General features: G+C 57.0%; 58 protein-coding genes (2 of these 58 running past the window's edge). 32 read left to right on the plus strand and 26 right to left on the minus strand.

Annotated elements, in window-relative coordinates:
• The 6 genes from cytR to rraA all read left to right on the plus strand — a co-directional run.
• Positions 1-732, plus strand: partial view of a DNA-binding transcriptional regulator CytR gene (gene cytR / locus BFV65_RS20835; RefSeq protein ID WP_022649794.1) — the 3' portion only. It extends 294 nt beyond the left edge of the window; 732 of the gene's 1,026 nt are visible here — the last part of the coding sequence; its start codon lies off the left edge, out of view; the stop codon is at positions 730-732.
• A gap of 92 nt (positions 733-824) precedes the next feature.
• Entirely contained in the window at positions 825-1,793 is a 969-nt protein-coding gene (gene ftsN, locus BFV65_RS20840; protein WP_017383099.1) for a cell division protein FtsN, read from the plus strand.
• Between the two features lie 94 nt (positions 1,794-1,887).
• Positions 1,888-2,418 (plus strand): ATP-dependent protease subunit HslV, encoded by a 531-nt coding sequence (gene hslV, locus BFV65_RS20845; protein ID WP_022649795.1) that lies wholly within the window; start codon positions 1,888-1,890, stop codon positions 2,416-2,418.
• A 9-nt stretch (positions 2,419-2,427) separates the two neighbouring features.
• Complete coding sequence (gene hslU, locus BFV65_RS20850; protein WP_022649796.1) at positions 2,428-3,762, plus strand: ATP-dependent protease ATPase subunit HslU; 1,335 nt, start codon at positions 2,428-2,430, stop codon at positions 3,760-3,762.
• Positions 3,763-3,824: 62 nt separating this feature from the next.
• Positions 3,825-4,751, plus strand: coding sequence for a 1,4-dihydroxy-2-naphthoate polyprenyltransferase (gene menA, locus BFV65_RS20855; RefSeq protein WP_114138782.1), 927 nt, complete (start codon positions 3,825-3,827; stop codon positions 4,749-4,751).
• A 92-nt stretch (positions 4,752-4,843) separates the two neighbouring features.
• Positions 4,844-5,329 carry a ribonuclease E activity regulator RraA gene (gene rraA, locus BFV65_RS20860; protein WP_022649798.1) on the plus strand — a complete coding sequence of 162 codons (486 nt, stop codon included), beginning with the start codon at positions 4,844-4,846 and terminating at the stop codon, positions 5,327-5,329.
• 582 nt (positions 5,330-5,911) lie between these two features.
• Here the strand turns inward: rraA and zapB are convergent.
• Positions 5,912-6,151 (minus strand): septal ring assembly protein ZapB, encoded by a 240-nt coding sequence (gene zapB, locus BFV65_RS20865; RefSeq protein ID WP_022649799.1) that lies wholly within the window; start codon positions 6,149-6,151, stop codon positions 5,912-5,914.
• A gap of 400 nt (positions 6,152-6,551) precedes the next feature.
• Here zapB and BFV65_RS20870 point away from each other — a divergent pair, with 400 nt between their 5' ends.
• The 4 genes from BFV65_RS20870 (at position 6,552) to fpr (ending at position 10,917) form a co-directional block, all read left to right on the plus strand.
• Complete coding sequence (locus tag BFV65_RS20870; protein WP_022649800.1) at positions 6,552-7,397, plus strand: MIP/aquaporin family protein; 846 nt, start codon at positions 6,552-6,554, stop codon at positions 7,395-7,397.
• 21 nt (positions 7,398-7,418) lie between these two features.
• On the plus strand, positions 7,419-8,927 hold the full coding sequence (glpK, locus tag BFV65_RS20875; protein ID WP_022649801.1) for a glycerol kinase GlpK: 1,509 nt from the start codon (positions 7,419-7,421) through the stop codon (positions 8,925-8,927).
• A gap of 136 nt (positions 8,928-9,063) precedes the next feature.
• Positions 9,064-10,074, plus strand: coding sequence for a class II fructose-bisphosphatase (glpX, locus tag BFV65_RS20880; RefSeq protein ID WP_069597056.1), 1,011 nt, complete (start codon positions 9,064-9,066; stop codon positions 10,072-10,074).
• Positions 10,075-10,170: 96 nt separating this feature from the next.
• Positions 10,171-10,917: a ferredoxin--NADP(+) reductase gene (fpr, locus tag BFV65_RS20885; protein WP_022649803.1), complete on the plus strand. Its 747-nt coding sequence runs from the start codon at positions 10,171-10,173 to the stop codon at positions 10,915-10,917.
• On the opposite strand, the gene BFV65_RS20890 is transcribed toward fpr, so the two are convergent.
• Positions 10,918-11,337 carry a DUF805 domain-containing protein gene (locus BFV65_RS20890; protein WP_022649804.1) on the minus strand — a complete coding sequence of 140 codons (420 nt, stop codon included), beginning with the start codon at positions 11,335-11,337 and terminating at the stop codon, positions 10,918-10,920.
• A 112-nt stretch (positions 11,338-11,449) separates the two neighbouring features.
• Here BFV65_RS20890 and BFV65_RS20895 point away from each other — a divergent pair, with 112 nt between their 5' ends.
• Together BFV65_RS20895 and tpiA are read left to right on the plus strand one after the other, a co-directional pair.
• Positions 11,450-12,046, plus strand: coding sequence for a DUF1454 family protein (locus BFV65_RS20895; RefSeq protein WP_022649805.1), 597 nt, complete (start codon positions 11,450-11,452; stop codon positions 12,044-12,046).
• 111 nt (positions 12,047-12,157) lie between these two features.
• Positions 12,158-12,925, plus strand: a complete 768-nt coding sequence (gene tpiA / locus BFV65_RS20900; RefSeq protein ID WP_003862019.1) for a triose-phosphate isomerase — start codon at positions 12,158-12,160, stop codon at positions 12,923-12,925.
• Positions 12,926-12,972: 47 nt separating this feature from the next.
• Here tpiA and BFV65_RS20905 read toward each other — a convergent pair whose 3' ends face one another.
• The 6 genes from BFV65_RS20905 to cpxP all read right to left on the minus strand — a co-directional run bounded on the left by BFV65_RS20905 (position 12,973) and on the right by cpxP (position 19,095).
• The gene (locus BFV65_RS20905) at positions 12,973-14,277 is read right to left on the minus strand and encodes an SLC13 family permease (RefSeq protein ID WP_032103451.1); all 1,305 of its coding nucleotides are present in this window, start codon (positions 14,275-14,277) and stop codon (positions 12,973-12,975) included.
• 73 nt (positions 14,278-14,350) lie between these two features.
• Positions 14,351-15,094, minus strand: a complete 744-nt coding sequence (locus BFV65_RS20910; protein WP_069597057.1) for a CDP-diacylglycerol diphosphatase — start codon at positions 15,092-15,094, stop codon at positions 14,351-14,353.
• Positions 15,095-15,205: 111 nt separating this feature from the next.
• Positions 15,206-16,195, minus strand: coding sequence for a sulfate ABC transporter substrate-binding protein (locus BFV65_RS20915; RefSeq protein WP_023298902.1), 990 nt, complete (start codon positions 16,193-16,195; stop codon positions 15,206-15,208).
• A gap of 208 nt (positions 16,196-16,403) precedes the next feature.
• Entirely contained in the window at positions 16,404-17,366 is a 963-nt protein-coding gene (gene pfkA, locus BFV65_RS20920; protein ID WP_003862009.1) for a 6-phosphofructokinase, read from the minus strand.
• A 184-nt stretch (positions 17,367-17,550) separates the two neighbouring features.
• Complete coding sequence (gene fieF / locus BFV65_RS20925; protein ID WP_023298903.1) at positions 17,551-18,435, minus strand: CDF family cation-efflux transporter FieF; 885 nt, start codon at positions 18,433-18,435, stop codon at positions 17,551-17,553.
• Between the two features lie 153 nt (positions 18,436-18,588).
• Entirely contained in the window at positions 18,589-19,095 is a 507-nt protein-coding gene (cpxP, locus tag BFV65_RS20930) for a cell-envelope stress modulator CpxP (protein WP_023305089.1), read from the minus strand.
• Positions 19,096-19,245: 150 nt separating this feature from the next.
• Between cpxP and cpxR the strand changes: the two genes are divergently transcribed.
• Together cpxR and cpxA are read left to right on the plus strand one after the other, a co-directional pair.
• Positions 19,246-19,944 (plus strand): envelope stress response regulator transcription factor CpxR, encoded by a 699-nt coding sequence (gene cpxR, locus BFV65_RS20935; RefSeq protein ID WP_003862004.1) that lies wholly within the window; start codon positions 19,246-19,248, stop codon positions 19,942-19,944.
• The gene (cpxA, locus tag BFV65_RS20940) at positions 19,941-21,314 is read left to right on the plus strand and encodes an envelope stress sensor histidine kinase CpxA (RefSeq protein ID WP_022649811.1); all 1,374 of its coding nucleotides are present in this window, start codon (positions 19,941-19,943) and stop codon (positions 21,312-21,314) included. The genes cpxR and cpxA overlap by 4 nt, the downstream gene beginning before the upstream one ends.
• Before the next feature lie 99 nt (positions 21,315-21,413).
• Here cpxA and yiiM read toward each other — a convergent pair whose 3' ends face one another.
• Together yiiM and sodA are read right to left on the minus strand one after the other, a co-directional pair.
• Positions 21,414-22,088 carry a 6-hydroxyaminopurine reductase gene (gene yiiM, locus BFV65_RS20945; RefSeq protein ID WP_038416933.1) on the minus strand — a complete coding sequence of 225 codons (675 nt, stop codon included), beginning with the start codon at positions 22,086-22,088 and terminating at the stop codon, positions 21,414-21,416.
• A gap of 66 nt (positions 22,089-22,154) precedes the next feature.
• Positions 22,155-22,775: a superoxide dismutase [Mn] gene (sodA, locus tag BFV65_RS20950; protein WP_003861999.1), complete on the minus strand. Its 621-nt coding sequence runs from the start codon at positions 22,773-22,775 to the stop codon at positions 22,155-22,157.
• A gap of 288 nt (positions 22,776-23,063) precedes the next feature.
• On the opposite strand from sodA, the gene rhaT reads away from it, so the two are divergent.
• Positions 23,064-24,098, plus strand: coding sequence for an L-rhamnose/proton symporter RhaT (gene rhaT, locus BFV65_RS20955; protein WP_069597058.1), 1,035 nt, complete (start codon positions 23,064-23,066; stop codon positions 24,096-24,098).
• On the opposite strand, the gene rhaR is transcribed toward rhaT, so the two are convergent.
• Both rhaR and rhaS (BFV65_RS20965) read right to left on the minus strand, forming a co-directional pair.
• Positions 24,099-24,947 carry an HTH-type transcriptional activator RhaR gene (rhaR, locus tag BFV65_RS20960; RefSeq protein ID WP_032676783.1) on the minus strand — a complete coding sequence of 283 codons (849 nt, stop codon included), beginning with the start codon at positions 24,945-24,947 and terminating at the stop codon, positions 24,099-24,101. It lies immediately after the preceding gene.
• A 73-nt stretch (positions 24,948-25,020) separates the two neighbouring features.
• Positions 25,021-25,857, minus strand: coding sequence for an HTH-type transcriptional activator RhaS (gene rhaS, locus BFV65_RS20965; protein ID WP_022649815.1), 837 nt, complete (start codon positions 25,855-25,857; stop codon positions 25,021-25,023).
• 301 nt (positions 25,858-26,158) lie between these two features.
• On the opposite strand from rhaS (BFV65_RS20965), the gene rhaB reads away from it, so the two are divergent.
• The 9 genes from rhaB to rhaM all read left to right on the plus strand — a co-directional run bounded on the left by rhaB (position 26,159) and on the right by rhaM (position 36,104).
• Complete coding sequence (gene rhaB, locus BFV65_RS20975; RefSeq protein WP_023298908.1) at positions 26,159-27,628, plus strand: rhamnulokinase; 1,470 nt, start codon at positions 26,159-26,161, stop codon at positions 27,626-27,628.
• On the plus strand, positions 27,625-28,884 hold the full coding sequence (rhaA, locus tag BFV65_RS20980) for an L-rhamnose isomerase (RefSeq protein ID WP_023305094.1): 1,260 nt from the start codon (positions 27,625-27,627) through the stop codon (positions 28,882-28,884). The genes rhaB and rhaA overlap by 4 nt, the downstream gene beginning before the upstream one ends.
• A 121-nt stretch (positions 28,885-29,005) precedes the next feature.
• A complete protein-coding gene (gene rhaD / locus BFV65_RS20985; RefSeq protein WP_069597059.1) occupies positions 29,006-29,836 on the plus strand; it encodes a rhamnulose-1-phosphate aldolase in 831 nt (276 codons plus the stop codon).
• 82 nt (positions 29,837-29,918) lie between these two features.
• Complete coding sequence (rhaS, locus tag BFV65_RS20990; RefSeq protein ID WP_063138138.1) at positions 29,919-30,905, plus strand: rhamnose ABC transporter substrate-binding protein; 987 nt, start codon at positions 29,919-29,921, stop codon at positions 30,903-30,905.
• A gap of 99 nt (positions 30,906-31,004) precedes the next feature.
• The gene (locus BFV65_RS20995) at positions 31,005-32,507 is read left to right on the plus strand and encodes a sugar ABC transporter ATP-binding protein (protein WP_069597060.1); all 1,503 of its coding nucleotides are present in this window, start codon (positions 31,005-31,007) and stop codon (positions 32,505-32,507) included.
• Positions 32,507-33,511, plus strand: a complete 1,005-nt coding sequence (locus BFV65_RS21000; RefSeq protein WP_023305096.1) for an ABC transporter permease — start codon at positions 32,507-32,509, stop codon at positions 33,509-33,511. Before BFV65_RS20995 ends, BFV65_RS21000 begins: the two co-directional genes overlap by 1 nt.
• Positions 33,508-34,509, plus strand: coding sequence for an ABC transporter permease (locus tag BFV65_RS21005; RefSeq protein ID WP_069597061.1), 1,002 nt, complete (start codon positions 33,508-33,510; stop codon positions 34,507-34,509). Before BFV65_RS21000 ends, BFV65_RS21005 begins: the two co-directional genes overlap by 4 nt.
• A gap of 135 nt (positions 34,510-34,644) precedes the next feature.
• Entirely contained in the window at positions 34,645-35,793 is a 1,149-nt protein-coding gene (gene fucO / locus BFV65_RS21010; protein WP_069597062.1) for a lactaldehyde reductase, read from the plus strand.
• On the plus strand, positions 35,790-36,104 hold the full coding sequence (gene rhaM, locus BFV65_RS21015) for an L-rhamnose mutarotase (RefSeq protein WP_022649824.1): 315 nt from the start codon (positions 35,790-35,792) through the stop codon (positions 36,102-36,104). Before fucO ends, rhaM begins: the two co-directional genes overlap by 4 nt.
• On the opposite strand, the gene BFV65_RS21020 is transcribed toward rhaM, so the two are convergent.
• The 4 genes from BFV65_RS21020 to BFV65_RS21035 all read right to left on the minus strand — a co-directional run bounded on the left by BFV65_RS21020 (position 36,092) and on the right by BFV65_RS21035 (position 41,203).
• Complete coding sequence (locus BFV65_RS21020) at positions 36,092-37,369, minus strand: MFS transporter (protein ID WP_069597063.1); 1,278 nt, start codon at positions 37,367-37,369, stop codon at positions 36,092-36,094. The two genes, rhaM and BFV65_RS21020, sit on opposite strands and share 13 nt — an antisense overlap.
• 44 nt (positions 37,370-37,413) lie before the next feature.
• Complete coding sequence (locus BFV65_RS21025) at positions 37,414-39,537, minus strand: alpha-galactosidase (protein ID WP_069597064.1); 2,124 nt, start codon at positions 39,535-39,537, stop codon at positions 37,414-37,416.
• A gap of 104 nt (positions 39,538-39,641) precedes the next feature.
• Entirely contained in the window at positions 39,642-40,637 is a 996-nt protein-coding gene (locus tag BFV65_RS21030; RefSeq protein WP_058646057.1) for a LacI family DNA-binding transcriptional regulator, read from the minus strand.
• A gap of 17 nt (positions 40,638-40,654) precedes the next feature.
• A complete protein-coding gene (locus tag BFV65_RS21035) occupies positions 40,655-41,203 on the minus strand; it encodes a helix-turn-helix domain-containing protein (protein WP_023305101.1) in 549 nt (182 codons plus the stop codon).
• A 103-nt stretch (positions 41,204-41,306) separates the two neighbouring features.
• Here BFV65_RS21035 and BFV65_RS21040 point away from each other — a divergent pair, with 103 nt between their 5' ends.
• Positions 41,307-41,966 carry an AzlC family ABC transporter permease gene (locus BFV65_RS21040; protein WP_003861971.1) on the plus strand — a complete coding sequence of 220 codons (660 nt, stop codon included), beginning with the start codon at positions 41,307-41,309 and terminating at the stop codon, positions 41,964-41,966.
• Positions 41,966-42,289, plus strand: coding sequence for an AzlD domain-containing protein (locus tag BFV65_RS21045; protein WP_022649832.1), 324 nt, complete (start codon positions 41,966-41,968; stop codon positions 42,287-42,289). The genes BFV65_RS21040 and BFV65_RS21045 overlap by 1 nt, the downstream gene beginning before the upstream one ends.
• Before the next feature lie 40 nt (positions 42,290-42,329).
• Here BFV65_RS21045 and BFV65_RS21050 read toward each other — a convergent pair whose 3' ends face one another.
• Entirely contained in the window at positions 42,330-42,542 is a 213-nt protein-coding gene (locus tag BFV65_RS21050; protein ID WP_003861966.1) for a YdgH/BhsA/McbA family protein, read from the minus strand.
• Between the two features lie 114 nt (positions 42,543-42,656).
• On the minus strand, positions 42,657-43,493 hold the full coding sequence (gene fdhD, locus BFV65_RS21055) for a formate dehydrogenase accessory sulfurtransferase FdhD (RefSeq protein WP_045308722.1): 837 nt from the start codon (positions 43,491-43,493) through the stop codon (positions 42,657-42,659).
• A 371-nt stretch (positions 43,494-43,864) separates the two neighbouring features.
• Here fdhD and fdnG point away from each other — a divergent pair, with 371 nt between their 5' ends.
• From fdnG to fdhE, 4 genes are read left to right on the plus strand one after another with little or no spacing between them, the layout of a single operon-like run.
• Positions 43,865-46,915 carry a formate dehydrogenase-N subunit alpha gene (fdnG, locus tag BFV65_RS21065; protein WP_157886698.1) on the plus strand — a complete coding sequence of 1,017 codons (3,051 nt, stop codon included), beginning with the start codon at positions 43,865-43,867 and terminating at the stop codon, positions 46,913-46,915.
• A 12-nt stretch (positions 46,916-46,927) separates the two neighbouring features.
• Positions 46,928-47,830 carry a formate dehydrogenase subunit beta gene (fdxH, locus tag BFV65_RS21070; RefSeq protein WP_003861960.1) on the plus strand — a complete coding sequence of 301 codons (903 nt, stop codon included), beginning with the start codon at positions 46,928-46,930 and terminating at the stop codon, positions 47,828-47,830.
• Positions 47,827-48,462: a formate dehydrogenase cytochrome b556 subunit gene (fdoI, locus tag BFV65_RS21075; protein ID WP_006808711.1), complete on the plus strand. Its 636-nt coding sequence runs from the start codon at positions 47,827-47,829 to the stop codon at positions 48,460-48,462. The genes fdxH and fdoI overlap by 4 nt, the downstream gene beginning before the upstream one ends.
• A complete protein-coding gene (gene fdhE, locus BFV65_RS21080; RefSeq protein WP_069597066.1) occupies positions 48,459-49,388 on the plus strand; it encodes a formate dehydrogenase accessory protein FdhE in 930 nt (309 codons plus the stop codon). Before fdoI ends, fdhE begins: the two co-directional genes overlap by 4 nt.
• A 41-nt stretch (positions 49,389-49,429) precedes the next feature.
• Here fdhE and nadS read toward each other — a convergent pair whose 3' ends face one another.
• The 8 genes from nadS to BFV65_RS21120 form a co-directional block, all read right to left on the minus strand.
• On the minus strand, positions 49,430-49,720 hold the full coding sequence (gene nadS, locus BFV65_RS21085) for a NadS family protein (protein ID WP_032626927.1): 291 nt from the start codon (positions 49,718-49,720) through the stop codon (positions 49,430-49,432).
• A complete protein-coding gene (locus BFV65_RS21090; RefSeq protein WP_022649837.1) occupies positions 49,721-50,032 on the minus strand; it encodes a hypothetical protein in 312 nt (103 codons plus the stop codon).
• Between the two features lie 148 nt (positions 50,033-50,180).
• A complete protein-coding gene (fabY, locus tag BFV65_RS21095; RefSeq protein ID WP_022649838.1) occupies positions 50,181-51,122 on the minus strand; it encodes a fatty acid biosynthesis protein FabY in 942 nt (313 codons plus the stop codon).
• Between the two features lie 44 nt (positions 51,123-51,166).
• Entirely contained in the window at positions 51,167-51,604 is a 438-nt protein-coding gene (gene dtd, locus BFV65_RS21100) for a D-aminoacyl-tRNA deacylase (RefSeq protein WP_015569909.1), read from the minus strand.
• Complete coding sequence (locus tag BFV65_RS21105) at positions 51,601-52,482, minus strand: virulence factor BrkB family protein (protein WP_069597067.1); 882 nt, start codon at positions 52,480-52,482, stop codon at positions 51,601-51,603. Before BFV65_RS21105 ends, dtd begins: the two co-directional genes overlap by 4 nt.
• Positions 52,476-53,075, minus strand: a complete 600-nt coding sequence (gene yihX / locus BFV65_RS21110; RefSeq protein ID WP_003861947.1) for a glucose-1-phosphatase — start codon at positions 53,073-53,075, stop codon at positions 52,476-52,478. Before yihX ends, BFV65_RS21105 begins: the two co-directional genes overlap by 7 nt.
• A gap of 118 nt (positions 53,076-53,193) precedes the next feature.
• Positions 53,194-53,994, minus strand: coding sequence for a DeoR/GlpR family DNA-binding transcription regulator (locus tag BFV65_RS21115; protein ID WP_023298924.1), 801 nt, complete (start codon positions 53,992-53,994; stop codon positions 53,194-53,196).
• Positions 53,995-54,028: 34 nt separating this feature from the next.
• Entirely contained in the window at positions 54,029-54,925 is an 897-nt protein-coding gene (locus BFV65_RS21120; RefSeq protein ID WP_069597068.1) for a sugar kinase, read from the minus strand.
• 155 nt (positions 54,926-55,080) lie between these two features.
• Between BFV65_RS21120 and yihU the strand changes: the two genes are divergently transcribed.
• Both yihU and yihT read left to right on the plus strand, forming a co-directional pair.
• A complete protein-coding gene (gene yihU / locus BFV65_RS21125; protein ID WP_022649844.1) occupies positions 55,081-55,971 on the plus strand; it encodes a sulfolactaldehyde 3-reductase in 891 nt (296 codons plus the stop codon).
• Positions 55,972-55,988: 17 nt separating this feature from the next.
• Positions 55,989-56,582 carry the 5' portion of a sulfofructosephosphate aldolase gene (gene yihT / locus BFV65_RS21130; protein WP_058677378.1) on the plus strand. Its footprint extends 282 nt past the window's final position, so 594 of the gene's 876 nt are visible here — the first part of the coding sequence; it begins with the start codon at positions 55,989-55,991; its stop codon lies beyond the right edge, outside the window.

Consider the following 56,582-nt stretch of genomic DNA (forward strand, 5'->3'; position numbering starts at 1 on the left):
CTGGTGCTGATTGGTGATTGTGCCCACCAGAACCAGCAGGAAAAAACGTTCATCGACCTGATCATCACCAAGCAGATTGATGGCATGCTGCTGCTTGGCTCACGCCTGCCGTTTGATGCCAGCATTGAAGAACAGCGCAATTTACCGCCAATGGTCATGGCGAACGAATTCGCGCCGGAGCTGGAGCTGCCGACCGTTCATATCGATAACCTCACCGCTGCGTTCAACGCCGTGAACTATCTTCAGGAGCTGGGGCATAAGCGTATCGGTTGTATTGCCGGACCAGAAGAGATGCCGCTGTGTCATTACCGGTTGCAGGGCTACGTTCAGGCGCTTCGCCGTACCGGGGCTGTTGTCGATCCGCACTACATTGCGCGCGGTGATTTCACCTTTGAAGCGGGCGGGCAGGCGCTGGAAAAATTGCTTGCCTTGCCAGAACCGCCTACCGCGGTCTTCTGCCACAGCGACGTGATGGCGCTGGGGGCGTTATCCTACGCCAAACGTCACGGCCTGCGCGTGCCAAAGGACCTGTCGATAATCGGTTTTGATAATATTTCGCTTTCGGAGTTTTGCGATCCGCCGCTTTCGACTGTTTCGCAGCCGCGGTATGACATTGGCCGGGAAGCGATGCTGCTTTTGCTGGATCAGTTGCACGGTCAAACAGTTAGCAGTGGGTCACGACTACTGGATTGTGAGCTGATTGTGCGCGGCTCTACCCAGGCATTAACTTAAAGTAAATACCTTTCGACACCCTTATCTGGTCAAAGCCCCGTCGCTTAAGTAACATGGCGGGCTGACGAACGAATAAATACAGCGAAACGATAGTGGCACAACGAGATTATGTACGTCGCGGCCAGCCGGCACCTTCGCGACGCAAAAAGAGTAGTTCAAAAAGCAAGCAACGTAGCCTGTCTGCTGTCTCCCCAGCCATGGTCGCCATTGCTGCGGCTGTGCTGGTGGCCTTTATTGGCGGCCTCTACTTCATTACGCATCATAAAAAAGAAGAGTCTGAAGCCCTTCAGGGTAACAAGGTCGTCGGCAACGGCCTTCCTCCGAAGCCTGAAGAGCGCTGGCGCTACATTAAAGAGCTGGAAAGCCGCCAGCCTGGCGTACGTGCGCCTACCGAGCCTTCTGCCGGGGGTGAAGTGAAGAATGCCGATCAGCTGACGGACGAACAGCGCCAGTTGCTCGCTCAGATGCAGGCGGACATGCGCCAGCAGCCTACGCAGCTGAACGAAGTACCGTGGAACGAACAAACCCCGGCGCAGCGTCAGCAAACGTTGCAGCGCCAGCGTCAGGCACAGCAGCAAACGCAACAGCAGCAGTGGACGCAGACGCAGCCGGTACAACAGCCGCGTACACAACCGCAGCAGCAGACGCGTACCGTACAAACGCAGCCTGTTCAGCAGCAGCCGAAAGCCCAGCCGCAGAAGCAAACAGCACAGCCGTATCAGGATCTGTTGCAGACGCCTGCACATACCACTGCGCAACAGCCAAAAACGCAGCAGGCTGCGCCGGTCACTAAAGAGACCGAGGCACCAAAGCAGACGGCTGAGAAAAAAGATGAACGCCGCTGGATGGTTCAGTGCGGTTCGTTTAAAGGCGCCGAACAGGCAGAAACGGTGCGAGCTCAGCTGGCATTTGAAGGATTTGACTCACGCATTACCACCAATAACGGCTGGAATCGCGTGGTGATTGGACCGGTCAAAGGCAAAGAAAACGCAGACGGCACCATTTCCCGTTTGAAAGTGGCTGGCCACACAAACTGCATTCGACTCGCCTCCGGGGGTTGAAACCCCCAAAATCCCCCCCATCTATCATTTAATTCAGCCCTGAGCACAGGCTCAGGGCTTCTGTTTCCCGAATCTGTAACCAGGGGGTCTGCTCGTGACAACAATAGTAAGTGTACGCCGTAACGGCCAGGTGGTAATTGCCGGTGATGGCCAGGCCACGCTGGGTAATACCGTCATGAAAGGCAACGTGAAGAAAGTACGTCGTCTTTATAACGACAAAGTGATCGCCGGTTTCGCAGGCGGCACGGCTGATGCCTTCACGCTGTTTGAACTGTTTGAACGCAAACTGGAAATGCATCAGGGTCATCTGGTGAAAGCCGCCGTTGAGCTGGCAAAAGACTGGCGTACCGACCGCATGCTGCGCAAGCTCGAAGCGCTGCTGGCCGTGGCTGACGAAAACGCCTCGCTGATCATCACCGGTAACGGCGACGTGGTTCAGCCTGAAAACGACCTGATTGCCATCGGCTCTGGCGGCCCGTACGCCCAGGCCGCAGCCCGTGCGCTGTTGGAAAATACCGACATGAACGCGCGCGATATCGCGGTGAAAGCGTTGGATATTGCAGGTGATATCTGCATCTATACCAACCACAATCACACCATCGAAGAATTGACCTCCAAAGCGTAAGGATCGCCCATGTCTGAAATGACCCCACGCGAAATTGTCAGCGAACTGAACAAACACATTATCGGCCAGGACAACGCCAAGCGCTCCGTGGCTATCGCACTACGTAACCGCTGGCGTCGCATGCAGCTCGACGAAGAGCTCCGCCACGAAGTGACACCAAAAAATATTCTGATGATCGGCCCGACCGGGGTGGGTAAAACCGAAATCGCTCGTCGTCTGGCCAAACTGGCTAACGCGCCGTTCATCAAAGTTGAAGCCACCAAGTTCACCGAAGTGGGCTATGTGGGTAAAGAAGTGGACTCCATCATCCGCGATCTGACCGATTCAGCGATTAAGATGGTGCGTGTCCAGGCGATTGAGAAAAACCGCTATCGCGCCGAAGAGATGGCCGAAGAGCGTATTCTCGACGTGCTGATCCCACCGGCAAAAAATAACTGGGGACAGGCTGAACAGCAGCCTGAACCTTCTGCTGCGCGTCAGGCATTCCGCAAAAAACTGCGTGAAGGCGAGCTGGACGACAAAGAGATTGAGATCGATCTCGCTGCCGCGCCAATGGGCGTTGAAATCATGGCCCCTCCGGGCATGGAAGAGATGACCAGCCAGTTGCAGTCCATGTTCCAGAACCTGGGCGGGCAGAAACAGAAAGCGCGTAAGCTGAAAATCAAAGACGCGATGAAGCTGCTGATTGAAGAAGAAGCCGCGAAGCTGGTTAACCCGGAAGAGCTGAAACAGGACGCTATCGACGCGGTTGAGCAGCACGGTATCGTGTTTATCGACGAAATCGACAAAATCTGTAAGCGCGGCGGCAACAGCTCCGGCCCGGATGTTTCCCGCGAAGGCGTTCAGCGCGACCTGCTGCCGCTGGTGGAAGGTTGCACCGTCTCTACCAAGCACGGCATGGTGAAAACTGACCACATTCTGTTTATCGCGTCAGGTGCGTTTCAGGTTGCCAGCCCATCCGATCTCATTCCGGAACTGCAGGGTCGTCTGCCAATCCGCGTTGAGCTGCAGGCGCTGACCACTGAAGATTTCGAACGTATCCTGACTGAGCCAAACGCTTCTGTGACCGTACAGTACAAAGCGTTGATGGCGACCGAAGGCGTGAATATCGAGTTCACCGACGATGGGATCAAACGCATCGCTCAGGCCGCATGGCAGGTCAACGAAACCACCGAAAACATCGGTGCGCGTCGTCTGCACACCGTGCTGGAACGCCTGGTGGAAGATATCTCTTACGATGCGAGCGACCTTAACGGTCAAACCATTACCATTGACGCAGAGTATGTGGGCAAACACCTGGATGCGTTAGTGGCAGATGAAGATCTGAGCCGTTTTATTCTATAATCGCGTTCAATGCATTTTCATCACTGTTGATGGGGGCTATGGCCCCCATTTTTATTGGCTAAATAACTATGACTGATATCAGCCGTACGCAGGCGTGGCTCGAAAGTCTGCGTCCAAAAACGCTTCCTCTGGCTTTTGCCGCCATTATCGTCGGTACCGCACTTGCCTGGTGGCAGGGGCATTTCGATCCCCTGGTGGCTGGTCTGGCGCTTGTCACCGCCGGGCTACTGCAAATCCTCTCTAATCTCGCCAATGATTACGGCGATGCGGTAAAAGGCAGCGATAAACCTGATCGTATCGGGCCGCTGCGCGGGATGCAAAAAGGAGTGATTACCCAGGCACAGATGAAGCGGGCGCTGATTATCACCGTGGTGTTGATTTGCCTGTCCGGCCTGGCGCTGGTGACGGTCGCCTCGAAAACCACCAGCGATTTCATTGGCTTCCTGGTGCTGGGCTTGCTCGCCATTATTGCAGCAATTACCTATACCGTCGGGACGCGTCCTTACGGGTATATTGGTCTGGGCGACATCTCCGTACTGGTGTTCTTCGGCTGGCTGAGCGTCATGGGAAGCTGGTACTTGCAGGCGCATACGGTGATCCCCGCCCTGTTCCTGCCCGCGACCGCCTGCGGTCTGCTGGCGACGGCGGTGCTGAATATCAATAACCTGCGCGACATCGACAGCGACCGTGAGAACGGTAAGAACACGCTGGCCGTGCGTCTGGGCCCGGTGAATGCCCGCCGCTATCACGCCTGCCTGCTCATCGGCGCGCTGGTCTGCCTGGCGCTGTTCAATCTGATCTCTCTGCACAGCCTGTGGGGCTGGCTGTTTGTGCTCGCCGCACCGCTGCTGTTTAAGCAGGCCCGCTATGTCATGCGTGAACTGAGCCCGGCTGCCATGCCGCCGATGCTGGAGCGCACGGTAAAAGGCGCATTGCTGACTAACCTGCTGTTCGTCATCGGGATTGTTTTAAGCCAGACGCTGAGTTAGCTGACAAATATCAATTAACAATTGATGATTTTGCCAACAAGGCATTTCGCACGATATACTGAACACATTCGCAGCAACAGAGCGTTAAACCTATGAAATACGATACCTCCGAGCTTTGTGACATCTACCAGGAAGATGTCAACGTCGTTGAACCCCTGTTCTCCAACTTTGGTGGACGGTCGTCGTTTGGCGGACAAATCATCACGGTGAAATGTTTCGAGGACAACGGGTTGCTGTACGATCTGCTCGAAGAGAACGGCCGTGGCCGCGTTCTGGTGGTCGACGGCGGCGGTTCCGTGCGCCGTGCATTGATTGATGCTGAACTGGCGGGAATTGCCGTCCAGAACGAGTGGGAAGGCATTGTGGTGTACGGTTCCGTGCGTCAGGTGGACGATCTCGAAGACATGGATATCGGGATTCAGGCCATCGCGGCCATACCGGTAGGCGCAGCGGGCGACGGCATCGGCGAAAGCGACGTGCGCGTCAATTTCGGCGGCGTGACCTTCTTCTCGGGCGACCACCTTTATGCTGACAATACCGGCATTATCCTTTCTGAGGATGCGCTGGATATTGAGTAGTTAATCGGTAAGCGAGATGCATAAAAAAACCGCCAACAGCAATGTGGCGGTTTTTTTGTCCCTCGGGATTCGCGGTCCGTTGGGAAGTCTAGCAACCTTTAACCAGGATTTTTATCTTACCCTGGTTCAAACCTCAGGTAACCCCATCGACCCTTTATAAATTCCTAATTATTTATAAAAACCTTAACTCCGCTGCTGTTGCTAACTATCATGCTGCGTCCCTTTCCGCCATCTCGCAAATGGGCATCGGTCCAGGGAAAGGTGTATTCACCACCGTAAAGCAACCTTTAACCGGGCTTGTGTCCACCGACTTATCACCGGTGGTGAACGGTGGAGCGGTTAGCTGCAGGGACCGCATAATGAAACGCTATTTATGTATCGCGTTCATTGTCGCCAGCGTACTCGTTGTAAAGAGCGATGAACCTGTTGGGTTTGTTGCTTTTGCTACGACAGCGCAGGACAAGTAGCGTTAAGGCCGCCTCAGGCGGCCTTTTTTATGGTTTGATATCGGTTAGCGAAAACCATAAAAAAGCCGGGTGGCGGCTTCGCCTTACCCGGCCTAATCAGTTAACCCCACCGGAATTAAACTTCTTCCATACGTCCCAGCAGTGCCTGCAGGCGATCCTGCCAGCCGTTCTGCTGTTCGCGCAGCTGGTTGTTTTCGCGCTCCAGTTCTTCACGGCTGTGCTGAGCATTCTGAACTTCCTGGGACAGGGAGTTGTTTTTCTCTTTCAGCTCTTCAATTTCCATCTGCAGCAGGGTGATGGTGTCGATCGCCTGCTGTACTTTCGATTCCAGTTTCTCAAACACTTCTAAAGACATGATGCTACCTCTCCTGAATTGCAAGGCGACGCTTTAACGTAAACGCGCACGACATATACCGTCGATTGTATGGAGCGCGGCGCTCTGTGTCCAGCGACACACCGCGCAGATCGCGGTTTGCAACACTTTTAGGTCTGGTCCTGGTGCGTTCGCGGCATATACCCCTAAATTGTTAACTCTTTAGTTAATGAAATGATTCAGCTCACATTATACCTTTGATGCAAAAACGCGCTTTATGGCGCGAAAACGCTCATTTTATTGACACAGACCACACATTTTGATTTCGATATTTCTCGTTTGTGCTCGTTAACGATAAATTAACACTATGTCTACAGGGCATCGTGGCTGTCACGGGCGGTCACGCAAACAATAAACATTACTCTTTTGCAGGATTCCGATTATGAGTCAGACATCAACCTTAAAAGGCCAGTGCATTGCCGAGTTCCTGGGTACCGGGTTGTTGATATTCTTCGGAGTAGGCTGTGTCGCTGCACTGAAAGTGGCGGGTGCCAGTTTTGGTCAGTGGGAAATCAGTATTATCTGGGGTCTGGGCGTGGCGATGGCCATCTACCTGACCGCAGGGGTTTCCGGCGCACATCTTAACCCGGCGGTGACCATCGCGTTGTGGCTATTCGCGTGCTTTGACGGACGCAAAGTTGTCCCTTTCATCATTTCACAATTTGCCGGCGCCTTTTGCGCAGCGGCGTTAGTTTACGGGCTTTATTACAATCTTTTCACCGACTTCGAACAGACGCATCATATGGTGCGTGGCAGTGTCGAAAGTCTGGATCTGGCAGGCATTTTCTCAACGTATCCGAATCCGCATATTAATTTTGTGCAGGCGTTCGCAGTTGAAATGGTGATTACCGCTATTCTGATGGGCGTCATAATGGCGCTGGGCGACGACGGAAACGGCATTCCGCGCGGCCCGCTGGCACCACTTTTGATTGGCCTTCTGATTGCGGTAATTGGCGCATCAATGGGTCCGCTGACCGGCTTTGCGATGAATCCGGCGCGTGACCTGGGTCCAAAAACCTTCGCCTTCTTTGCAGGATGGGGCGATGTCGCCTTTACCGGCGGCAAAGACATTCCTTACTTCCTGGTTCCGCTGTTCGGGCCAATCGTAGGGGCGGCGCTGGGCGCATTCGGCTATCGCAAATTAATTGGTCGCCACTTACCGTGCGACACCTGTGTGGAAGAGGAAAAAGAGTCGACTTCCACCACACAACAAAAAGCTTCGCTGTAATCTGACTACGGGACACATACCATGACCGAAAAAAAATATATCGTTGCGCTCGACCAGGGCACTACCAGCTCCCGCGCTGTCGTAATGGATCATGACGCGAACATTGTCAGCGTGTCTCAACGCGAATTTGAGCAAATCTATCCGCGTCCAGGCTGGGTTGAACACGACCCGATGGAGATCTGGGCGTCACAAAGCTCCACGCTGGTGGAAGTGCTGGCGAAAGCCGACATCAGTTCTGACGAGATTGCCGCTATCGGTATCACCAACCAGCGTGAAACCACCGTTGTCTGGGAGCGCGAAACCGGTAAGCCCATCTACAACGCCATTGTCTGGCAGTGCCGCCGCACCTCAGAGATCTGCGAAAAACTGAAGCGCGACGGAATGGAAGAGTACGTGCGCAGTACAACCGGTCTGGTCATTGACCCGTATTTCTCCGGCACCAAAGTGAAGTGGATCCTCGATCACGTGGAAGGTTCACGCGAACGTGCACGACGCGGCGAGCTGCTGTTTGGCACCGTCGATACCTGGCTTATCTGGAAGATGACTCAGGGACGCGTTCACGTCACCGACTACACCAACGCCTCGCGCACCATGCTGTTCAACATCAACACTCTGGAGTGGGATGACAAGATGCTGGACGCGCTGGACATTCCGCGTGCGATGCTGCCAGACGTGCGCAAATCTTCAGAAGTATACGGCCAGACCAACATCGGCGGTAAAGGCGGCACCCGTATTCCTATCGCCGGTATTGCCGGTGACCAGCAGGCGGCGCTGTTCGGCCAGCTGTGCGTCAAGGAAGGGATGGCGAAGAACACTTACGGCACCGGCTGCTTTATGCTCATGAACACCGGCGAGAAAGCGGTGAAATCAGAAAACGGTCTGCTGACCACCATCGCCTGCGGCCCACGCGGTGAAGTGAACTATGCCCTGGAAGGGGCGGTATTCATGGCGGGCGCCTCCATTCAGTGGCTGCGCGACGAGATGAAGCTGATCAGCGATGCGTTTGACTCCGAATACTTCGCGACCAAAGTGAAAGACACCAACGGCGTATACGTGGTGCCAGCGTTTACCGGTCTGGGCGCACCGTACTGGGATCCGTACGCCCGCGGCGCGATTTTCGGCCTGACGCGCGGTGTGAACTCAAACCACATTATTCGTGCGACCCTGGAATCCATCGCCTACCAGACGCGCGACGTGCTGGAAGCGATGCAGGCGGACTCCGGCATTCGTCTGCACGCCCTGCGCGTGGACGGCGGTGCGGTAGCCAACAACTTCCTGATGCAGTTCCAGTCCGACATTCTGGGTACCCGCGTTGAACGTCCTGAGGTGCGAGAAGTAACGGCGCTGGGCGCGGCGTATCTGGCAGGTCTGGCGGTTGGCTTCTGGCAAAACCTTGACGAGCTTCAGGAAAAAGCGGTGATCGAACGCGAATTCCGTCCAGGCATCGAAACCACCGAGCGCAACTACCGCTACAGCGGCTGGAAGAAAGCGGTGAAACGTGCCCTGGCATGGGAAGAGCACGACGAGTAAGACAGACTCACCCCTCACCCTAACCCTCTCCCCTTTGGGGAGAGGGCCGGGGTGAGGGGCTCAGACCGCACCACCCCTCCCCCTCCCCACTCTGTGATAAACTTCGTGCAATTCCTTTTGATTGTACGAGTACCTCATGAAACGTGAACTTGCTATCGAGTTTTCCCGCGTCACCGAAGCTGCCGCCCTCGCAGGCTACAAGTGGCTGGGCCGTGGCGACAAAAATACCGCAGACGGCGCAGCCGTCCACGCCATGCGCATTGTGCTTAATCAGGTCAATATCGATGGCACTATCGTCATTGGCGAAGGCGAAATCGACGAAGCCCCGATGCTCTACATCGGTGAAAAAGTCGGGACGGGCAAAGGCGATGCGGTGGATATCGCGGTCGACCCGATCGAAGGCACGCGCATGACGGCGATGGGCCAGGCCAACGCGCTGGCGGTGCTGGCGGTGGGCGATAAGGGCTGCTTCCTCAACGCGCCAGATATGTACATGGAAAAGCTGATTGTCGGTCCTGGTGCTAAAGGCGCTATCGACCTTAGCCTGCCGCTGGATGCCAACCTGCGCAATATCGCAGCGGCGCTGGGTAAACCGCTCAACGAACTCACCGTGACCATCCTGGCGAAACCGCGCCACGACACCACCATCGCTTATCTGCAAGCACTCGGCGTGCGCGTATTTGCCATTCCTGATGGCGACGTTGCCGCCTCTATTCTGACCTGCATGCCGGACAGCGAGGTCGACGTGCTTTACGGCATCGGCGGCGCGCCGGAAGGTGTGGTCTCTGCGGCAGTGATCCGCGCGCTGGACGGCGATATGCAGGCGCGTCTGCTGCCACGCCATGAGGTCAAAGGCGACAGCGACGAGAACCTTCGCATTGGTGAAGACGAACTGGCGCGCTGTGCGGCGATGGGCATCGAGGCCTATAAAGTGCTCGCGCTGAACGAGATGGCTCGCAGCGATAACGTGGTCTTCTCCGCAACCGGCATCACCAAAGGCGATCTGCTGGATGGCATCACCCGCAAGGGAAACATGGCCACCACTGAAACCCTGCTGATCCGCGGCAAATCCCGCACCATTCGCCGCATTCAGTCCATTCATTATCTCGACCGCAAAGACCCGGACGTACAGACGCACATTCTGTAAAACCGTTTGATCGATAGAGCTTTCCGGCCCGAATGGGCTGGAAATGTTTCCCACAAGTACGGAAGATAGAAGAGAGAAACAGCACAGGAGAAGATCATGGCGGACTGGGTAACAGGTAAAGTCACAAAGGTACAGTTCTGGACCGATGCGCTATTTAGCCTCACGCTGCACGCTCCCGTTCATCCGTTTACCGCCGGGCAGTTTGCCAAGCTCGGGCTGGATATCGACGGTGAACGCGTACAGCGCGCCTACTCTTACGTTAACGCGCCTGATAACCCGGATCTCGAGTTCTACCTGGTCACCGTTCCGGACGGTAAGCTCAGCCCGCGCCTCGCCGCGCTGAAGCCGGGCGATGAGGTGCAGATTGTCTCCGACGCGGCGGGGTTCTTCGTGCTGGATGAAATCCCCGACTGTGACACGCTCTGGATGCTGGCGACCGGCACGGCCATCGGCCCGTATCTCTCTATCCTGGAGTACGGCAAAGATCTGGAGCGCTTTAAGAATATCGTGCTGGTCCACGCCGCGCGCTACGCCGCAGACCTGAGCTATTTGCCGCAGATGCAGGCGCTGGAACAGCGATATGGCGGGAAGTTAAAAATTCAGACGGTGGTCAGCCGCGAAACCGCAGCTGGCTCGTTAACCGGCCGCGTTCCGGCGTTGATTGAAAGCGGCGCGCTGGAAGAGGCGGTGGGTTTACCGATGAATACCGAAACCAGCCATGTGATGCTGTGCGGTAATCCGCAGATGGTGCGCGATACGCAGCAACTGCTGAAGGATACCCGGCAGATGACGAAACACCTTCGCCGCCGACCGGGCCATATGACCGCCGAACACTACTGGTGATCAGCGGTACTTCACCTCAAGGGTATCTTTTCCGTATTTGTTCTCGCTCTGGGTGCCGATAAACGCGCCCAGTTCGACAACCATCATCACAAAGATAACCGTCGGCAGCAGTCTGCCCACCACCCACGGGAGGATGGAGGGCAGCATTGACCAGTTTCCCGCCACCAGCATCCACGCCAGAATAATCAGAAAAGCCCAAGCGCCGGAGCGACCGCGATCGTGCAGACGTTTCACCACCACGGCGGCGGTTGGCCACAGTAAACAGACCAGCGCAAAAGCCGCAGTTTGCGTGCTCAGCCAGGCGTTATAGGCAACAAAAAACAGAAGCAGCATGGCGACAACCCACGCTGCCATCCAGATCCAGAAGTCACGGCGTCCAATACGCCCTTTGAATGAAAACAACCACTGCTGTATGGTCATGTAAGGTTCCTTATTATTGTTTAGCCCGCATTTTACCCTGGAGTTGTGACCTTTTGACAAGCCGACCAGATATCGTTTTAATCATGGGCAATGACGGCCAGGGGCAAAGTTGATGAAAAGTTCGGCACACTCTCTTTATTTGTGTTTAGCGATGCTGAGCGCCAGTTTTTCTCTGCACGCCGCGGAACCGGCTTCCCCGGTCACCGCCCCCTACCTTCTGGCGGGCGCCCCCTCTTTCGATCAATCTATCAGCCAGTTCCGCGAAGCCTTCAATAAAGAAAACCCCTCGCTTGCGCTGGGGGAGTTCCGTGCGATTGACGGTGCCCGCGATACGCCAACCCTGACCCGCGCTGCCAGCAAAATTAACGAGAATCTATATGCTTCCACTGCCCTTGAGCGCGGAACGTTAAAAATCAAAAGCATGCAGATCACCTGGCTGCCGATTCAGGGCCCAGAGCAGAAAGCAGCGAAAGCGAAAGCGCTGGAGTATATGAGCGCTATTCTGCGCGCCTTTACCCCCACCTTCACGAAAGCGCAAAGCCAGCAAAAGCTGCAAAAACTGCTTACCGCCGGGAAAAACAAACGCTATTACGCCGATACGGAAGGTGCCGTTCGCTATGTTGTCGCAGATAACGGCGAAAAGGGGCTGACCTTCGCGGTTGAACCGATTAAGCTGGCCCTATCAGACGCACTCGAGGGGGCGAATTAATGACAAAAAGCAAAGCCTTTCGAGGGAAAATCTCTATACTGATTCACAGACCATGCTGCCCTTAAGGGTGGCCATATTCCTTAATTCGCTTATTGAGCGTGGAGAATTGAAATGCGACATCCTTTAGTGATGGGTAACTGGAAACTGAACGGCAGCCGCCACATGGTAAACGAACTGGTTGCTAACCTGCGTAAAGAGCTGGCTGGCGTGACCGGCTGCGCGGTTGCCATCGCTCCGCCGGATATGTACCTGGATCTGGCTAAACGTGCCGCTGACGGCAGCCACATCATTCTGGGCGCGCAGAACGTTGACGTTAACCTGTCTGGCGCGTTTACCGGTGAAACCTCCGCTGAAATGCTGAAAGACATCGGCGCGAAATACATCATCATCGGCCACTCTGAGCGTCGCACCTACCACAAAGAATCTGACGAGTTCATCGCGAAGAAATTCGCTGTGCTGAAAGAGCAGGGTCTGATCCCGGTTCTGTGCATCGGTGAAACCGAAGCAGAAAACGAAGCGGGTAAAACCGAAGAAGTGTGCGCACGTCAGATCGACGCTGTGCTGAAAACCCAGGGCGCGGCAGCGTTCGAAGGCGCGGTTATCGCTTACGAGCCAGTCTGGGCGATCGGTACCGGCAAATCTGCAACTCCAGCGCAGGCACAGGCGGTGCACAAGTTCATCCGTGACCACATTGCAAAAGCAGACGCGAAAGTGGCTGAGCAGGTCATCATCCAGTACGGCGGTTCCGTTAACGCATCAAACGCAGCTGAGCTGTTCACCCAGCCAGACATCGATGGCGCGCTGGTTGGCGGCGCATCCCTGAAAGCAGACGCTTTCGCGGTGATCGTTAAAGCGGCAGAAGCGGCTAAGCAGGCGTAATTGCCTTTGGGGCGGGTGGCGCTTCGCTAACCCGCCCTACAAAACCACTACAAACGTCCTAATACGCTAAACCACAAATAATCCAGCGGCAGCAGCACCAGATACGTCGCAATCGCCAGCGCCAGGCAGAGCAGCATCCCCGCCTTCGCAGGCACTTTCCCTAAGCCCATCGCCACCACAATCGGCGACGCCTGATACGGCAGCAGCGGCGTGGAATACCCCAGCACCTGAATCATGATCACCGACAGCAGCGGGAAGCCGGTCGCGTCGGAGAAGCTCTGCGCCAGCGTGGTGTACAGCGCCGGAACGCCGTTGGCGGTCATAATGAAGTTGAGCGCCGTGGTGATCCCCGTCAGCGCCAGGAAGCTGGTAAACGGGCGGTCTGCATCCAGCGGCATGATATGGAGCAACGCCTCGCCTACGGCCGCACCGATACCGGTCTGCGTCACCGTAATGGCCAGCCCGAGTATACCCGCGACGTAAATACAGGTGCGCATATTCACCCCCGCCGAGAACTCCTCGCCGGTGATAAATCCGATGCGCGGCAGCATAACGATGACCGAGGCCGCCAGCCCTGTCCACGCTGGGCCCACGCCGTGCCAGCTCTCCGTTACCCACATCGTCAACACCACCGCCAGCAGCCAGGCGAGTCGTTTTTCGTCACGCCCCATCGGTTCCGATGGCGCGAGATCCTTCGCCGGTTTTGGGTTGCCGGGAAACAGCCAGCAGATCAGGCCAATCAGAATCAGGCCTTTGAGAATACCCAGCACCGGCGTGTGCAGCAGCAGATACGGGACATAGTTGAGGTGGATGCCGTATGAGCCCTCCGCCGCGCCGCTCATCACCAGGTTTGGCACGTTAGCGGGCAAAATAGTGGCCGAGAGCTGGAAGGTGCCAAACCCGACCGCCAGCGCCAGGCCAAACCAGGCCCGCGAGCCATCAGGAATGCCGGCCCGCTTCGCCATCGCGGCGACAATCGGCATCAGCAGCGCAATACGTCCCATGTTCGACGGCATCACGAATGCCAGGGCATAGCTCAGCAGCACAACGCTTGCCACCATCAGCACCCAGGAGTCGGTAAGCTTTGCCGACAGCGCCCGGGCGGCCCTGTCCGCCAGGCCGGTTTTCCGAATCGCCACGCCCAGCACAAAGCCGCTGAACACCAGCCAGAAGGCAGACGAGGCGAAGCCGCCAAAGATCACTTCCGGCGGGGCGATTCTGGCGGTCATCGCCGCCGTAAAGAACAGCAGCGCGGTGATAAATTCCGGCAACAGCGACGTCGCCCACAGCACGATGGTGACGCCGACGATCAGCGAGGGAAGCAGCAGAGGATGCGTTAACCAGAGCGACATACCTGTCTCCTGTAGAATTTTTCAGCAAGTCTACGGCGACAGGCAGGGCGAGTAAATGCTATTTATGGTGGGGTCACTTCAGGATATCGCATTGATGATCCTGCAATTCCTCAGCCGACGCACGGTTAAAGATAAGCAGGTTACGCTCTGTCGCCAGCAGTACAAACGAGCCGTCTGACTGCTGCGCCATCGCCAGCGCGAAGCGTCCCATATGGTCGCGCGCTTCCGGCAGCTCTTCCGCCAGCATCATAAACGGGCTGCGCTGCACCAGTTCGTTCTCCGTCACCCGACGGGCAAGGTACTCATGCCCTTCCAGCCCGCCCGGAAGCGGTAGCCACTGGGTGCTGATTTGCCCCTGCGCCGCGTTCAGCTTCTCGCGCACGTCCGGGCGCAGGCAGGAGATGTGGATATGAAAATGGTTCTGCGTGCGTCCGGTCGGGGAGTTGATGGTCAGAGAAACAGCGCTGTCAGGCACGTCGGCTCCCCGTTTCATGCTCATAAAATGACGAGACTGCCATGCCAGCCAGAAGAAATTCGGCGTCTGAGGCTCAGTCAGCAGCGGGCTTTCGGTGCCGTTAATACGGTACGTGGGCATCAGCAGGTATTGCAGCGGTCCGTTGCGGTCCTTGAACACCACGTAGCCCGCATCTGGCTTCACCTGCGCACACGGTGCCGGGTTACGGTTATGCAGCTGGTTGGGCACACACTGGTCGAGAACGATATGACGCAACGCATTCGGATTACCCGCTTTCATCCAGTACACGCCGCCTGCGGCAAGGGCGATAACGATCAGAATCAGTAAGATAATTTTTTTCACAACGCGTTCCCTGTTTTCAATAGAGGCAAAAGAGTAACGCAAAATGATGACCAAATAAAAAACCCGGTGGATTTCTCACACCGGGTTACCGTGTCGTTCTTTGTAAAACGCTTAGCGCTTGCTGATCTGGTCGAAGGTGCCGCCGTTAGAGAAGTGCTCTTTTTGCGCTTTGGTCCAGCCGCCAAAAACATCATCGATAGTGAACAGCTTCAGTTTCGGGAAGGCGTTTTCGTATTTCTTCGCGACGGCCTCATCGCGCGGGCGGTAGAAGTTTTTCGCCGCAATTTCCTGCCCTTCCGGTGAGTAGAGGTACTTCAGGTAGGCTTCCGCCACCGCTTTGGTGCCCTTCTTATCAACAACCTTATCGACGACGGAGACGGTCGGCTCAGCCAGGATGGATTCGCTCGGGGTCACGATCTCGAATTTGTCTTTACCCAGCTCGTTGGTCGCCAGCAGGGCTTCGTTTTCCCAGGCAATCAGCACGTCGCCGATGCCGCGCTCGACGAAGGTGTTAGTTGCGCCGCGCGCGCCGGAGTCCAGCACTTCGACATTTTTAAACAGCGCTTTCACGAATTCCTGCGCTTTAGCCTGGTCACCGTTGTTGTGGTGCAGGGCGTAGCCCCAGGCCGCCAGGTAGTTCCAGCGTGCGCCGCCGGAGCTTTTCGGGTTCGGCGTGATGACAGACACGCCCGGCTTAATCAGGTCGTTCCAGTCTTTAATCTGTTTCGGGTTGCCTTTGCGCACCAGGAAGACAATGGTCGAGGTGTATGGCGCAGAGTTGTCCGGCAGGCGCTTGATCCAGTTTTTGTCGATACGGCCACGCTCCGCGATCGCGTCTACGTCATAAGCCAGCGCCAGGGTAACCACATCGGCTTCAATGCCGTTGATCACCGATGTCGCCTGCTTACCTGAACCGCCGTGAGACTGGCGAACCACCACGTTATCGCCGGTTTCCTGTTTCCAGTGCGCCGCAAAAGCTTTGTTGTACTGGTCGTACAGTTCACGCGTCGGATCGTACGACACGTTCAGTAACTGAATGTCCTTTGCCAGAACGCTGGTCGATGCCAGCAATAATGTTAACCCCACGCCCCATTTATTCATCGCCCGGCTCTCTTGTTTAGTGTTTTGATGAATGCAGCGTGCCAGAAAGCTAACCGATGATTAAAGAATAAAAAAAGATTGGCTATAACGTGGAGGAATAAAAAAAGGATGGGCACAAAAAAGCCGGGTGGCGGCTACGCCTTACCCGGCCTACGATCCGTGCTTTTGTAGGCCCGGTAAGCGCAGCGCCACCGGGCAACAGAGCCGATCAGTACAGTTTTTTCGCGCAGTCCAGCCAGTCACCTTTGAACGGACGCTTCATGTTTTCAATGGCGTCGATGATGTCATGGTGAACCAGTTTCTCGTTCTGAATACCGACGCAGCGGCCGCCGTGGCCCTGTAGCAGCAGCTCGATCGCGTACGCACCCATGCGGGACGCCAGGATACGGTCGTACGGGCCTGGGGAACCGCCACGCTGAATGTGACCCAGAACGGTCGCGCGGGTTTCGCGTTTGGTTTCGGTTTCGATGTACTTCGCCAGCTCGTCAACGTCACAGATGTGCTCGGTGATAGCAACGATGGCGTGTTTCTTACCTTTCGCGATGCCGGCTTTGATCTCTGCGACCAGATCTTCACGGCTGAACTCTACTTCCGGAACTACCACGAACTCACAGCCACCGGCAATGGCCGCCGCCAGGGTCAGGTCACCGCAGTAACGGCCCATCACTTCAACAATGGAAATACGCTGGTGAGAGGAAGAGGTGTCACGCAGGCGGTCAATCGCTTCCACAACGGTACCCAGCGCGGTGAAGTAACCGATGGTGTAATCAGTGCCTTTGATGTCGTTGTCGATAGTGCCAGGCAGGCCGATGCACGGGAAGCCCATTTCAGTCAGACGTTTTGCACCCATGTACGAGCCGTCGCCGCCGATAACCACCAGAGCATCAAGACCCCGTTTTTTCATGTTTTCGATAGCCACTTCACGGATGTGTTCGTCACGGAATTCCGGGAAGCGCGCGGAACCGAGGAAAGTACCGCCACGGTTGATCATGTCAGACACGCTGTAGCGGTCGAGCTGAACCATGCGGTCTTCATACAGACCCAGGTAACCGTCATAGATACCAAAAACTTCCAGACCTTCCGTCAGCGCTGCACGGACAACCCCACGGATTGCCGCGTTCATGCCCGGCGCATCACCGCCGCTTGTCAACACACCGATTTTCTTAATCATGACTACCTCTGAACTTAGGAATGCAAAATTGAAATCTGCTGCCGGAAGAAACTGTTCAACCGTCGAATACTGCAAATAGTATATCAATCCCTTCCAGCTGAATTGATTCAGGTCAGGCCATATGGTGGTAATTTATCCACAAAATGCTGGTCTGGCTCACTTTTTTACAACGAATTACGAAAGCTCAAAACGCCCTGGGGACGACAGAGCACGGATCCTGGTGAATAATGACGTCTGACCCAGGGAAACGCTGCAAAATCGCCTGCTCCACCTGTTCAGCGACCATATGCGCCTGAACCAGTGGCAGGTTGTCTTCCATTTCCAAATGAATCTGAATAAAGCGGGTCGGCCCTGACTGCCGCGTACGAAGATCGTGAGCACCACTGACGCCAGGCCAGTGGGTCACGATGGCATAAATTTCATCACGTTCTGCATCCGGAAGCGCACGGTCAAGAAGCGACTGTACCGCGTCATACCCCATCCGCAACGCGCTGTATAAAATATAGATCCCTATCCCTAACGCAAACAACGCATCGGCACGATGCCAGCCATACCAGGCCAGACCGAGCGCAATAAGAATAGCCCCATTCATCATAACATCAGACTGATAATGAAGCATATCGGCCCGTACAGCCTGGCTTTGTGTTTTGCGTACAACCCAGCGCTGGAACGTTACAAGAACAAGTGTGCTTATAAGTGCAACTACGGTTACGACCACACCAACGCCCGGATCGTTCATCGGAGAAGGCGAAATAAGATGCTGAATGCCGGTCAAAAACAGGAAAAGCGCGGAGCCAGAAATAAACATACTTTGTGCCAGCGCGGCCAGCGATTCCGCTTTGCCGTGGCCAAACGTATGCTCTTCATCTGCCGGTTGCAGCGAATAGCGCACCACCAGCAGGTTGGTCAGCGAGGCGGCAATATCCACAAGTGAATCCACCAGCGCCGCCAGAATACTAACCGACCCGGTGTACCACCACGCGAAAATTTTAATGATCAGCAAACACGACGCCGTCACCGTCGCGGCTATTGCGGCCCGGCTTACCAGCCGTCCATAGGATTGATTCATAAACACTCCTGTCATGCCATGGCGCTAGTATAACGGATGGCGGTGGAGTGAAAGGATGAATAAAGCGTTAACAACACTGAACGATGGGCAAAAAAAACCCCCACATCATGTGGGGGAAGACAGGGATGGTGTCTATGGCAAGGAAAACAGGGTTTACTGGTTACTACGGGTACTGCTATTGCTACTGAAAAGCGTCATATCTGAGCTTCGCTGCATCCGTGCAACCTCACGCAACTGGTTCATACGTTGCTGATGTTTGGTATTCAAAACCGCTTGCTGCTCGGGCGTTAGCAGGTGGAACATCTGGTTGCGAACCTTCGCCATTTCTACCTGGCGGGCAACCTGTTCCTGCGCCATTTTTTCTGCCTGAGCGCGTACAGCGCTTTCGTCAAAATTTTCTGCGGTGACAAGGCGATGCATTGTCTCCATTTCGCTAACATTAACAGGGGGCTGGTCGTGTCGTGCCCTCTGCATCAGATCTCGCATCTGTTGACGCTGATGTTCGGTTAAACTTATGCCGTCAAACATATGGCTTTGGCTGCTGTGCTGCGTTGCGCCCTCTGCTGAGGAACCGTTATCGCTGTTGATAGCTACAGCAGCCTGGCTAAACGCACAGAAGGCCAGCGTTGAGGCCATGACGGCAGCGGTAACTTTGCGCATCACTTGCTCCCAAAATCTTTCGTGTCGCGATTCAACGAGAGACAGTCTACGATTCAGGCTGCAAACATGCGTCAGGGGGTGTAAAACAACGTAAAGTCATGGATTAGATAGCCTTGATGTCGTAATTTCTGCCTCGGAGGTATTTAAACAATGAATAAAATCCTGTTAGTTGATGATGACCGAGAGCTCACATCTCTTTTAAAGGAGTTGCTCGACATGGAAGGTTTCAACGTCCTGGTTGCCCATGATGGGGAACAGGCGCTGAGTCTCCTTGACGACAGCATCGATTTACTTTTGCTCGACGTCATGATGCCGAAGAAAAACGGTATTGATACGTTGAAAGAGCTTCGCCAGACACACCAGACCCCCGTCATTATGCTGACCGCGCGCGGCAGCGAGCTTGACCGCGTACTCGGCCTTGAGCTGGGTGCGGATGACTATTTACCTAAGCCGTTCAACGACCGTGAACTGGTGGCCCGTATTCGCGCGATCCTGCGCCGCTCTCACTGGAGCGAGCAGCAGCAGAATACCGACAACAGCTCACCTACGCTGGAAGTGGACTCCCTGAGCCTGAACCCGGGCCGCCAGGAAGCGAGCTTCGACGGTGAAACGCTGGAGCTAACCGGCACCGAGTTCACCCTGCTGTATCTGCTGGCGCAGCATCTCGGCCAGGTGGTGTCGCGTGAACACTTGAGCCAGGAAGTGCTGGGCAAACGCCTTACCCCGTTTGACCGCGCCATCGATATGCATATCTCGAACCTGCGCCGTAAGCTGCCGGAGCGTAAAGACGGTCACCCCTGGTTTAAAACCCTGCGTGGTCGCGGTTATCTGATGGTTTCCGCTTCATGATAGGCAGCTTAACCGCCCGCATCTTCGCCATCTTCTGGCTGACGCTGGCACTGGTTTTAATGCTCGTTTTGATGTTGCCAAAACTCGACTCACGCCAGATGACGGAGCTGCTCGACAGCGAGCAACGTCAGGGCGTGATGATCGAGCAGCACGTGGAAGCGGAGCTGGCAAACGATCCGCCGAACGATTTAATGTGGTGGCGCAGGCTGTTTCGCGCTATCGACAAGTGGGCGCCCCCCGGACAACGTCTTTTACTGGTCACTAGTGAAGGCCGCGTGATTGGGGCCGATCGCAATGAAATGCAGATTATCCGCAACTTTATTGGCCAGGCGGATAACGCCGATCACCCGCAGAAAAAGAAATATGGTCGGGTAGAAATGGTGGGCCCTTTCTCGGTGCGGGATGGGGAAGATAACTACCAGCTCTACCTGATTCGCCCCGCGAGCAGTTCCCAGTCCGACTTCATCAACCTGCTATTTGACCGTCCGCTGTTGCTGTTGATTGTCACCATGCTGGTTAGTTCCCCACTGCTGTTATGGCTGGCGTGGAGCCTGGCGAAACCGGCGCGTAAGCTGAAAAACGCGGCGGACGAAGTGGCGCAGGGCAACCTGAGGCAGCATCCGGAGCTGGAATCCGGGCCGCAGGAGTTCCTGGCCGCCGGAACCAGTTTTAACCAGATGGTGAGCGCGCTTGATCGAATGATGACGGCCCAGCAACGTCTGCTGTCGGATATCTCCCACGAGCTGCGAACGCCGCTCACGCGTTTACAGCTGGGTACCGCCCTGCTGCGCCGTCGCAGCGGTGAGAGCAAAGAGCTGGAGCGTATTGAGACGGAAGCGCATCGCCTGGACAGCATGATCAACGATCTGCTGGTGATGTCGCGTAATCAGCAGAAAAACGCGCTGGTGAGCGAAACGGTGAAAGCCAATCACCTCTGGCATGAGGTGCTGGACAACGCGGCCTTCGAAGCGGAACAGATGGGCAAATCCTTCACCGTCAATTTCCCGCCGGGCCCGTGGCCGCTGTACGGTAACCCCAACACGCTGGAAAGCGCGCTGGAGAATATCGTGCGTAACGCCCTGCGCTACTCGCACACGAAGATTGAAGTGGCGTTCTCGGTGGATAAAGACGGGATCACTATCATCGTGGACGACGACGGTCCAGGCGTCAGCCCGGAAGATCGCGAGCAGATTTTCCGTCCGTTCTACCGTACCGACGAGGCGCGCGACCGTGAATCTGGCGGTACGGGGCTGGGTCTGGCGATTGTTGAAACCGCCATGCAGCAGCACCGTGGCTGGGTGAAAGCCGATGACAGCCCGCTGGGCGGTCTGCGGTTAACGCTGTGGCTGCCGCTGTATAAGCGTTCATAATCCCCTCACCCTAACCCTCTCCCCATAGGGGAGAGGGGACGGCTCGGTGCGGTCTTTTCACCCTCGCCCCTTTAGGGAGAGGGCCGGGGTGAGGGGCAATTATTTCCCCCACAATCTCCGCGAACTGCTCTCGATCTTGCCGCTTATCCGCCGCTTCTGCATCGTTCTGGTCCAGCTGGTGGATAATCCTGCCGCTGACAGCAGGCGGTGAAACTGTTCATCGTCGAACGGCATATGCCAGGCAATGGCACAGGCCTCGAATACCGACACCTCACTCAGGCGCGAAGCCAGCTCAATCGGCGCATCCGCCGAAACCTGTCCCGCCTGCACAACGCGATACAGCCAGCCGGTTTTACCCGCGTTTTGCAGCTGGGCCGACATATCCTGAATGCCAAAATGGTAGTTAAGTTTGAAGCACGGCGAGCGCGGCTGGGTGACCTGAATCAGAGCATCGCCCCAGCGATAAATATCGCCAATAAAGACGTTCTTCTCCGTCAGCCCTTCCGTTGAGAGATTTTCGCCAAACGCGGGGGCGACGAAAAGGTCCGCCTGTTCAGGAAATTCGGTTTTCCAGTGCTGATAGTGCTCGCGCGGATAGTGGCACAGCGCGCGATCGGGCCCGCCGTGGATTTTCTTTTCGGCCTGCTGGTCGCCCGCCAGACCAAGCTCGGTAAGCGTCAGCTCACCGTCGACCTGCACTTTGGCGATAGCGCTCGGGCGACTGCCTTCGTACTCCCTTACCTTGCCTGTAAACACATTCACCGGGTAATGCATCTCCACTCCTTCAGATACAAAAAAAGCGAGTCATCAGACTCGCTTCTCACAGGCGTCAATGCAACCTTATTTTTTAGCGGCGAAACGCGCTGCTGCTTCGTCCCAGTTCACTACATCCCAGAAGGCTTTGATGTAGTCAGGGCGACGGTTCTGGAACTTCAGGTAGTAAGCGTGTTCCCACACGTCCAGACCCAGAATTGGGAAGCCGGATGCGCCAGAGATAGCTTCACCCATCAGCGGGGAGTCCTGGTTTGCGGTTGAAACGACCGCCAGTTTGTCACCTTTCAGGACCAGCCACGCCCAGCCAGAGCCGAAACGGGTTGCAGCGGCTTTTTCGAATTCCGCTTTGAAGTTGTCAACGGAACCGAAGTCACGCTCGATAGCCGCTTTCAGGTCGCCCTGAAGGGTGGTGCCGGTTTTCAGGCCTTTCCAGAACAGGCTGTGGTTAGCGTGACCGCCCGCGTTGTTGCGCAGCACGGTTTTCTTGTCTGCTGGCAGCTGGTCCAGTTTGGTGATCAGCTCTTCAACAGGCAGATTAGCGAACTCTGGCAGGCTTTCCAGCGCAGCATTCGCGTTATTCACGTAGGTCTGGTGATGTTTAGTGTGATGGATTTCCATCGTCTGCTTGTCGAAATGCGGTTCCAGTGCGTCGTAGGCATACGGCAGGGATGGCAGTGTATAACTCATAATCCTCTCCATTATTGTCGGGCGGCACAGCTGTTAATGCCGCGTAAGCAGTTGGTTCATTATAGTTAATTAAATGATATTGAAAATGATTATCAATGCCGTAGTTTTTATAAGGTTATTCGGTTTTTGAGAAATGAAGGAATTGTGAGTCTGCTCACGCGGTTAACGAGCTGATTGCCATTCAAAACAAAAGTGCGGCAACCTTCTGAAGGTTCCCAAACCGCCTAATTTTTACACTCATCAAGTCGGCGGGAAGCCTCCGGCTATAAAAACGATGAGGATGTAAAAATGAATCATGCGATTACGATGGGTATTTTCTGGCATTTGATAGGCGCGGCCAGTGCAGCCTGTTTCTATGCCCCGTTTAAAAAGGTGAAAGGCTGGTCATGGGAAACCATGTGGTCCGTTGGCGGTACCGTGTCCTGGCTGATTTTGCCGTGGACAATCAGCGCCATGCTGCTGCCCGATTTCTGGGGCTACTTCTCCTCCTTCAACGCCTCCACCCTGCTGCCGGTATTCCTGTTCGGCGCGATGTGGGGTATCGGTAATATCAACTACGGCCTCACCATGCGCTACCTCGGAATGTCGATGGGGATTGGCATCGCGATCGGCATTACGCTGATTGTTGGCACCCTGATGACGCCAATCCTCAACGGCAACTTCGATGTGCTGATCAACACCCAGGGTGGGCGAATGACGCTGCTGGGCGTGCTGGTAGCGGTGATCGGCGTGGGAATTGTCACCCGCGCGGGCCAGTTGAAAGAACGCAAGATGGGCATCAAAGCCGAAGAGTTCAACCTGAAGAAAGGGCTGCTACTGGCGGTGATGTGCGGCGTCTTCTCGGCGGGCATGTCGTTCGCGATGAACGCCGCCAAACCGATGCACGACGCCGCTGCGGCGCTGGGCGTCGACCCGCTGTACGTTGCCCTGCCAAGCTACGTGGTGATCATGGGCGGCGGCGCGCTGGTAAACCTCGGCTTTTGCTTCATTCGTCTGGCAAAAGTGAAGGATCTGTCGGTAAAAGCCGACTTCTCGCTGGCAAAACCGCTGATCGTCACCAACGTCCTGCTTTCCGCCCTCGGCGGTCTGATGTGGTATCTGCAATTCTTCTTCTACGCCTGGGGTCACGCCAGTATTCCGGCGCAGTATGACTACATGAGCTGGATGCTGCACATGAGCTTCTACGTGCTGTGCGGCGGGCTGGTTGGGCTGGTGCTGAAAGAGTGGAACAACGCCGGGCGTCGTCCGGTTGGCGTGCTGAGCCTGGGCTGCGTGGTGATAATTATTGCGGCCAATATCGTCGGCCTCGGCATGGCGAACTGATTACGCTGCCTTTCGACTGCGATGACGCCACTGAACCGGCGTCATCCCCACCTCACGGTTAAACACCACCGAAAAGTAGTTACTGTCCTCAAAGCCGCAGCGCATCGCCACTTCACTCACCATCAGCTCCGTATGCTGTAACAGATACTGAGCGTGGCAGATGCGCAGCTGGCGCAGATAGTGGTTTACCGTCATCCCCGTCTGGGTGCGGAACTGCTGGCGCAGCGCGCGCTCGCTGCACTGCTCCTGCTCGCAGAATTTTTCCAGCACGAAACTCTTGTTAAGACTGCCCGCAAGCCGGGTGATGAGCTTATCCAGCAGCGCTTCCTGCGTGGTGGCAGAGGGATTATCCGTAGCGTAACGATGGCGCTTCAGGGTCATCACCAGCTGGGCAAAAAGCAGCTCCGACATCTGGTTTGCCACCGGATCGCTCTTCTGGCTCTCCTGCTCCAGCTGGGAAATCGTCTGGCGCACCTGAGCCATGCCGTTGCTGCTTAAGCGCCAGTGCGGTTCGCCTCTGGCATCATGTAAACCGGGGATATTGCCCGACCAGTCGACATTCAGTTTAAGCCTGTCAGGGCAGTAGATGACGTTCTGCAACACCAGATCGTTAACCGAGGCGTAAGAGTGTTTATCTTCGGCGCGGATGTAGAACAGGTCTCCGCGCGTGATGCGGTAGGGACGGTCGTTGAGGACGTGCAGGCCGTTGCCCCGCCACACCAGCACCAGCTCGCAGAACTCGTGGGTATGCTCGGCAAAGACGTTTTGCGGATAGCGGTCCGCCACCGCAACGGCCTGACTCGCGGAGGCAAAAAAATCATCTTTACGAAGAATTAACTGAGCAGCCACACCACAACCTCGACGGCGAATAACCGGACATTATTAGCCTTTCTGCGGTAAAAAAACGGTGACTGCCCTCGCGTTACTGAAGCAACGCGTCTTTCCCCTGACGGATATCGCGCGGCGACCAGCTAAATTCCCGACGAAACAGCGTTGAAAAGTGGTTACTGTCGCCGAAACCGCAGCGATAGGCGATATCCGTGACGCTTTCATCCGTGTGCCTTAAAAGGTGACGCGCTTTGATCAGGCGCAGACGGTTGAGGTAGCGCTGCGGCGTCAGCCCGGTATGCTGCTTGAGCTGACGATGCAGCGTGCGCAGCGAGAGCGAAAAGTCATCCGCCAGCGTTTCCCAGCAGACATCTTCGGCAAAATGATCTTCCAGCCAGGCCATCAGCTGATTCAGGCGCGCGTCGTTATTTTCGAGCCCTTCCACCAGGCTGCTGCGCCGCAGCAGCACCAGCAGCTGCATAAACAGCATCTCGCGGGTAGCAATGGCGTGCGTCTCCTGTCCATCCTCGCTCTGCTCCATCTGGCTTACCAGCTGACGCACCTGCTGCAACGTGGACTGATTCACCCGCCAGTGCGACGGATAATGGCCGTCCTTCTCCTGCGGCAACAGCTGATTCAGCCCGGAGAGAAACTGAAACGCATCCGGAGAACGATAGAGCACATTGGTCAGGCACAGGTTATCGGTATGTTCATACAGGTGCCTGTCGTGATCGCGCACGAAGCACACCGTACCGCCGCTGATGGTATACGGCTGACCATTAAACACGTGGATGCCCGTTCCGTGCTCAACAATCACAATTTCATGAAAATCATGATGATGTTCCGGGAACGCAGCCTGAGGCAGCCGTGGCTCAATCGCAACCGGCGAAGCCCCCGAAGGAAAAAAATCGACGCTGTGCAGTACGGTCATAACGGCCTCTACCAATGAGAAAAGTTCTCAAAATAGTAATTAAGGCCTTCCCCGCTCACCTTAAATTTTTGACAGCAAACCGCGCAAAAGCTGCCGGTTTTTCAAGAAACAGGCGGAAAGATCGGGAAATGCGGTCAGCGTCACACTGCCTGCAAACCCCGCGATTACTGGAAACTGTGAACTCCCTCACGTTCATCTTTGCTTTCTTGCCAGCGCGAGATTTGGGCTGTCAGTGGCGAGAAGGTGGCTATTTCTTCCCTTTCTTACACTCCTCGCTAATGACTTAAGAAAGGACCCGACCATGACTTTTCGCCATTGTGTGGCTGTCGATTTAGGCGCATCCAGCGGCCGTGTAATGCTCGCCACCTGGGACTGCGACCTGCACACCCTTACGCTTCGCGAAATGCACCGTTTCGCCAATTGTCTGCAAAAACAGGACGGTTTTGTTACCTGGGATATCGACGCCCTGGAAGCAGAGATCCGCACCGGACTTCACAACGTCTGCGAAGACGGTATTCGCATCGACAGTATCGGCATTGATACCTGGGGTGTGGATTACGTGCTGCTGGACAGTCACGGCGAACGCGTCGGCCTGCCGGTCTCCTACCGCGACAGCCGCACCGATGGGCTGATGGCGCACGCCATCGCGCAGCTTGGCAAGGAGAACATCTATGGTCGCAGTGGCATCCAGTTCCTGCCGTTTAACACGCTGTATCAGCTACGTGCGCTGGTTGAGCAACAGCCTGAGCTGGTCGAAAAGGTGGCGCATGCGCTGCTGATCCCGGACTACTTAAGCTACCGTCTGACCGGCAATATGAACTGGGAATACACCAACGCCACCACCACGCAGCTGGTCAACATCAACACCGATAACTGGGATGAACATCTGCTGGCCTGGACGGGCGCCTCGCCGTCCTGGTTCGGCGCGCCAACCCATCCGGGCAATGTGATCGGTCACTGGCTTTGCCCGCAGGGGAATGAAATCCCTGTTGTCGCCGTCGCCAGTCACGACACCGCGAGCGCGGTCATTGCCTCGCCGCTCGCCGACAAAGATGCGGCCTATCTCTCTTCCGGCACCTGGTCGCTGATGGGCTTCGAGAGCAAAACCCCGTACACCAGCGATGCCGCGATGGCGGCGAACATCACCAACGAAGGCGGTGCCGAAGGCCGCTACCGGGTGCTGAAGAACATCATGGGGCTGTGGCTGCTCCAGCGGGTGCTGAAAGAGCAGGCCATCACCGACCTGCCCGCACTTATCGCGGAAACCGAAACGCTGAAGGCCTGCACCTTCCTGATCAACCCGAACGACGATCGCTTTATCAACCCGGTGCACATGAGCGCCGAAATCCAGGCCGCCTGTTTTGAAGCGGGGCAGCCGGTACCTTCCCGCCCCGCCGAGCTGGCACGCTGCATTTTTGACAGCCTCGCCCTGCTGTATGCCGACATCCTGAGCGAGCTAGCTGACCTTCGCGGCAAACCGTTCACACAACTGCATATCGTGGGCGGCGGCTGCCAGAACCAGCTGCTGAACCAGCTCTGCGCGGATGCCTGCGGCATTACCGTGGTGGCAGGTCCGATTGAAGCCTCCACGCTCGGCAATATCGGCATTCAGCTGATGACCCTGGACGAACTTTCAAACGTCGACGATTTCCGTTCGGTGGTGACGGCGAATAACAGCCTGACCACCTTCACCCCCCATCCCTGCCATGAAATTGCCCGCTACCGGGCGCAGTTTCAGCAAAAACGACTGACTAAGGAGCTTTGCGCATGACCACTCAACTTGAACAAGCCTGGGATCTGGCTAAACAGCGTTTCGCCGCCGTCGGCGTGGATGTCGAAGAGGCGCTGCGCCAGCTCGACCGTCTGCCCGTCTCCATGCACTGCTGGCAGGGTGATGACGTCGCCGGTTTCGAGAACCCGGGCGGTTCCCTGACGGGGGGTATTCAGGCCACGGGTAACTACCCGGGCAAAGCGCGCAACGCCACCGAACTGCGTGCGGATCTGGAGCTGGCGCTGAGCCTGATCCCCGGGCCAAAGCGCCTGAACCTGCACGCCATTTATCTCGAATCCGACGAGCCGGTCGCGCGTAACGAAATCAAACCGGAACACTTTAAGAACTGGGTGGAGTGGGCAAAGGCCAACCGGCTGGGTCTGGATTTTAACCCGTCCTGCTTCTCGCACCCGCTGAGCGCGGACGGGTTTACCCTTGCGCACGCCAACGACGAAATCCGCCAGTTCTGGATCGACCATGTCAAAGCCAGCCGCCGGGTCTCGGCGTATTTCGGCGAGCAGCTTGGCACGCCATCGGTAATGAATATCTGGATCCCGGACGGCATGAAAGACATCACCGTAGACCGACTGGCCCCGCGTCAGCGTCTGCTGGCCGCGCTGGATGAAGCTATCAGCGAAAAACTGGACCCGGCGCACCACATCGACGCCGTCGAGAGCAAGCTGTTCGGCATTGGCGCAGAGAGCTACACCGTGGGCTCAAACGAGTTCTACATGGGTTACGCCACCAGCCGCCAGACCGCGCTGTGCCTGGATGCCGGCCATTTCCACCCAACCGAGGTGATCTCCGACAAAATTTCCGCCGCCATGCTCTACGTGCCGCGTCTGCTGCTGCACGTCAGCCGCCCGGTGCGCTGGGACAGCGACCACGTGGTACTGCTGGATGACGAAACCCAGGCCATTGCCAGCGAAATCATCCGCCACGACCTCTTTGAACGCGTACACATTGGCCTCGACTTCTTCGACGCCTCCATCAACCGCATCGCGGCGTGGGTTATCGGCACCCGCAACATGAAGAAAGCCCTGCTGCGCGCGCTGCTGGAGCCTGTCGCCGCCCTGAAACAGCTGGAAGAAAACGGCGACTACACCGCGCGCCTGGCGCTGCTGGAAGAGCAGAAATCCCTGCCGTGGCAGGCGGTGTGGGAGATGTACTGCCAGCGTCACGATGCGCCTGCGGGCAGCCAGTGGCTGGACAACGTGCGGGCATATGAGGAAGACGTGTTGAGTCAGCGCGGGTAACTGCCCCCTCACCCCTGCCCTCTCCCCAAAGGGGAGAGGGAGCAAACCATCCCCTCTCCCCTTTGGGGAGAGGGTTAGGGTGAGGGGTTCAACCTCACCGCGATAACTGGAAATGAAAACTATGCAGACCATCACCACTTCCTGGTTCGTCCAGGGCATGATCAAAGCCACCTCTGACGCCTGGCTCAAAGGCTGGGATGAGCGCAACGGCGGCAACCTGACGCTACGCCTGGACGACGCGGATATCGAGCCATTTGCCGCCGATTTCCACCAGAAGCCGCGCTATATCGCCCTGAGCCAGCCGATGCCGCTGCTCGCCAACACGCCGTTTATCGTCACCGGTTCCGGGAAGTTCTTCCGCAACGTCCAGCTCGACCCGCAGGCCAACCTTGGCGTGGTGAAAGTGGACAGCGACGGTGCGGGCTACCACATTCTCTGGGGTCTGACGGACGACGCGGTACCGACATCCGAACTCCCGGCACACTTCCTCTCCCACTGCGAGCGCATCAAGGCGACCAATGGCAAGGACCGCGTAATCATGCACTGCCACGCCACCAACCTGATCGCCCTGACCTACGTGCTGGAAAATAATTCTGATTTCTTCACCCGCAAACTGTGGGAAGGCAGTACCGAGTGTCTGGTGGTGTTCCCGGACGGCGTCGGCATTCTGTCGTGGATGGTGCCGGGCACCGACGAAATCGGTCAGGCAACCGCAACGGACATGCAGAAGCACTCACTGGTGCTGTGGCCGTTCCACGGCGTCTTCGGCAGCGGCCCGACGCTGGATGAAACCTTCGGCCTGATCGACACCGCTGAGAAATCCGCGGAAGTGCTGGTGAAGGTCTATTCCATGGGCGGCATGAAGCAGACCATCACCCGGGAAGAGCTGATCGCCCTGGGCAAACGCTTTGGCGTCACCCCCATGCAGTCGGCGTTAGATCTGTACCAATAACAACATCGCGCCCCGCTCATTGAGACGGGGCGAAAACCACCTGCAATCCCTACAACTAACTCAAGTCAGTGGAGTAAAAGCAATGAAAATAAAAGCAAGCTTGATCCTCACCGTTGCCGCTCTGGCGTTGTCCGGTTCCGCTTTAGCAGAAGTGAAAATCGCCCTGGTGGCGAAGTCCTTAGGAAATGGATTCTTCGAGGCAGCGAACGTCGGCGCGCAGGAGGCGGCCAAAGAGTTAGGCGATGTAAAAGTGATTTATACCGGCCCGACTACCACCACGGCGGAAGCGCAGATCGAGGTGCTGAACGGGTTGATCGCCCAGGGCGTGGATGCGATCGCGATTTCCGCGAACGATCCGGACGCCGTCGTGCCGGTGCTGAAAAAAGCGATGCAGCGCGGCATTAAGGTTGTGTCGTGGGACTCCGGGGTGGCGAAAGCCGGACGCCAGATCCACCTCAACCCGTCCAATAATGCCCTGATTGGCGAAACCAACGTGAAGCTCGCCGCCGACGCGCTGAAAGCGCTGAATGTCGAGAAAGGCGACGTGGCGGTGCTGAGTGCCACGCCAACCTCCACCAACCAGAATACCTGGATTGCGGAGATGAAAAAGGTGCTGTCGAAGTACCCGTCCGTCAATCTGGTGACCGTGGCCTACGGAGACGATCTCTCTGACAAAAGCTACCGCGAAGCGGTCGGCTTGCTGAAAACCTACCCCGAACTGAAAGTGATTGTTTCGCCATCGTCCGTGGGCATCGTGGCCGCTGCGCAGGCGGTGAAGGACCAGGGCAAGATTGGCAAAGTGTACGTCACCGGTTTAGGCCTGCCGTCCGAGATGGCGGGCGCGGTGAAGTCCGGCGCGAGCAAGAGCTTTGCCATCTGGAACCCGATTGACCTCGGCTATGCGGCAACCTACCTGGCGGATGACCTGGTGAAAGGCACGGCCACGAAAGGTGAGGCCAGCATGGGCAGACTGGGCAAAGTGAAGCTGGATGCTGACGGCAACGGCGCGATGGCCGAGCCGTTCGTCTACGATGCCAGCAATATTGATAAGTTCTCGAAAATCTTTTGATGCAATTTGTAGGCCGGATAAGCGTAGCGCCATCCGGCAAAAGGCGGGTGGCGCTGCCGCTTACCCGCCCTACAAATTCCTCTGTCCAGGAGAACTATCATGACCCCATTGCTACAGCTTTCTGGCATCACCAAGGTGTTCCCCGGCGTGCGTGCTCTTGAGAACGTGCAGCTTGCGCTGTGGCCCGGCAAAGTGACCGCCCTGATAGGCGAAAACGGCGCGGGCAAGTCGACGCTGGTCAAAGTGATGACCGGCATTTACCAGCCCGACGAGGGCGAAATTCTCTATAAAGCGATCCCCGTTCATCTCCCGACGCCGGAGTCGGCGCATAAAATGGGCATCACCGCCATTCACCAGGAAACCGTGCTGTTTGATGAACTCTCGGTCACCGAGAATATTTTTGTCGGTCAGTACCTTCACAAAGGCTTCCTGAAAAAGCTCGACTGGCCGGAAATGCACCGCCGGGCGCAGGCGATCCTCATGCGGCTGGAAGTGCAAATCGACCCGCGCGCGACGCTGAAAACCCTGAGCATCGCCCAGCGTCATATGGTGGCGATTGCCCGCGCGCTGTCGTTTGAGGCGCAGGTGGTGATCCTCGATGAACCCACGGCGGCGCTGTCGCAGCATGAAATCCTCGAGTTTTACCAGATTGTGGAGCGCTTAAAGCAGGAGGGCAAAGCCATCCTGTTTATCTCCCACAAGTTCGACGAGATTTTTGAGCTGGCGGACCATTATACCATTTTGCGCGACGGCGCGTTCGTCGGCGCAGGTGCAATAAATGAGATCACCGAGGAGCGCATGGTGTCGATGATGGTCGGGCGCGCCATTACCCAAACTTTCCCTAAAATCGACTGCGAAAAAGGCGAGACGGTGCTGGAGGTGAAAAACCTCTGCCATCCGACCGAGTTTGCGCATATCTCGTTCTCCCTGCGTAAAGGGGAAATCCTCGGCTTTTACGGGCTGGTGGGGGCCGGGCGTACCGAGCTGATGCAGGCGCTTTCCGGCGTCACGCGGCCATCGTCCGGGGAAATTATCCTCAACGGACAGCCCAGGCGCTTCCGCCAGCCTGCGGATGCGATCAAAGCCGGTATCGTCTGCGTGCCGGAAGAAAGACAGAAACAGGGGGCGATTATCGCCCTGCCGATTGCCCAGAACATCAGCCTGCCTCAGCTCAGCAAGCTCAATCCGAACGGTGTGCTGCATGACGACCGTGAATGGAAGCTGGCGGACGAGTACGCCAAACGCCTGCTAGTGAAAGCCTTCAGCTGGAAGCAGGCGGTGGAGACCCTCTCTGGCGGCAACCAGCAAAAGGTCGTGATCGGCAAATGGCTGGCGACGCACCCTGACGTGATTATCCTCGATGAGCCGACAAAAGGCATCGATATCGGCTCAAAAGCAGCCGTGCATCAGTTTATGTCCGAGCTGGTCAGTCAGGGGCTGGCGGTAATTATGGTCTCGTCCGAACTGCCGGAAGTGATGGGCATGGCGGATCGCATTATCGTCATGCACGAGGGGCTGATGGTGGCCGAGTACCAGGCGGGAGACGCGACGGCGGAAACCATCGTCAGCGCCGCCAGCGGTGCAAAACAGGAGGCGGCATAATGCTTAGCTCACTCTTAAAACACCGCGAAGCCCTGCTGGGCGCGGTGATTATCCTGATGATCGTCGCCATTGGCAGCCGCGTGCCATCGTTTATCGCGCCGGGCAACCTGGTGGAGATGTTTAACGACACCGCCATTCTGATCGTCCTCGCGCTCGGGCAGATGATGGTGCTGCTCACGAAAGGCATCGACCTGTCGATGGCGGCCAATCTGGCCCTGACCGGGATGATTGTCGCCCTGATTAATTTCCATTACCCGGACGTGCCCGTCTGGGCGCTGCTGATCCTTGCCAGCGTGCTTGGGCTGCTGATGGGCGCGATAAACGGCCTGCTGGTGTGGAAGCTGGGCATTCCGGCGATTGTGGTAACGCTCGGCACTATGAGCATCTACCGCGGAATGATCTTTTTGCTCTCCGGCGGCGGCTGGGTGAACTCAAACCAGATGGGTACAGATTTCCTCGGCCTGCCACGTGCGTCAGTGCTGGGCTTGCCGGTGCTGAGCTGGTGTGCCATCGCCGCGCTGCTGCTGGTGGGCTACTTCCTGCGCTACAGCCGCACCGGACGAGCGCTCTACACCGCAGGCGGTAATGCCACGGCAGCGTACTACACCGGGATCAACGCCGGAAAAATGCAGTTCATTAGTTTCTGCCTTTCCGGTCTGCTGGCCGGGTTCTGCGGCTACCTGTGGATATCGCGCTTTGCCGTTGCGTATGTTGACGTCGCTAACGGTTTTGAATTGCAGGTGGTGGCAGCCTGTGTGATTGGGGGGATCAGCACCATGGGCGGCACCGGGCGCGTGCTCGGCTGTCTGTTTGGCGCACTGTTCCTCGGGGTGATTAACAACGCCCTGCCGGTGATCGGCGTCTCACCGTTCTGGCAGATGGCGATTTCCGGCACGGTAATTGTGATAGCGGTGCTGCTGAACGAGCGCGGCAATAAACGTAAAGGCCGATTGATACTGCGCGATGCGGCGCTGGCACGTCAGAAACTGGCGGTGAAATCATGAGCAAAATGATGACATCTGAAGCAATCAAACCCACTTCTGCGCCGGGCATCTTCCAGCGTCTGCTGTGCTGGGAGGGGTTCCTGCTGGCGGTGACGCTGGCGGTGTTTGTGGTGAACGCGCTCGCCTCACCCTACTTCCTCAATATCTGGAACCTCTCCGACGCGACGTTCAACTTCACCGAAAAAGCGATCATCGTGTTGCCGATGGCGATGCTGATTATCGCCAGGGAAATTGACCTGTCGGTAGCCTCCACCATCGCGCTCAGCTCCACGGTGATGGGCTTTTGCGCGGCGGCGGGCGTCGATACGCCGCTGCTGGTCTGCGTCGGATTAGGCGTCGGGCTACTGTGCGGGCTGTTCAACGGCATTCTGGTGACGCGCTTTAACCTGTCGTCCATCGTCATCACCATCGGCACCATGAGCCTGTACCGCGGGATCACCTACATTCTGCTCGGGGACCAGGCGCTGAACAGCTACCCGGAGAGCTTCGCCTGGTTCGGCCAGGGCTACGTCTGGGGCGCGCTGTCGTTTGAATTCGCGCTGTTTATCGTGCTGGCCGCTCTGTTTGCCTTTGTGCTGCACCGCACCAACTTTGGCCGCCGCACCTACGCCATCGGCAACAACCCGACCGGCGCGTGGTACTCCGGCATCAACGTGAAGCGCCACAGCCTGATCCTCTTCGCGCTGGTGGGGCTGATGTCCGGCCTGGCGTCGGTGCTGCTTACCTCGCGACTGGGCAGCACCCGCCCGACCATCGCGATGGGCTGGGAGCTGGCGGTGGTGACGATGGCGGTGCTCGGCGGCGTCAATATTCTCGGTGGGTCCGGCAGCATGGTGGGCGTGATTATCGCCGCCTTCCTGATGGGGCTGGTGTCCTTCGGCCTGAGCCTGCTCAACGTGCCCGGCATTGTGATGTCGGTGATTATCGGCGCGATGCTGATCGTGGTGATTTCGCTGCCGATTATTACCCGCCGGATGATGCAGCGAAGACGGAATTAAATTGCCCCTCACCCCTGCCCTCTCCCCTGAGGGGAGAGGGTGAAAAGCCGCACCGAGCAGTCCCCTCTCCCCTCCGGGGAGAGGGTTAGGGTGAGGGGAACGGATTACCTCAAAAGCATATTAAGGAGAATTATCATGAGCTTTATGTTGGCACTCCCCAAAATCAGCCTGCACGGCGCGGGCGCGATCGGCGATATGGTCAATCTGGTGGCAAACAAACAGTGGGGAAAAGCGCTGATTGTCACCGACGGCCAGTTGGTGAAGCTGGGCCTGCTCGACAGTTTGTTTTCCGCGCTCGACGCCCATCAGATGTCGTATCACCTGTTCGATGAGGTATTCCCGAATCCGACGGAAGCGCTGGTGCAAAAAGGCTATGCGGCATATCAGGATGCAGAGTGTGATTACCTGATTGCCTTTGGCGGCGGCAGCCCGATTGATACCGCCAAGGCAATCAAAATCCTCACCGCCAACCCCGGTCCGTCAACCGATTATTCCGGCGTCGGCAAGGTGAAAAACGCGGGCGTGCCGCTGGTGGCGATCAACACCACCGCAGGCACGGCAGCGGAGATGACCAGCAACGCGGTGATCATCGACTCCGCGCGGCAGGTGAAAGAGGTGATCATCGATCCGAACATCATCCCCGATATCGCCGTGGACGATGCCAGCGTGATGCTCGATATTCCGGCCTCCGTGACCGCCGCAACCGGCATGGACGCGCTAACCCACGCCATTGAAGCTTACGTCTCCGTGGGCGCACACCCGCTGACCGATGCCAACGCGCTGGAAGCCATTCGCCTGATCAACCTCTGGCTGCCGAAAGCGGTCGAAGACGGTCACAACCTGGAAGCGCGCGAGCAGATGGCCTTTGGGCAGTATCTGGCGGGCATGGCGTTTAACAGCGCCGGGCTGGGGCTGGTGCATGCTCTGGCGCACCAGCCGGGCGCGACGCACAACCTGCCGCACGGCGTGTGCAACGCCATCCTGCTGCCGATCATCGAAAACTTTAACCGCCCGAACGCGGTCGCCCGATTCGCCCGTGTGGCGCAGGCGATGGGCGTTGACACGCGCGGCATGAGCGATGAAGCGGCCAGCATGTCAGCCATTCAGGCGATTCGCGATCTAAGTGCCCGCGTCGGCATTCCGTCCGGATTTAGCCAGCTCGGCGTCACCAAAGCCGATATTGAAGGCTGGCTGGATAAAGCCCTCGCTGACCCGTGCACGCCGTGCAACCCGCGCACCGCCAGCCGCGATGAGGTCCGCGAGCTGTACCTGGAGGCATTATGATCCGCAAAGCGTTTGTGATGCAGGTAAACCCGGATGCGCACGAGGAGTATGCGCGCCGCCACAACCCGATCTGGCCTGAGCTGGAAGCGGTGCTGAAAGCCCACGGCGCGCACCACTACGCCATTTACCTCGACAAAGCCCGCAACCTGCTGTTTGCGACAGTGGAGATTGAATCGGAGGAGCGCTGGAACGCGGTGGCAAACACCGACGTCTGCCAGCGCTGGTGGAAACATATGGCTGACGTTATGCCGTCTAACCCGGACAACAGCCCGGTGAGTGCGGAGCTGAACGAGGTGTTTTACCTGGACTGATGTGTTAACGCTGCTGCCCCTGCGGTAGCAGCAATCTCCCGCCTGCCACTCAGCGTAAATGCCGACACCACCGTAATCGCCAGCACGAAGCAGCCCAGCATCAGGTACGTCTCCTGGAAGCCGACCCGGTCATACATATTCCCGGCAAAGGCGGAGAGGAAAATCGCCGCCGACTGTTTGGCAAACTGGAAGCCAATCAGGTAGATGGTGGCCGACAGGCGCGTATCAAACACCCCGGTGATGTACTTGAATGCCCCCACCAGCAGGAACGGGACTTCCAGCGCGTGCAGCATCTTCAGGGCAATCACCTCCACGGCAGTGGTGGCAAACGACGAGCCGATAATGCGCGTCGCCATGATTACCCCGGCAATCAGCAGCGTGTTTTTCGCACCGATGCGGTTAATGATCCACGGCGAGCAGAACATGATGATCGCGTTACAGATTTCCCCCGCTGTGGTGGCGAAACCAAAGGCGCGGGTCCCCTCCTGCGGCGTGGCGAAGAAGGTTTTGAAGAAGGTAGCAAACTGCTGGTCGAAGACGTCATATACGCAGGCCACGCCAATCACGTACAGGATGAACATCCACATTCTGCGCTGGCGGAACAGGTTGAACACGGTTTTAGCGGTGATCTGCGGCTGATTGGCGCCCAGGGCATTCATCACCTGCGCCGTCTGGTTGGGCTTCGGTTTCGCGACCATCAGCAGCAGCATCAGCAACAGCGCCGCCGCCGATCCCATCCAGAAAACATACGACGGATCGATGCCGAACAGGATGCCGCCCGTTGAGGCGCACAGCCCCCAGCCGAGACAGCCGAACATGCGCGCCTTGCCGTACTCAAAAAAGCTGTTGCGGCTCACGCGTTCAATGTAGGCCTCAATCGCCCCAGAACCCGCTGAGAAGACAAAGCCGATATACACCCCGCCGCTCAGCGCCCCCAGCCAGATATTGGTTTTCAGCAGCGGGGCGAAGACGTACAGGAAGAACGGCGCGAACAGGAACAGCAGCACCGAAATGATCCACAGCAGGTGTTTTTTCAGCCCCAGCTTGTCCGAAATGACCCCCAGCACCGGCTGGAAGGCAATGGCCGACAGCGAGATGCAGGAGAAAACAATCCCCGTATGGGTTTTGTTCAGGCCGATGATGTCCGACAGCCAGATCGGCAGGAACGGAAAACAGGTGGCCATGATGAAGAAGTAGAGAAAGAAGAACAGCCCGAAGATCCAGAAGTTAGGGTTGTCTTTGTGGGTACAGGTTGTTGTGTTCATTATTTTTATCCTCAACGGAGGGCCGGTTGCCCGGCCCGTCACCCTTACACGCGTTCCACACCAATCAGAATGGCGGTTTCTGGATCCAGAATTGGCAGCGCAATACCCGCCTGCATCAGCCATTCACCGCTTACCGTTTGCGGCGCGTCCATCCACGCCGGCAGCTTGCGCATGGTGTGCCCGCCCTCGCCCGTAATCTGAATGTTCGGGTGATCGAGCAGCGTGATGCGGTACTGCGCGCTGGCGTCTAACCCCGGCATGCGCAGCGGCATCATCAGGGTGTAATCCGGCATCGCGAGCTGGCTGACCAAAAACAGCCCCTGCGTCTTGTCTTCGCTCACTATACCCTGCGCCAGGGTGGTGGCGTCCGGCATATCCACGCGCCACTGGGTGCCGTGATGAATGACCTCGCGCCACCGCTTATACAGCGCGGCGTAATGTCGATAGCCTTCACGCTCCTGCGCGTCGACGGTGAGCGGATCCAGCTCCAGCCCCATGTGACCAAACAGCGCCGTCAGCCCGCGGAACTGAATGCTGTGCTGGCGGAAGGTAGCGTGACATTTATGATGACCGATATGCGCCCCCATCACCTCCGGCGGGAAGAAGTAGCCCATGCCGCGCTGGATAGTATTGCGCTCCAGCGCGTCGTTATTGTCGGACGCCCAGAAGCGGTGGCAGCGGGTCAGCACTTCATAATCGATTCGCCCGCCACCCGACGAGCAGGATTCAAACTCAATGTGCGGGAAACGCTCGCCCAGCACGTCCAGCAGGCGATAAAACTGGCGGGTCTGGGCATCGGCGGCGGCTTTGCCCTTGTGCCCTGGCTGCACCAGCTCGCGGTTCATGTCCCATTTCACGTAGTCGACCGCATGCTCGCCCAGCAGCCAGCTCATGCGCTCGACCAGATAATCAAAGGCCTGCGGAATATTAAGATTGAGCACCAGCTGATGTCGCCCGGTCGCCTGGGCGTAGCCCCGCAGCGCCAGCACCCAGTCAGGGTGCGCGCGGTACAGATCGGAATCCGGGTTAATCATCTCCGGCTCAACCCAGATACCAAACTCCATGCCGAGCTGTTTAACGTGATCGATTACCGGCTTAAGGCCGTTCGGGTATTTTTTCTCGTCCAGATACCAGTCGCCCAGCGCGGCGTGGTCGTCGTTGCGGCCTTTGAACCAGCCGTCGTCAATGATAAAGCGCTCCACGCCCAGCGCTGCGGCCTCGTCGGCCATGCGCATGATGTAGTCCGGATCGTGGTCGAAGTAGATCCCCTCCCAGGTGTTGAGATGCACCGGGCGCGGTTTATCTTCCGGGAAGCGGATAACGTTATCGCGCAGGTAGCGGTGGAACTGCTGGCTCATGCCATTCAGCCCGTGCGGGGAGTGGCTGGCATACAGGCGCGGCGTCCAGAGCGTTTCCCCCTCTTCAATCGCCATTTCACCCGGCAGGTAGAGCGCTTCGGCCTGCATATAGCGGCGGCCATCGGTTTTCACCTCTGCGCGCAGGCGGTGGTTGCCGCTCCAGCCCAGATGCACACCCCAGACGTCGCCCTGCATTTCGCTGAACGATGGCGTACCGGCGATCAGCGCCGGGAAATGTTCGTGGGAGGTTTTACCCCGGCGGTTTTCAATCACAAAGCTGTCATGTTCAAGCATCACGCGGTGCGGCTGAAACTCCCTGATCCAGCGTCCGTGGAAGGCCATCACCTCCTGCGCGCGCTCGGCAATCGGGAGCGTCACGGCAAAGCGATCCACCTGCCACGCCTGCGTTTTCAGGTTGGTTAACCCATGGCGCACCACCAGTACGCCGCTGGCATCCAGCGTTAATTCACTGGTCAGGCGCAGGCCCGCCTGTTTATCTTCCGCCGTTACCGTCAGGGTTTGCCCCTGCTGTTGTACGCCTGTGGTGGTGAAGACAGGCGATCCGTCCAGCCCCTGACGATGCCCATCGATGCCGGGCGAACCAAACAGGCCGTGCCCCAGCTCTGCCATCAGCGTGACGGGGGAGTCGACGTCCAGCCTGCCGTTAGCAACCGGGCGCGCAATACTCAGCACATCCTGCGGCGAGAATTGCTGAAGGTGCGGCCCCCAGTAGAGAATTTCGGCGAACGGGTGGGTTTTTAGCACCACGTCAACCGTATTGCTTTCAAGTCGAAAAATGGCATCTTGCATCGGACATCTCCTGTCATCGGGATGTCCTGAGTGTTGATCCGAAACGTTTCGGATATAAACCACAACGTTTCGGATCTGTGATCGAGTTTTGAATTTTGGTGTAATCAGGCCGTCTGGCCTGGGGAAAATTCCGGCTGCCAGAGCACCTGAAGCGTATCAATGTCGTCGCCGTTAATCAGCTGGCGCACCATATCGGCAATCTGTTTCCCGACACCCTGACGGGTAGACTGGATCACCGCCGCGACATCGATATCGACAATGCTGTCCTGCGGTAAACCGTCATAGACCACCAGCGAGACGGCATTTTCACCGGTTAAGCGCCCCATCTGCGCCAGAGCCATCGCTGCGCCGTCGCCATGAGTGTTGCAGTCGGTAATGATGGCCGTGGGCGGCTGCGGCAGGGAGAGAAGTTCTTGCGTGGTGGCATACCCCACGCGGCGCGAAGGGGGCAAGGCGCGCAGCCATTCGCTGGAAAGACCGGCTTCCCGCAGCGCGTCCAGGAAGCCCTGGCGACGCTGGGTGATGAATGCCTGGTTGTTGCTTTCGCCCAGCAGCGCAATGCGCTGATGGCCTTTCTCGATCAGCCAGCGGGTGGCCTGATACGTACCGGCATAGTTGTCGAAATCGAACCACGCGTACGGCTGCGGCAGCTGGCTGCGGCCGAGCGCCAGGAACGGGAACCCGGCGGCCTGAAGCTGCTCAAGACGCGGATCGTGATCCAGCGTATGCGCGACAATCAGCGCATCCACGCGTCGGCTCTGCATCATGCGCATATAGCTGTGTTTGTCCGCCAGATCGTCGTCAGCGATGAGCAGCAGGTCAATCTCATGTCGCGCCAGTTCGTGGCTAATTTCGCCGACCATGTCCATAAAGACGCTATTATTGAGCGGAACAGGATGCACCGGAAACACCAGCCCGACGGCGTCGATTTTGCCCATCTTCAGGCGACGGGCAAAGGTATTTGGTCGGTAGCCACGGCGCTGGGCCTCCGCTTCCACGCGGGCGCGCGTCTCAGCAGAAACGTCGTCATATCCGTTGAGGGCGCGGCTGACGGTGGTAACAGACAGCCCCAGTTCTTTGGCAATGGCTTTAAGCGACATGATTTTCCGTATCTTCTTTAGTTTTGTTCCGCCACCAGCAGCGCGTGCGTATCGGGCTCCAGCGCCTTAAAGATATGCGGCTGGTCAGCGGGATAGCAAATGTAATCTCCCGGGCCGAGCTCTTCTGCCGCGTCGATCAGGCCGACCATCGCCCGCCCCTGGGTCACGATAATATGCTCAACCGACCCAGGCGGATGCGGCTGGGAAATACGGTCTGCCCCCGGCTGAGTCAGCAGCAGGTAGATATCACGACGCGCCCCCGGCGGACACGCCGCGAGCAAAATCGCCTCGTAGTTCGCCTGCCCGGCGACAACTTTTGTGCCCTCGCCGCGGCGGATCACCTGCGTGACGGGCTGCTGTGGCTCCAGTAATCGGGCAAACGGAATATCCAGCGCCACGCAAAGCGACCAGAGCGTTTCCAGGCTAGGGTTGCCGTTGCCAGACTCCAGTTGTGAAAGCGTGGATTTAGCGATCCCGGCACGGCGGGCGATCTCCGCCAGCGAAAGTCCGGTTCGCAGGCGTTCTCGCACCAGGCTTCTGGCGATTACGCTGATTGGCTGCGTCATAATAACGGCCTCATTCTCTCTATAACGAACGAATCGTTCGTCTTGTAAAACGTTTTTGATGCGTTCATTATAATGGAAATACGTTCGATATGGCTAAAATGGTATGAAGAATCACCTCTCTTGCCTGAAAGGCGACACGATAAAAGCGATCGTCCTGGTCTGCCTAGCGGTGGGCGTGGTCGGCATGTCTTATGGCTCACTGGCGATGGCCTACGGTTTCCCGCTGTGGGTGCCGTTTGTTCTCTCCCTCACGGTGCTGGCAGGCGCATCCGAGTTTATGTTTATCGGCATCGTAGCGAGCGGCGGCAATCCGCTGGCAGCGGCCGCTGCGGGTTTGCTGGTAAACGCGCGCCATGTGCCGTTCGGCGTGACGGTGCGTGACCTGGTGGGCAAGCGCGGCCTGAGCTTTCTGGGCTGTCATATCATGAACGATGAAAGCGTGGTGTTTGGCCTGTCGCAAAAAACCGCCGAGCAGCGTAAAGCGGCCTACTGGCTGTGCGGGTTAGGCGTGGCAATCATCTGGCCGCTGGGCGCGGTGCTGGGGGCGATGGTCGGCAAGCTACTGCCAGACCCGGAAACCATCGGGCTGGACGCGGTGTTCCCGGCGATCCTGCTGGCGTTAGTGGTGCCGGCATTTAAAAACCGTACCACGCTGATCCGCGCCTGTAGCGGCGCGGTGTTGTCGTTGGCCGCCGTACCGTTTGCGCCGGTTGGCCTGCCGGTGCTGCTCTCTTTGCTCGGCCTTGCCGCGAGGAAAAAATAATGGAAAACATGACGGTCTTTATTCTCGGCATCGCCATTCTTTCTGCCGGAACCTATCTGATGCGTCTCGGTGGGGCAAAACTCGGCAGCCGGCTGGCGCTTTCTGAACGGTCGCAGGCGCTGCTTTCAGATGCGGCTACCGTTTTGTTGTTCTCCGTCGCGCTGGCGACAACGTTTTATGAAGGGGACCATTTTGCCGGGATGGCGCGCGTGCTGGGGGTGGGGTTCGCGGTGTTTCTGGCCTGGCGCAAAATGCCGTTAATTGTGGTGATCGTCGCGGCGGCGGTGGTGACGGCGCTACTGCGTCTGGCGGGCATAAACTAAAAAAGCGCCCCAGGGGCGCTCTTTCGACGGTACTGCGAAATTATTTGTTCAGTTCAGCGGTCATGTGTACGCGGTTACCGGTGAATGCCTGGGTAATTTTGTAGGATGACGCGCCCGCTTCCTGAGCCTGTGCGGCGATTTTAGCTTCTGCACCGTCCAGCGTAGAGGCGGATGCGGTCACAGTCTGCGCAGCGAAAGAACCGAAAGATGTAGCCAGAGCGATTACTGCGACAAAAGTTTTGATGCTTTTCATGAGATAAACCCTTTCGTTAAGTTGTTTAGATAAGGCACCGTGCCTTGATGAGATAAATACTAGAACTCATCATGAACAACTAAAAGCGGAAGGATTTGCTATACTCATTCAAAATTACTGATTAACAATTAATCGCTGCGGATGGGTGTAAATTGTCGCCCTGCCTGGCTTGCAGAACCCCACCAGCGTCAGGTTGCAGCGCTCCGCCACTTCAACCGCCAGCGTGGTTGCCGCTGACACCGCAAACAAAATTTCCACGCCGCACATGGCGGATTTTTGCACCATCTCGTAGCTGGCGCGGCTGGAAACGAGCGCGGCCCCTTGCTGCCAGACGTTGTTTTCCCGAGCGCGACGGCCCAGCAGCTTATCCAGCGCGACGTGGCGGCCAACATCTTCATGCCCGCCTGCAATGCTCCCCGACGGCAATACCCACGCCGCCGCATGCGTACAACCGCTGAGCTGGCCGATGGGCTGAACGTCATTCAGGTGCACAAGCGCCCGATCAAGATGCGCCAGATTGAACGTCTGGGTGAACGGCAGCGGGATAATGGGTTTGCCGATATCGTTAAGCTGTTCAACACCGCACACGCCGCAGCCGGTACGTCCGGCCAGCGCCCGGCGGCGCTCTTTCAGCCCCATAAAGCGGCGGCTGGAGAGTTCGATTTGCACTTCGAGACCGTTACAGGCCGGTACGACGTCCATGCCGTAGATTTCCTGCGGATGCGCAATGATGCCTTCCGAGAGGGAGAAACCGATGGCGAACAGCTCGAGATCTTTCGGCGAGGCCATCATCACCACATGCGAAATCCCGTTGTAAACCAGGGCAACGGGGACCTCTTCCGCCAGAAAATCCGGCGTGGCATGTGAAATGTGAGGCGGTCTGTGTACCGACAGTTCCACAATGCCCGCAGGCAGTGGCGACGCGTGGGTAGCACGGTTTTGTTTAAACACGACGGTATTCCTGAACAACCACGGAAGTGAGCCTGCTATTGCACCACAAACAGCGGACCTTACGCATAGTATGGATCAACTTTTCAGCATCCATTCTCCTACTCAATTCGGAGGGGTGCAACCGGTCATCTGCTACACACCCTTAACATCCGCAGAGAGAAATGTGATTGATATCACACTTTATAATCAATGCCGTGATAATACGTTCACTTTGTTTTAACGCCGTTGGAACAGGCGTACCGACATTGTGGTATTCTGGGCTTATCCCTCGGAGAAATGAGGGATTAACGCAAATTTTTCTCCTTTGCGGTTAATTCTCAACCGCAAAGTAAAACTACATAGCAATGTCGTAATGAACCAAGGAGTGACCCATGCAGGTCAGCAGAAGGCAGTTCTTTAAGATCTGCGCTGGCGGTATGGCAGGCACCACGGCGGCGGCACTGGGCTTTGCGCCCGGTGTAGCGCTGGCGGAAACTCGGCAGTATAAACTGCTGCGCACCCGCGAAACCCGTAACACCTGTACGTACTGCTCCGTCGGCTGTGGGCTGTTAATGTATAGCCTCGGCGACGGTGCGAAAAACGCCAAAGCATCTATTTTCCACATCGAAGGCGATCCGGATCATCCGGTCAACCGTGGTGCGCTGTGTCCGAAAGGGGCCGGTCTGGTAGATTTTATCCACTCCGAAAGCCGCCTGAAGTTTCCTGAGTACCGCGCTCCCGGCTCTGACAAATGGCAACAAATCAGCTGGGAAGAGGCGTTCGATCGCATCGCTAAGCTGATGAAAGAAGACCGCGATGCCAACTTTATTGCGAAGAATGCCGAAGGCACCACCGTTAACCGCTGGCTCTCCACCGGCATGCTGTGTGCTTCAGCGTCCAGTAACGAAACCGGCTATTTAACCCAGAAATTTACGCGCGCACTTGGTATGCTCGCGGTCGACAACCAGGCGCGTGTCTGACACGGACCAACGGTAGCAAGTCTTGCTCCAACATTTGGTCGCGGTGCGATGACCAACCACTGGGTCGACATCAAGAACGCCAACCTTATTGTGGTGATGGGCGGTAACGCCGCTGAAGCGCACCCTGTCGGGTTCCGCTGGGCGATGGAAGCCAAAATCCACAACGGCGCGAAGCTGATTGTGATCGATCCCCGCTTTACGCGTACAGCGTCAGTGGCGGATTTCTACACCCCTATTCGTTCAGGTACTGACATCACTTTCCTGTCAGGCGTATTGCTGTACCTGATGACCAACGAAAAATATAACCGCGAGTACACCGAAGCCTATACCAACGCCAGCCTGATCGTGCGTGAGGATTACCACTTCGAAGATGGCCTGTTCAGCGGTTATGACGCCGAAAAACGCAGGTACGACAAAACCAGCTGGAACTACGAGCTGGACGAAAACGGCTTTGCGAAGCGCGACACCACCCTGCAACACCCGCGCTGCGTGTGGAACCTGCTGAAAGAGCACGTGTCCCGCTATACGCCAGAGGTTGTCGAAAACATCTGTGGGACGCCGAAGGCGGACTTCCTGAAGGTGTGCGAGTTGATTGCGGAAACCAGCGCCAAAGATAAGACCGCGTCGTTCCTGTATGCACTCGGCTGGACGCAGCACTCCATCGGCGCGCAGAACATCCGCACCATGGCGATGGTTCAGTTGCTGCTCGGCAACATGGGGATGGCAGGCGGCGGCGTTAACGCCCTGCGCGGTCACTCCAACATTCAGGGTCTGACCGACCTTGGCCTGCTGTCTCAGAGCCTGACGGGTTACATGAACCTGCCGAGCGAGAAACAGACCGACCTGCAAACCTATCTGACGGCCAGCACGCCAAAACCGCTGCTCGAAGGCCAGGTAAACTACTGGGGCAACTATCCGAAGTTCTTCGTCTCGCTAATGAAAGCCTTCTACGGCGACAAGGCGACGGCGGAAAACAGCTGGGGCTTTGACTGGCTGCCGAAGTGGGACAAAGGGTACGACGTCCTCCAGTACTTCGAAATGATGCACCAGGGCCAGGTCAACGGCTATATCTGCCAGGGCTTTAACCCGGTGGCGTCGTTCCCGAACAAGAACAAGGTTGTCGAGTCTCTGTCGAAACTGAAGTACCTGGTGACGATTGACCCGCTCAATACCGAAACCTCGACGTTCTGGCAGAACCACGGTGAGTCGAACAATGTCGACCCGTCGAAGATTCAGACCGAAGTGTTCCGTCTGCCGTCCACCTGCTTCGCGGAAGAGAACGGCTCTATCGTCAACTCTGGCCGCTGGTTGCAGTGGCACTGGAAAGGCGCGGACGCCCCGGGCATCGCCCTGAACGACGGCGAGATCCTGGCCGGTATCTTCTTACGCCTGCGTAAAATGTACGCGGCTGAAGGCGGCGCAACGCCTGAGCCGGTGCTGAACATGACCTGGAACTATTCGACGCCGGAAAACCCTGCGCCGGAAGAAGTGGCCATGGAGAGCAACGGTAAGGCGCTGGCGGACGTTATCGACCCGGCGACCGGCACCGTGCTGGCGAAGAAAGGCGATCAGCTCAGCACCTTCGCACACCTGCGTGACGACGGTACGACGTCAAGCGGCTGCTGGATCTTTGCCGGTAGCTGGACGCCGAAAGGCAACCAGATGGCCAACCGCGATAACGCCGACCCGTCGGGCCTCGGTAATACGCTGGGCTGGGCATGGGCATGGCCGCTTAACCGCCGCATCCTCTATAACCGTGCCTCTGCTGACCCGCAGGGCAACCCGTGGGATCCGAAGCGTCAGCTACTCAAGTGGGACGGCGCGAAATGGGGCGGCGTGGATATTCCGGACTACAGCACTGCCGCACCAGGCAGCGATGTCGGGCCGTTTATCATGCAGCCTGAAGGGATGGGGCGCCTGTTTGCTATCGATAAGATGGCGGAAGGTCCGTTCCCGGAACACTATGAGCCGTTTGAGACGCCGCTGGGTACTAACCCGCTGCACCCGAACGTGGTCTCTAACCCGGCAGCCCGTATCTTCAAGGGCGATTTTGAAGCGCTGGGTAAAAAGGACAAGTTCCCGTATGTCGGCACCACCTACCGTCTGACCGAACACTTCCACTACTGGACCAAGCACGCGCTGCTGAATGCCATCGCGCAGCCGGAACAGTTTGTGGAGATCGGCGAGAAGCTGGCGGGCAAGCTCGGCATCGCCCATGGCGATACCGTGAAGGTCTCCTCTAACCGCGGCTACATCAAAGCCAAGGCGGTGGTGACCAAGCGTATTCGCACGCTGAACGTTCATGGTCAGCAGGTGGATACCATCGGCATCCCAATTCACTGGGGTTATGAGGGCGTGGCGAAGAAAGGGTTCATTGCGAATACCCTGACGCCGTTCGTCGGTGATGCGAACACGCAGACGCCGGAGTTTAAGGCCTTCCTCGTGAACGTGGAAAAGGTGTAACGGAGACGACTTATGGCTTATCAATCTCAAGACATTATCCGTCGTTCCGCGACTAACGGTTTCACGCCCGCGCCTCAGGCGCGGGACCACCAGCAGGAAGTGGCGAAACTTATCGACGTGACCACCTGTATCGGCTGTAAAGCCTGTCAGGTGGCTTGTTCAGAGTGGAACGACATCCGTGACGAAGTGGGTCACAACGTCGGGGTGTACGACAACCCGGCGGACCTGACCGCCAAGTCCTGGACGGTAATGCGTTTCTCGGAAGTGGAACAGAACGACAAACTGGAATGGCTTATCCGCAAAGACGGCTGTATGCACTGTGCGGATCCGGGCTGCCTGAAGGCGTGTCCGTCAGAAGGGGCTATCATTCAGTATGCCAACGGCATCGTCGACTTCCAGTCTGAGCAGTGTATTGGCTGCGGCTACTGCATCGCGGGCTGTCCGTTCGACGTGCCGCGCATGAACCCGGAAGACAACCGCGTCTACAAATGTACGCTGTGCGTTGACCGCGTAAATGTCGGTCAGGAGCCAGCCTGCGTGAAGACCTGCCCAACCGGCGCTATCCACTTTGGCTCTAAAGAGGATATGAAAACGCTGGCGGCAGAGCGCGTGGGCGAGCTGAAAACCCGTGGTTACGATAACGCGGGCCTGTACGATCCGGCCGGGGTTGGCGGTACGCACGTGATGTACGTGCTGCACCACGCCGACAAGCCGAATCTGTACCATGGCCTGCCGGAGAACCCGGAAATCAGCGCCACCGTGAAGTTCTGGAAAGGTATCTGGAAACCGCTGGCCGCGGTCGGTTTTGCGGCCACCTTTGCAGCGAGCATCTTCCACTACGTCGGCGTTGGTCCGAACCGCGCGGAAGAGGAAGACGATAACCTGCATGAAGAGAAAGACGAGGTGCGCAAATGAGAAAACGTGACACCATCGTGCGCTACACCGCGCCGGAACGCATCAACCACTGGGTCACCGCCTTCTGCTTCATGCTGGCGGCGATAAGCGGGCTGGGGTTCTTCTTCCCCTCCTTCAACTGGCTGATGCAGATACTGGGCACGCCGCAGCTGGCGCGCATCCTGCACCCGTTCGTGGGTGTGGTGATGTTTGCCTCGTTTATCATCATGTTTTTCCGCTACTGGCACCATAACCTAATCAATCGGGATGATATCTTTTGGGCGAAGAATATTCGTAAGATCGTTGTCAACGAGGAAGTGGGTGATACCGGGCGTTATAACTTCGGCCAGAAATGCGTATTCTGGGCGGCGATTATCTTCCTGGTCCTGTTGCTGGTGAGCGGCGTGATCATCTGGCGTCCGTACTTTGCGCCTGCTTTCTCAATCCCGGTGATCCGATTTGCGCTGATGCTGCATTCATTTGCCGCAGTGGCGTTAATTGTGGTTATCATGGTGCATATCTACGCCGCCCTTTGGGTGAAAGGCACCATTACCGCGATGGTGGAAGGATGGGTAACCAGTACGTGGGCGAAGAAACATCACCCGCGCTGGTACCGTGAAGTCCGCCAGAAACAGGAAAAGTCATCTGAATGAGTATTCGCATAATCCCGCAAGATGAGCTGGGGTCGAGCGAGAAACGCACGGCGGATTATATTCCGCCGTTGTTGTTCCCCAGACTCAAGAACCTCTACAACCGCCGCGCAGAGCGTCTGCGCGAGCTGGCAGAGAACAACCCGCTGGGCGATTTTCTGCGTTTTGCCGCGCTGGTCGCCCATGCGCAGGAAGTGGTGCTATACGACCACCCGCTGCAAATGGATCTGACCGCACGCATCAAAGAAGCCAACGCGCAGGGCAAGCCGCCGCTGGACATTCACATTCTGCCGCGCGACAAGCACTGGCATAAGCTGCTGCATTCGCTGATTGCCGAGCTGAAGCCCGAAATGAGCGGCACGGCGCTGGCGGTCATTGAGAACCTGGAAAAAGCCTCAGAGCAAGAGCTGGAAGAGATGGCGAGCGCGCTGTTTGCCTCCGACTTCTCGCTGGTGAGCAGCGATAAAGCGCCGTTCATCTGGGCTGCGCTGTCGCTCTACTGGGCGCAAATGGCGAGCCTGATCCCGGGTAAAGCCCGCGCTGAATATGGCGAAGCGCGCCAGTTTTGCCCGGTGTGCGGCTCAATGCCGGTCTCCAGCATGGTACAGATTGGTACGACGCAGGGGCTGCGCTACTTGCACTGCAACCTGTGTGAAACCGAGTGGCACGTGGTGCGCATCAAGTGCAGCAACTGCGAACAGACCCGCGATCTGAACTATTGGTCGCTGGAAAACGAAGACGCGGCGGTGAAAGCCGAAAGCTGCGGCGACTGCGGGACCTACCTGAAGATTCTGTATCAGGAAAAAGACCCGAAAGTCGAAGCGGTAGCCGACGATCTCGCCTCGCTGATCCTGGACGCGAAGATGGAGCAGGAGGGCTTTGCCCGTAGCTCGATCAACCCGTTCCTGTTCCCGGGGGAAGGGGAGTAATCTCCACTAAAGCCCGGCGAGCCTCTGTGCAACCGGGCTATTTACTGCGATAGGGCTGGGATGACATGTTGAGGGTCGTTAGCAATGGCGCGCAATAGCGCTTTAGCGGGGCCTGTAGGTGAGCGTCTGCCTTGTTCCCAGTTACGCAACGTATCAACGCTAACTGAGATTAAGTTCGCGAATTTACTCTGCGACAACCCGGACGCCTGACGAATTTCTTTTATTTTCATCGCATCAATTTGAAACGTACGCGACGGCTCTCGTTGGCCCTCGGCAATTTCGTTGATTTGCGCAATGCTTTGGGTTAATCGCTCAAACAGCGCCTTATCCATTTACCACCTCTCAATCATCTTTTTCAGTATGGCTTTTTCACCCGCGGAGAGGTCATCTTTGATCCCTTTGCGATAGATGAGCAGCAACCTGATTTCACACTCACGCGTACGGTGAAAATAGATAACTCTGACTCCACTACGCTTTCCCTTACCGCCAGCAAGCCAGCGAATCTTTCGCAAGCCTCCCGTATTCTGGATCAGATCGCCGTAATCCGGTTGCGTTGCCAGGAATATTTGGAACCTATGATATTCGTCGTCATCCAGTAACGTTTTGACGTCTTCTGTAAAAATATCCGTTTCAATGAATAGCATAAATCATACGCCATTGGCTTATAGTAGCAAACATCCAATGTACGTCAATGACGTACCCCTAGCTGATTACGTTAATGGGATACGCTGAATAAAGCGAAGTATAATTCCTGCTACGTTGTGTATTTGCGAGCCGCTTTCCAGACGACTGCTACTCCTCCTCGTTCCCGCCCTCTTCATACGCGCCATACGGCTTCGCAGGCAGAACGATATAGGTGCCTTCAAACACCGCGCCCGGCGTTTCATCGCCGAACAGCTCAACCTGCATTTGTACGCGTGCTTTACGCCCACGCGCCAGACGGTCGAGATCGCCGCCCAGTGCACCCAGGTCAGCTACCGCGCTCGGCTTGCCGCTGATCGGCGCGCTGTAGCGGATATGGGCATCGGCCAGAATAATGGTGCCGCCGAGATGACGTTCGCGCAGCATCAGCCAGATCAGTCCCCAGCCGGTGAGCGTGGCGAGTGAAAACAGGCTACCGGCAAACAGGGTATGGTGTGGGTTCTGGTTGCCGGTTTCCGGCATGGTGGTAATAAATTTTTGCCCGGTATATTGCTGAATACGCACGCCCATTTTTTCACTGAGCGGAATGTGCTGATACCACGCCTGCTGGAGCTGCCCGCACCAGTCGGCACGATGGAGAATATCGTCCAGGGTGGCGATGGGTTTGATCATCAAAAAGTGACGAATCGGCGTAGTTTGCGGGGCGGTGATTTCCCCCTGATTCACGAAACCAAGCTTGGCAAAGAACTCAACGGCATCTTCACGGGCGCTACAGGTGACGCGCTTGACCCCTTCCTGACGGGCGACGGATTCCAGCGTCATGGCCATCAGCGTTCCAAGGCCTTTGTCCTGCACGGAGGGGTGAACGGCCATAAAGCGGATTGAAGCTTCGTTGTCGGCATTGATATACAGACGCCCCACGGCAACCAGATTGCCCTCTTCATCAACCACCATCTGGTGGTGCGCCATCGCGTCCCAGGCGTCGCGTTCAGACCCTTTAGGTTGATGCAGTGGCTTGCGCAGCATTTCCCAGCGGAAATGGTAATAAACCTCTAACTCTTCTTCCGTTTGCGGTACTCGAAGGTGATACATAGCTGTACTCTCTCTTGTTACCCGCGGCCAGGCCGCCAGTTGGCTCATACCTGGAGCCAGAATGTGACGGGGCCATCGTTCACCAGCGAAACCTGCATATCCGCAGCGAATCGTCCGGTTTGTGTATTCATGTCCTGTTGGCGACAGCGCTCAACAAAGTACTCGTAAAGGGCTTCTGCGCGATCCGGTGCCGCGCCCTTCGAAAAACTCGGCCGCATGCCGCGTTCGGTATCCGCAGCCAGCGTAAACTGGGACACCACCAGCACGCTGCCGCCCGCCTGCTGAACGTTCAGGTTCATCTTGCCTTCCGCATCGCTGAAAATGCGGTAGCCCAGCACGCGCTCACACAAGCGGTTGGCTTTTTGTTCGTCGTCATCCTTTTCGACACCCAGGAGCACCAAAAGTCCTGGGCCGATTTCACCCGTCACCTCATCCGCCACGGTGACGCTGGCACGGGTTACGCGCTGAATCAATGCAATCATGGTTGGTCTGCTTCTTGTTGTTTTTCAGCTTCTGCTGCTTTTTTAAGTTCGCGGTAGACCCCGAGAGTGACAGTTATTTCGGCGCCAAGCAAGACGATGCACCACGTCCAGTAGACCCAGACAAACAAAATGGGGATCACCGCCAGTACGCCGTAAATCAGCTGATAAGAGGGGAACATGGTGATATAAAGCGCGAATCCTTTCTTGCCCAACTCAAAGAGCAACGCCGCGACCAGCGCACCCACCACGGCATCCCGGTTGGGTACGCGCGTAGTTGGCACCACGCTATAAAGCAGCCAGAACGAAAGCCACGATAAAATCAGCGGGAAGATGCGCAGCACGTTATCGATCACGCTGTTTAAATCGCTCGCCCAGCGCAGCGAAAGAAGGTAGGAGCTGATCGCCAGGCTAGCCCCCGCCAGCAAGGGGCCGAGGGTTAAAATCATCCAGTAGACGGCAAAGGAATAGACCTTTGGGCGGACTTTTTTGCTCCGCCACATAGTGTTGAGCGCACTGTCGATGGAGTACATCAGCAGCAGCGCGGTAACAATAAGCCCACACGCCCCCACCGCCGTCATCTTGCTGGAGTTAGCGACAAACTGTTCAATGTAGTTCTGGATCACATCGCCGGTGGCAGGAATAAAGTTTGCGAAAACAAAATGGCGAAGCTGCATGCTCACATCGGCAAACATCGGAAACGCCGAAAAAAGCGCAAAAATCACCGCCACCAGCGGAACCAGCGAGAGCAAGGACACGTAAGCGAGATTGCCCGCCAGCGTGGTCATGTTGTCCTCATCAATGCGATGCCAGAGGAGTTTCAGCCACGCCCTCAGCGGGCGCGTGTGGTGATTGGCTTTTTGATGAACGGTTTTTAGCATAACTGCTTCGCAAAGTAGTTCGGTATCGTCTCTTTTCCGGTCACCAGAATGGAGGTGATACCTAACTGATTAGCCCCTTCTATATTATCGGCGTTGTCGTCAAAAAAGACCGCATCCGCTGCCGTGAATCCTTCTTCCTGCAATACCGCCTGATAGATGCGCGCCTCAGGTTTACGCATCCCCATCTCCTGGGAGAGATACACTTTATCTGCCGCCGCGTGAATTTCCGGGTATTCATCCGGCCAGAAGGTGGTATGCAGGCGGTTGGTATTAGACAGCACGACAACGCGATGCCCCTGCTCGCGCAGCTTGTGCATGATGTCGATCACTTCGGGGCGGATCGCGACAAATATGGCCTGCCAGCCGTGGGAAAATTGCTCGTAACTTAACGAGAGACCCATTTCCTGACAGAAACGCTCTGCGAACGCTTCGTCGCTGATCTCACCGCGCTCGTGCAAATGGAAAGTCTCACCCATCGCGAAATTCTGCTTTAACGTCGCCAGCGGAACACGGCTAAAATCGCTCCATGCGCCCAGCACCCGGTTAAAATCGATATCGACGATTACATTTCCTAAGTCAAAGATATAAAGCATGTTTATCTCCTTTCGCCGTGGAAAAGTAACTGTAGCGGGAAAGAGAAAGTTTAGCTATGCGCCAGATTCAGCTTAGAGAAAGGAAAGGCCCGAATCGCAATATCGGGCCATAAGACGATCAGCCAGCCTGCTGCTCTTCTCCGGAATTCACTTCGACAACCTCAACCTTGCTGGATTTTAGGTGACTTTGCAGCGCCGGGCCGGGCAGCTCATCGGTGAACAGCGCCGTCGCCTGCGCCACGTTGCCAATTTCAACCGCCGCGGAGGCGTGGTATTTCGTATGATCGGCCGCCAGTAAAATGTGGCGGGAGTGGGCAATCATGGTTTTCACCACGCTGGCTTCGTTAACGTCAAATTCCATCATCGCGCCGTCGTGCTCTATCGCCCCCACGCTGGTCACGAGGTAGTCCGCCCGGAAGCCAGACACAAACGCCGTTGCCGCAGGCCCGATAATGCCGCCGTTATGCGGGCGCAGCGTACCGCCAGGTACCATCACCTCAAAACGCGGGTTCTTATAAAGAATGTGCGCCACCCGCAGGCTGTTGGTGATGATGCGCAGATGATTATGATTAAGCAGTGCCCGGGCAACGTGCTCCACGGTCGTCCCGATAGTGATAAAGATGGTCGAGCCATCCGGGATATAGTCCGCAATCGCTTCGGCAATCGCCCGTTTCTCTTCGGTAAGCGAAACTTCACGCTGTTCGAACGCCGTATTGACCACGCTGGATGCCCTGCCCGCACCGCCGTGATGACGGGTGATCAGCCCCTGCTCGCTAAGCTTGCGGATATCCCGGCGCACGGTTTGCGTCGACACATCCAGCAGCTGCGCCAGTTCATCAATGTTCATATAGCCGCGATCGGCAATCAGCGTCAGCAGCTGATCGTGACGCGGGTTGCCGGTCAGTTCGGTAAGGCTCATGGGCTGTCCTCTGAAAACCATCACGCCCCGCATTTTATACAAAAAGTGACAAAAAAGAGCGGGTTTGATCACAGTCGGGTATACCCGCGCGCCCGCCGGGCTTTGTGCATTTCAGTGCTGCGACGGCGCTGGCAAAACGCACGGCGTCTGCGGCGGGCAATTTCTGCCCCAGGCTGACCGCCAGCGCACCGTGGAACACGTCGCCCGCGCCGGTGGTATCAATGACCTTCACTTCAAATCCAGGCTGATGACATAGCGCGCCGTTTTCCAGCCAGAAACAGCCGTCTCGCCCCTGCGTGACATACACATGTCCATTTGTGAGCGTTTGTGCTTTTTTTAATGCGTCTTCTGTTTCATCCAACTGCGTTAAACGCCGCAGCCCAGGCGCAGAGAAGGCCGCGTGATCGCTTAAGGCGATCAGCTCCGCGATATCCTGCGGGGTAACATCCGCATCCAGCAACGTCGGAACGCCCTGCTGACGGGCCAGGGTAAATGCCTGTTTTGCCCCGTCATGCCAGCGCACGTCGGCTAAGACAATGTCCCACTGAGAGAAGTCGATTTCATGCAGCCAGCCTGCCTCGGCGGGCAGATCGGGGCTGGGGTAGTTGGCAATCACTCTTTCCCCACCTGCGTCCACCAGCACCGCCGATTGCGACGATCGGGCCCCCTTAACTACGCGCGTATAGCGGGTGTTCACCCCCAGGGATTCCAGCTCCGCAAGCAACCGTCTGCCGGTATCGTCGTCCCCCACCCGACCAATAAAATCCACTTCCGCGCCCAGTTTCGCGGCTGCCACTGCAGCCGTTGCCGCCGGGCCGCCGCCCACTTCCGTGTAGTCTTTTGCGACATATTTCCCACCTTCTTTTGGTAAATCATCGAGATACCAGATGCGATCCAGCACGGTAATGCCGACACAAACGATGCGAGTCATGGTGATTCCTTCTGCGATTTCTGATGCCTTCATTTTAATTTCACCAAATGTTTAAAAAGTGACCCATGTCAATTTTTTGACTATAAATTACAAATACGATCAAAAACAGACACCACAAACGCGCAAAAATTGACACGATGTGACAGGAGAGAGGCATGTCAGCAATCGCATTTATCGGTTTAGGACAGATGGGCGCGCCCATGGCGAAGAATCTGTTGAAACAGGGCCACCAGCTTAACGTTTTTGATGTGAACCCGCAGGCGGTTCAGGCGCTGGTAGAGAGCGGCGCCCGGGCGGCGGCAACGCCCGCACAGGCAGCAACGGATGCCGAATTCGTGATCACTATGCTGCCAAACGGCGACCTGGTGCGCAGCGTGCTGTTCGGCGAGCACGGCGTGTGCGAAGGGTTGTCCCGCGACGCGCTGGTCATTGATATGTCCACCATTCACCCGCTGCAAACCGACGCGCTGATCCGCGACATGGCTGAGCAAGGCTTCAGCCTGATGGACGTGCCCGTCGGGCGCACCTCTGATCATGCCATCGCCGGTACGCTACTCCTGCTGGCAGGCGGCACGGCAGAGCAGGTTGAGCGCGCCACCCCCGTCTTAATGGCGATGGGTAATGAACTGATTAACGCCGGCGGGCCGGGAATGGGCATCCGCGTGAAGCTCATCAATAACTACATGAGCATCGCCCTGAACGCCCTTTCCGCCGAGGCCGCCGTACTGTGCGAAGCGCTTGGCCTCTCCTTTGACGTGGCGCTCAAGGTGATGAGCGGCACACCTGCGGGCAAAGGCCACTTCACCACGTCATGGCCGAACAAGGTGCTGAAAGGGGATCTTTCACCCGCCTTCATGATCGACCTTGCGCATAAGGATCTGGGGATCGCCCTCGACGTGGCCAACCAGCTGCATGTCCCAATGCCGCTGGGCGCGGCTTCACGAGAAGTTTACAACCAGGCACGCGCCGCCGGGCGCGGGCGCGAAGACTGGACAGCCATTCTTGAACAGGTTCGCGCATCTGCCGGGCTGAAAAAATCACACTGATACGAAAGGACTGAGGAATGACGATGTACACCCTGAAAGATATCACCCGACCTTCCGGCGGTTTTGCGATGCTGGCCGTGGATCAGCGCGAAGCGATGCGCCTGATGTTTGCGGCGGCAGGCGCGCCGGTACCGGTAACCGACCAGCACCTGACGGATTTTAAAGTCAACGCGGCAAAAATTCTGTCGCCGTACGCCTCTGCCATTCTCGTCGACCAGCAGTTCTGCTATCGCCAGATTGTCGAGCAGCGGGCCGTGGCCAAAAGCTGCGCGATGATTGTGGCAGCCGACGAGTTTATTCCGGGGAACGGTATTCCGGTCGACAGCGTGGTGATCGACAAGAGCATTGACGCGCAGGCGGTCAAACGCGACGGCGGCAAGGCGCTGAAGCTGCTGGTGCTGTGGCGCAGCGATGAAGATCCGCAGCAGCGCCTGGAGATGGTGAAAGCGTTCAATACGCTGTGCCACGATAACGGTCTGTTGAGCATTATCGAGCCGGTTGTGCGTCCACCGCGCCGCGGCGCCGCGTTTGACCGCGAGCAGGCGATTATCGATGCGGCCAAAGAGCTGGGCGACAGCGGTGCCGACCTCTACAAAGTGGAAATGCCGCTG

This window comes from Enterobacter hormaechei subsp. hoffmannii (assembly GCF_001729745.1).
GTDB lineage: Bacteria > Pseudomonadota > Gammaproteobacteria > Enterobacterales > Enterobacteriaceae > Enterobacter > Enterobacter intestinihominis.

Excerpts from the sequence above, each read along its gene's own strand:
- BFV65_RS20915 (WP_023298902.1), bottom strand. The coding sequence starts at position 16,195 with ATGAATAAATGGGGCGTGGGGTTAACATTATTGCTGGCATCGACCAGC.
- rhaD (WP_069597059.1), top strand. The coding sequence starts at position 29,006 with ATGCAGACCATCACCACTTCCTGGTTCGTCCAGGGCATGATCAAAGCC.
- fieF (WP_023298903.1), bottom strand. The coding sequence starts at position 18,435 with ATGAATCAATCCTATGGACGGCTGGTAAGCCGGGCCGCAATAGCCGCG.
- fabY (WP_022649838.1), bottom strand. The coding sequence starts at position 51,122 with ATGTATCACCTTCGAGTACCGCAAACGGAAGAAGAGTTAGAGGTTTAT.
- fdoI (WP_006808711.1), top strand. The coding sequence starts at position 47,827 with ATGAGAAAACGTGACACCATCGTGCGCTACACCGCGCCGGAACGCATC.
- BFV65_RS21090 (WP_022649837.1), bottom strand. The coding sequence starts at position 50,032 with ATGCTATTCATTGAAACGGATATTTTTACAGAAGACGTCAAAACGTTA.
- tpiA (WP_003862019.1), top strand. The coding sequence starts at position 12,158 with ATGCGACATCCTTTAGTGATGGGTAACTGGAAACTGAACGGCAGCCGC.
- rhaB (WP_023298908.1), top strand. The coding sequence starts at position 26,159 with ATGACTTTTCGCCATTGTGTGGCTGTCGATTTAGGCGCATCCAGCGGC.
- hslU (WP_022649796.1), top strand. The coding sequence starts at position 2,428 with ATGTCTGAAATGACCCCACGCGAAATTGTCAGCGAACTGAACAAACAC.
- rhaS (WP_022649815.1), bottom strand. The coding sequence starts at position 25,857 with ATGACCGTACTGCACAGCGTCGATTTTTTTCCTTCGGGGGCTTCGCCG.
- glpX (WP_069597056.1), top strand. The coding sequence starts at position 9,064 with ATGAAACGTGAACTTGCTATCGAGTTTTCCCGCGTCACCGAAGCTGCC.
- BFV65_RS21050 (WP_003861966.1), bottom strand. The coding sequence starts at position 42,542 with ATGAAAAGCATCAAAACTTTTGTCGCAGTAATCGCTCTGGCTACATCT.
- BFV65_RS20905 (WP_032103451.1), bottom strand. The coding sequence starts at position 14,277 with ATGTCGCTCTGGTTAACGCATCCTCTGCTGCTTCCCTCGCTGATCGTC.
- rhaS (WP_063138138.1), top strand. The coding sequence starts at position 29,919 with ATGAAAATAAAAGCAAGCTTGATCCTCACCGTTGCCGCTCTGGCGTTG.
- BFV65_RS21020 (WP_069597063.1), bottom strand. The coding sequence starts at position 37,369 with ATGAACACAACAACCTGTACCCACAAAGACAACCCTAACTTCTGGATC.
- cpxP (WP_023305089.1), bottom strand. The coding sequence starts at position 19,095 with ATGCGCAAAGTTACCGCTGCCGTCATGGCCTCAACGCTGGCCTTCTGT.
- yihU (WP_022649844.1), top strand. The coding sequence starts at position 55,081 with ATGTCAGCAATCGCATTTATCGGTTTAGGACAGATGGGCGCGCCCATG.
- BFV65_RS20895 (WP_022649805.1), top strand. The coding sequence starts at position 11,450 with ATGAAAAGTTCGGCACACTCTCTTTATTTGTGTTTAGCGATGCTGAGC.
- fpr (WP_022649803.1), top strand. The coding sequence starts at position 10,171 with ATGGCGGACTGGGTAACAGGTAAAGTCACAAAGGTACAGTTCTGGACC.
- rraA (WP_022649798.1), top strand. The coding sequence starts at position 4,844 with ATGAAATACGATACCTCCGAGCTTTGTGACATCTACCAGGAAGATGTC.
- pfkA (WP_003862009.1), bottom strand. The coding sequence starts at position 17,366 with ATGATTAAGAAAATCGGTGTGTTGACAAGCGGCGGTGATGCGCCGGGC.
- fdhE (WP_069597066.1), top strand. The coding sequence starts at position 48,459 with ATGAGTATTCGCATAATCCCGCAAGATGAGCTGGGGTCGAGCGAGAAA.
- fdxH (WP_003861960.1), top strand. The coding sequence starts at position 46,928 with ATGGCTTATCAATCTCAAGACATTATCCGTCGTTCCGCGACTAACGGT.
- rhaM (WP_022649824.1), top strand. The coding sequence starts at position 35,790 with ATGATCCGCAAAGCGTTTGTGATGCAGGTAAACCCGGATGCGCACGAG.
- nadS (WP_032626927.1), bottom strand. The coding sequence starts at position 49,720 with ATGGATAAGGCGCTGTTTGAGCGATTAACCCAAAGCATTGCGCAAATC.
- BFV65_RS21120 (WP_069597068.1), bottom strand. The coding sequence starts at position 54,925 with ATGACTCGCATCGTTTGTGTCGGCATTACCGTGCTGGATCGCATCTGG.
- BFV65_RS21040 (WP_003861971.1), top strand. The coding sequence starts at position 41,307 with ATGAAGAATCACCTCTCTTGCCTGAAAGGCGACACGATAAAAGCGATC.
- BFV65_RS21105 (WP_069597067.1), bottom strand. The coding sequence starts at position 52,482 with ATGCTAAAAACCGTTCATCAAAAAGCCAATCACCACACGCGCCCGCTG.
- BFV65_RS21025 (WP_069597064.1), bottom strand. The coding sequence starts at position 39,537 with ATGCAAGATGCCATTTTTCGACTTGAAAGCAATACGGTTGACGTGGTG.
- zapB (WP_022649799.1), bottom strand. The coding sequence starts at position 6,151 with ATGTCTTTAGAAGTGTTTGAGAAACTGGAATCGAAAGTACAGCAGGCG.
- BFV65_RS21035 (WP_023305101.1), bottom strand. The coding sequence starts at position 41,203 with ATGACGCAGCCAATCAGCGTAATCGCCAGAAGCCTGGTGCGAGAACGC.
- BFV65_RS21030 (WP_058646057.1), bottom strand. The coding sequence starts at position 40,637 with ATGTCGCTTAAAGCCATTGCCAAAGAACTGGGGCTGTCTGTTACCACC.
- BFV65_RS20870 (WP_022649800.1), top strand. The coding sequence starts at position 6,552 with ATGAGTCAGACATCAACCTTAAAAGGCCAGTGCATTGCCGAGTTCCTG.
- rhaA (WP_023305094.1), top strand. The coding sequence starts at position 27,625 with ATGACCACTCAACTTGAACAAGCCTGGGATCTGGCTAAACAGCGTTTC.
- glpK (WP_022649801.1), top strand. The coding sequence starts at position 7,419 with ATGACCGAAAAAAAATATATCGTTGCGCTCGACCAGGGCACTACCAGC.
- BFV65_RS21000 (WP_023305096.1), top strand. The coding sequence starts at position 32,507 with ATGCTTAGCTCACTCTTAAAACACCGCGAAGCCCTGCTGGGCGCGGTG.
- cpxR (WP_003862004.1), top strand. The coding sequence starts at position 19,246 with ATGAATAAAATCCTGTTAGTTGATGATGACCGAGAGCTCACATCTCTT.
- BFV65_RS20995 (WP_069597060.1), top strand. The coding sequence starts at position 31,005 with ATGACCCCATTGCTACAGCTTTCTGGCATCACCAAGGTGTTCCCCGGC.
- cpxA (WP_022649811.1), top strand. The coding sequence starts at position 19,941 with ATGATAGGCAGCTTAACCGCCCGCATCTTCGCCATCTTCTGGCTGACG.
- fucO (WP_069597062.1), top strand. The coding sequence starts at position 34,645 with ATGAGCTTTATGTTGGCACTCCCCAAAATCAGCCTGCACGGCGCGGGC.
- BFV65_RS21045 (WP_022649832.1), top strand. The coding sequence starts at position 41,966 with ATGGAAAACATGACGGTCTTTATTCTCGGCATCGCCATTCTTTCTGCC.
- BFV65_RS20890 (WP_022649804.1), bottom strand. The coding sequence starts at position 11,337 with ATGACCATACAGCAGTGGTTGTTTTCATTCAAAGGGCGTATTGGACGC.
- yiiM (WP_038416933.1), bottom strand. The coding sequence starts at position 22,088 with ATGCATTACCCGGTGAATGTGTTTACAGGCAAGGTAAGGGAGTACGAA.
- dtd (WP_015569909.1), bottom strand. The coding sequence starts at position 51,604 with ATGATTGCATTGATTCAGCGCGTAACCCGTGCCAGCGTCACCGTGGCG.
- yihX (WP_003861947.1), bottom strand. The coding sequence starts at position 53,075 with ATGCTTTATATCTTTGACTTAGGAAATGTAATCGTCGATATCGATTTT.
- rhaT (WP_069597058.1), top strand. The coding sequence starts at position 23,064 with ATGAATCATGCGATTACGATGGGTATTTTCTGGCATTTGATAGGCGCG.
- BFV65_RS21115 (WP_023298924.1), bottom strand. The coding sequence starts at position 53,994 with ATGAGCCTTACCGAACTGACCGGCAACCCGCGTCACGATCAGCTGCTG.
- BFV65_RS21005 (WP_069597061.1), top strand. The coding sequence starts at position 33,508 with ATGAGCAAAATGATGACATCTGAAGCAATCAAACCCACTTCTGCGCCG.
- sodA (WP_003861999.1), bottom strand. The coding sequence starts at position 22,775 with ATGAGTTATACACTGCCATCCCTGCCGTATGCCTACGACGCACTGGAA.